The 57671-nt window shown below is 58.7% G+C and carries 39 protein-coding genes and 6 pseudogenes (1 of these 45 running past the window's edge); 23 read left to right on the top strand and 22 right to left on the bottom strand.

Annotated features, from left to right (window positions below; translation table 11 throughout):
• Positions 1-345: 345 nt before the first annotated feature.
• The 7 genes from QA648_RS34305 to QA648_RS34275 all read right to left on the bottom strand — a co-directional run bounded on the left by QA648_RS34305 (position 346) and on the right by QA648_RS34275 (position 6336).
• Positions 346-657, bottom strand: a complete 312-nt coding sequence (locus tag QA648_RS34305) for a DUF736 domain-containing protein (RefSeq protein ID WP_283054508.1) — start codon at positions 655-657, stop codon at positions 346-348.
• Between the two features lie 619 nt (positions 658-1276).
• Positions 1277-2200 carry a zincin-like metallopeptidase domain-containing protein gene (locus tag QA648_RS34300; RefSeq protein WP_283054507.1) on the bottom strand — a complete coding sequence of 308 codons (924 nt, stop codon included), beginning with the start codon at positions 2198-2200 and terminating at the stop codon, positions 1277-1279.
• Positions 2201-2500: 300 nt separating this feature from the next.
• Complete coding sequence (locus QA648_RS34295) at positions 2501-3091, bottom strand: hypothetical protein (RefSeq protein WP_283054506.1); 591 nt, start codon at positions 3089-3091, stop codon at positions 2501-2503.
• Positions 3092-3336: 245 nt separating this feature from the next.
• The gene (locus QA648_RS34290; RefSeq protein ID WP_283054766.1) at positions 3337-3552 is read right to left on the bottom strand and encodes a hypothetical protein; all 216 of its coding nucleotides are present in this window, start codon (positions 3550-3552) and stop codon (positions 3337-3339) included.
• A gap of 57 nt (positions 3553-3609) precedes the next feature.
• Positions 3610-4086 carry a hypothetical protein gene (locus tag QA648_RS34285; RefSeq protein WP_283054505.1) on the bottom strand — a complete coding sequence of 159 codons (477 nt, stop codon included), beginning with the start codon at positions 4084-4086 and terminating at the stop codon, positions 3610-3612.
• Between the two features lie 92 nt (positions 4087-4178).
• On the bottom strand, positions 4179-5954 hold the full coding sequence (locus QA648_RS34280) for a ParB/RepB/Spo0J family partition protein (RefSeq protein WP_283054504.1): 1776 nt from the start codon (positions 5952-5954) through the stop codon (positions 4179-4181).
• Between the two features lie 259 nt (positions 5955-6213).
• Complete coding sequence (locus QA648_RS34275) at positions 6214-6336, bottom strand: hypothetical protein (RefSeq protein ID WP_283054503.1); 123 nt, start codon at positions 6334-6336, stop codon at positions 6214-6216.
• A gap of 139 nt (positions 6337-6475) precedes the next feature.
• Here QA648_RS34275 and QA648_RS34270 point away from each other — a divergent pair.
• Positions 6476-6598: pseudogene (locus QA648_RS34270) on the top strand (transposase); the annotation flags it as partial.
• Between the two features lie 325 nt (positions 6599-6923).
• On the opposite strand, the gene QA648_RS34265 reads toward QA648_RS34270, so the two are convergent.
• The 5 genes and pseudogenes from QA648_RS34265 to QA648_RS34245 all read right to left on the bottom strand — a co-directional run bounded on the left by QA648_RS34265 (position 6924) and on the right by QA648_RS34245 (position 15325).
• A complete protein-coding gene (locus QA648_RS34265; RefSeq protein WP_283054502.1) occupies positions 6924-7445 on the bottom strand; it encodes a hypothetical protein in 522 nt (173 codons plus the stop codon).
• Between the two features lie 511 nt (positions 7446-7956).
• Positions 7957-13046: pseudogene (locus QA648_RS34260) on the bottom strand (helicase-related protein).
• Positions 13047-13251: 205 nt separating this feature from the next.
• Positions 13252-13850 (bottom strand): annotated as a pseudogene (locus QA648_RS34255) (DUF1419 domain-containing protein).
• A gap of 61 nt (positions 13851-13911) precedes the next feature.
• Entirely contained in the window at positions 13912-14964 is a 1053-nt protein-coding gene (locus tag QA648_RS34250) for a DUF3991 and toprim domain-containing protein (RefSeq protein WP_283054501.1), read from the bottom strand.
• Positions 14965-15154: 190 nt separating this feature from the next.
• On the bottom strand, positions 15155-15325 hold the full coding sequence (locus tag QA648_RS34245) for a hypothetical protein (protein ID WP_283054500.1): 171 nt from the start codon (positions 15323-15325) through the stop codon (positions 15155-15157).
• A 194-nt stretch (positions 15326-15519) separates the two neighbouring features.
• Here QA648_RS34245 and QA648_RS34240 point away from each other — a divergent pair, with 194 nt between their 5' ends.
• Positions 15520-15690: a hypothetical protein gene (locus tag QA648_RS34240; protein ID WP_283054499.1), complete on the top strand. Its 171-nt coding sequence runs from the start codon at positions 15520-15522 to the stop codon at positions 15688-15690.
• Positions 15691-15800: 110 nt separating this feature from the next.
• On the opposite strand, the gene pmtA is transcribed toward QA648_RS34240, so the two are convergent.
• A complete protein-coding gene (pmtA, locus tag QA648_RS34235; protein WP_283054498.1) occupies positions 15801-16391 on the bottom strand; it encodes a phospholipid N-methyltransferase PmtA in 591 nt (196 codons plus the stop codon).
• 430 nt (positions 16392-16821) lie between these two features.
• On the opposite strand from pmtA, the gene QA648_RS34230 reads away from it, so the two are divergent.
• Together QA648_RS34230 and QA648_RS34225 are read left to right on the top strand one after the other, a co-directional pair.
• The gene (locus tag QA648_RS34230; RefSeq protein WP_283054497.1) at positions 16822-17898 is read left to right on the top strand and encodes a type I restriction endonuclease; all 1077 of its coding nucleotides are present in this window, start codon (positions 16822-16824) and stop codon (positions 17896-17898) included.
• A 719-nt stretch (positions 17899-18617) separates the two neighbouring features.
• Positions 18618-19616: a PHB depolymerase family esterase gene (locus QA648_RS34225; protein WP_283054496.1), complete on the top strand. Its 999-nt coding sequence runs from the start codon at positions 18618-18620 to the stop codon at positions 19614-19616.
• On the opposite strand, the pseudogene QA648_RS34220 reads toward QA648_RS34225, so the two are convergent.
• Positions 19607-20825, bottom strand: a pseudogene (locus tag QA648_RS34220) (IS3 family transposase). The gene QA648_RS34225 and the pseudogene QA648_RS34220 sit on opposite strands and share 10 nt — an antisense overlap.
• A gap of 403 nt (positions 20826-21228) precedes the next feature.
• On the opposite strand from QA648_RS34220, the pseudogene QA648_RS34215 reads away from it, so the two are divergent.
• Positions 21229-21546 (top strand): annotated as a pseudogene (locus QA648_RS34215) (Hsp20/alpha crystallin family protein).
• A gap of 199 nt (positions 21547-21745) precedes the next feature.
• On the opposite strand, the gene QA648_RS34210 reads toward QA648_RS34215, so the two are convergent.
• A complete protein-coding gene (locus QA648_RS34210) occupies positions 21746-22462 on the bottom strand; it encodes a hypothetical protein (protein WP_283054495.1) in 717 nt (238 codons plus the stop codon).
• A 480-nt stretch (positions 22463-22942) separates the two neighbouring features.
• On the opposite strand from QA648_RS34210, the gene glmS reads away from it, so the two are divergent.
• From glmS to QA648_RS34190, 4 genes are all read left to right on the top strand, one after another.
• Positions 22943-24769 (top strand): glutamine--fructose-6-phosphate transaminase (isomerizing), encoded by a 1827-nt coding sequence (gene glmS / locus QA648_RS34205; RefSeq protein ID WP_283054494.1) that lies wholly within the window; start codon positions 22943-22945, stop codon positions 24767-24769.
• 71 nt (positions 24770-24840) lie between these two features.
• Positions 24841-25371: an FMN reductase gene (gene msuE, locus QA648_RS34200; RefSeq protein WP_283054493.1), complete on the top strand. Its 531-nt coding sequence runs from the start codon at positions 24841-24843 to the stop codon at positions 25369-25371.
• 427 nt (positions 25372-25798) lie between these two features.
• Entirely contained in the window at positions 25799-26875 is a 1077-nt protein-coding gene (locus tag QA648_RS34195) for an efflux RND transporter periplasmic adaptor subunit (protein ID WP_283054492.1), read from the top strand.
• Entirely contained in the window at positions 26872-30042 is a 3171-nt protein-coding gene (locus QA648_RS34190; protein WP_283054491.1) for an efflux RND transporter permease subunit, read from the top strand. The genes QA648_RS34195 and QA648_RS34190 overlap by 4 nt, the downstream gene beginning before the upstream one ends.
• A gap of 236 nt (positions 30043-30278) precedes the next feature.
• Here the strand turns inward: QA648_RS34190 and QA648_RS34185 are convergent, their stop codons facing one another.
• The gene (locus QA648_RS34185; protein WP_283054489.1) at positions 30279-31934 is read right to left on the bottom strand and encodes an efflux transporter outer membrane subunit; all 1656 of its coding nucleotides are present in this window, start codon (positions 31932-31934) and stop codon (positions 30279-30281) included.
• Between the two features lie 1321 nt (positions 31935-33255).
• On the opposite strand from QA648_RS34185, the gene QA648_RS34180 reads away from it, so the two are divergent.
• On the top strand, positions 33256-34641 hold the full coding sequence (locus QA648_RS34180) for a pitrilysin family protein (RefSeq protein WP_283054487.1): 1386 nt from the start codon (positions 33256-33258) through the stop codon (positions 34639-34641).
• 7 nt (positions 34642-34648) lie between these two features.
• Positions 34649-35995, top strand: a complete 1347-nt coding sequence (locus tag QA648_RS34175; protein ID WP_283054486.1) for a pitrilysin family protein — start codon at positions 34649-34651, stop codon at positions 35993-35995.
• 94 nt (positions 35996-36089) lie between these two features.
• Here QA648_RS34175 and QA648_RS34170 read toward each other — a convergent pair whose 3' ends face one another.
• The 5 genes from QA648_RS34170 to QA648_RS34150 all read right to left on the bottom strand — a co-directional run bounded on the left by QA648_RS34170 (position 36090) and on the right by QA648_RS34150 (position 42666).
• Positions 36090-36629 (bottom strand): hypothetical protein, encoded by a 540-nt coding sequence (locus tag QA648_RS34170; protein WP_283054485.1) that lies wholly within the window; start codon positions 36627-36629, stop codon positions 36090-36092.
• 282 nt (positions 36630-36911) lie between these two features.
• A complete protein-coding gene (locus QA648_RS34165) occupies positions 36912-37517 on the bottom strand; it encodes a protein rhiA (RefSeq protein WP_283054484.1) in 606 nt (201 codons plus the stop codon).
• Positions 37518-38483: 966 nt separating this feature from the next.
• Positions 38484-39548 carry a helix-turn-helix domain-containing protein gene (locus QA648_RS34160; protein ID WP_283054482.1) on the bottom strand — a complete coding sequence of 355 codons (1065 nt, stop codon included), beginning with the start codon at positions 39546-39548 and terminating at the stop codon, positions 38484-38486.
• Positions 39549-39918: 370 nt separating this feature from the next.
• Positions 39919-40797 (bottom strand): hypothetical protein, encoded by an 879-nt coding sequence (locus QA648_RS34155; RefSeq protein WP_283054481.1) that lies wholly within the window; start codon positions 40795-40797, stop codon positions 39919-39921.
• A gap of 819 nt (positions 40798-41616) precedes the next feature.
• The gene (locus QA648_RS34150) at positions 41617-42666 is read right to left on the bottom strand and encodes a PHB depolymerase family esterase (protein ID WP_283054480.1); all 1050 of its coding nucleotides are present in this window, start codon (positions 42664-42666) and stop codon (positions 41617-41619) included.
• 535 nt (positions 42667-43201) lie between these two features.
• On the opposite strand from QA648_RS34150, the gene QA648_RS34145 reads away from it, so the two are divergent.
• The 12 genes and pseudogenes from QA648_RS34145 to QA648_RS34090 all read left to right on the top strand — a co-directional run bounded on the left by QA648_RS34145 (position 43202) and on the right by QA648_RS34090 (position 57165).
• The gene (locus QA648_RS34145) at positions 43202-43606 is read left to right on the top strand and encodes a DoxX family protein (protein ID WP_283054478.1); all 405 of its coding nucleotides are present in this window, start codon (positions 43202-43204) and stop codon (positions 43604-43606) included.
• A gap of 501 nt (positions 43607-44107) precedes the next feature.
• Positions 44108-44563 (top strand): phasin, encoded by a 456-nt coding sequence (locus QA648_RS34140; protein WP_283054477.1) that lies wholly within the window; start codon positions 44108-44110, stop codon positions 44561-44563.
• 465 nt (positions 44564-45028) lie between these two features.
• Positions 45029-45391, top strand: a complete 363-nt coding sequence (locus QA648_RS34135) for a hypothetical protein (RefSeq protein WP_283054476.1) — start codon at positions 45029-45031, stop codon at positions 45389-45391.
• A 193-nt stretch (positions 45392-45584) separates the two neighbouring features.
• Positions 45585-45730 (top strand): annotated as a pseudogene (locus QA648_RS34130) (IS110 family transposase); the annotation flags it as partial.
• Positions 45731-45962: 232 nt separating this feature from the next.
• Positions 45963-47420 (top strand): FAD/NAD(P)-binding protein, encoded by a 1458-nt coding sequence (locus QA648_RS34125; protein ID WP_283054763.1) that lies wholly within the window; start codon positions 45963-45965, stop codon positions 47418-47420.
• Between the two features lie 1568 nt (positions 47421-48988).
• Positions 48989-51025 carry a methyl-accepting chemotaxis protein gene (locus tag QA648_RS34120; protein ID WP_283054475.1) on the top strand — a complete coding sequence of 679 codons (2037 nt, stop codon included), beginning with the start codon at positions 48989-48991 and terminating at the stop codon, positions 51023-51025.
• Between the two features lie 618 nt (positions 51026-51643).
• The gene (locus tag QA648_RS34115; protein ID WP_283054473.1) at positions 51644-52639 is read left to right on the top strand and encodes a helix-turn-helix transcriptional regulator; all 996 of its coding nucleotides are present in this window, start codon (positions 51644-51646) and stop codon (positions 52637-52639) included.
• Positions 52640-53002: 363 nt separating this feature from the next.
• A complete protein-coding gene (locus QA648_RS34110) occupies positions 53003-53215 on the top strand; it encodes a hypothetical protein (protein ID WP_283054471.1) in 213 nt (70 codons plus the stop codon).
• A gap of 36 nt (positions 53216-53251) precedes the next feature.
• A complete protein-coding gene (locus QA648_RS34105) occupies positions 53252-54001 on the top strand; it encodes a sulfite exporter TauE/SafE family protein (RefSeq protein ID WP_283054470.1) in 750 nt (249 codons plus the stop codon).
• Between the two features lie 701 nt (positions 54002-54702).
• Complete coding sequence (locus QA648_RS34100; RefSeq protein WP_283054469.1) at positions 54703-55806, top strand: hypothetical protein; 1104 nt, start codon at positions 54703-54705, stop codon at positions 55804-55806.
• Between the two features lie 3 nt (positions 55807-55809).
• Positions 55810-56238, top strand: a complete 429-nt coding sequence (locus QA648_RS34095) for an RES domain-containing protein (protein WP_283054467.1) — start codon at positions 55810-55812, stop codon at positions 56236-56238.
• Positions 56239-56760: 522 nt separating this feature from the next.
• A complete protein-coding gene (locus tag QA648_RS34090; protein WP_283054466.1) occupies positions 56761-57165 on the top strand; it encodes a GFA family protein in 405 nt (134 codons plus the stop codon).
• Positions 57166-57395: 230 nt separating this feature from the next.
• Here the strand turns inward: QA648_RS34090 and QA648_RS34085 are convergent, their stop codons facing one another.
• Positions 57396-57671, bottom strand: partial view of a hypothetical protein gene (locus tag QA648_RS34085; protein ID WP_283054465.1) — the 3' portion only. It continues 603 nt past the right edge of the window; 276 of the gene's 879 nt are visible here — the last part of the coding sequence; its start codon lies beyond the right edge, outside the window; it ends in the stop codon at positions 57396-57398.

Below are 57671 nucleotides of genomic sequence, written 5' to 3'. Positions count from 1 at the left end.
CCAGACGGGCGAGCGCCTTCTCCGCGTCGATCGCCGCTTGAAAAGCCTTGGATCCTATCGCGAGCAAATGCTTTTGCTCCTGAAGCTGCCCGATCAAAACCCGAATTTAAAGCAGTCTGTGGTTTTGCGATGAAAGCACCGCGACGAGACAATCAGGCTCCTTCTTGGAAATCCATTCTAATCGCGTCCTGAGGCCGGGATTTCTTCCCGGCGCAGTAGCGGCATCTGAGCAGACATTTTCCGGATTCATATCGCCGTCGAAAAGGTCGACGGCGGGCTCGATGCCACCTACCGGCTTGTCTTTGTGGCTGGTTGGCCCCGCCTTGGCGGCGGGGCCTCCGGGCCTCAGTCCCGGTTGGGGCGCGACCAGATCAGCTGGTAGCCGTCCTCACCCTCGACCTCCGTGAGCGTCGCGTAGATCGGGGCCGGGAAGCTCGGGTCGTCGAGCTTGACCGAGAGATAGTCGCGGTCCGTCTCAGCGGAGCGCTTCTGCCAGGCGGCGCCCAGCTCGACATTGCCCGCGTAGATGCGGAAGTGCGGGCCTTTGTCGGAGGGGTTTTCGATGCGGGCTATGCGGGCTTTGACGTTGAGGGCCAGGGTGCGGATCGCGCCGTTGAAGCCAGTTTCGGAGGTGGTGAAAGCGCCGATAGTTGCCATTGTCGTATTCCTTTCGCTGTTTCGGGCCACGCCCATCGCGGCCTCGATGGCTGTCGCAAGGATCGGGGACGATCGGACCGCACCTGAAAGGCCGGAATGGAATGGAGGGCGGCCAGGAGAAACTTTCTTGTTCCGCGAGGAATGAGCGCATAGCGCTCAGGGGAAGAAAGTTTTGGAAGGCCGTTGCGGGAAGACGATCGAGGCGAAGCCGGTCTTCGATCAGACAAGCCTCATCGAGCCCGCGAAGGACGTGGCCGGCGCGGTGATTGAAGGAAAATGGCAATGGCAACTGCTCACTGACTGCCTGCCCGGACCTTGCTACGGTGGGTGCGCTCCCCTGTCCGCATGTTAAAATCGAAGTCCCAGAACAGCCGGCGCGGGGCGTTGCGCTGCCATTCTTCGCGAAATCGTCTCGCGCTTGTGATTCGTCGTCTGGAGGATCTACGCGTCAGCAGACAAAGCCATTAACCCCGAAATCAAGCCGTCTGGAGCTCAGCCGATCGACCGGAAAGCTTCGGTCTGAGGCAAACTGGACCGCAAGACTGACCCTGACACGCTCACCAACGGATCGGCAAGAGTTCCGGCCGCTTGCGAGGGCAACGACCGATGCTGATGAGCCTCACGCGGTAAGTCGTTCGTCGGCGCCTTCGGGCTGCAGGGAGTGCAGGAAGGTTACGGCCCGCTGCGCATGCGCCGCCGCCTGAAAGATCACCCGTCTGTCATTGGACAAGACCTCGAGCCAGCAGGCAAGGTACGAGGCATGATCGGGGCGGGGCTCGAGCTCGGGAGCAATCCCGAGGTCGGCACAAAGGAAGCAGCTGCCGAGTTCCGCGATCAGTTCCTCGCGGGCACGCTCGGTCTTGTCCTTGGCATAGCGGCTGAGGTCACGACCGACGCGGTGGGCCGGCGCCGTCCAATGGGTGACCTCATGACTCAAGGTCGCGTAATAGCTTGCCGGGTCCTTGAAGCTCTCGAACGGCGGCATCTGGATTATATCGGCGGACGGCGCAAAGTATGCTTGGTTGCCGCCATGGCGGATTGCAGCACCGGTGTTGCGAAAGTACCGATCGGCATTCTCGATGCGCGCGGCCCGATCGAGGACCGGCGCCTGCCGGTGACGATATTGGTCGGGAAGTCCGTCGATCTGTTCGGCGTTGAAGACGCTGTAGGCTTTCAGGAAAGGGATCTCCCGTTCGAGCTCACCACCATTCCCATCGGTTTCGGATTTAATGAAACGGCTGGCGAAGACGACGGTTGTGCCGGTCTCGCCTTTGCGGACGGCAGCTCCCAGTTCGAGGGCCTGCCTGAACGTCATCCACGTGGATGACGTATATCCTCGGGCGATACCTTCCGACCAAAGAAGCAGCACGTTAACGCCAGAATAGGACTGCCCGTTGTAACGCAGCGGCCGAGTAATGCGGCCAGCCGTGTTCGCCGTGTTCCATGGCTTCATCCAGGGCCGCACGCCTTTCGCCAAGTCTTCAACGATCTTGTCGGTGATGCGGCTGTAGAGATCGACACGCTGTTTTTCTGTACTGCTCATATCTTAGCCTCCGTTTGAAGCCGCGCCCGTTGCGGCCCGTTGCGGAGGGACGAAGGGCAGGAGCAAGTCAGCCGGTGGATGCACAGGAACGGCCGCAACGAAGTGAAGGACGGCGGAGCCGTTGCGTCCGCCGGCGGCTCCTGCAGACCCGACGAACGGGACGGGCCGCCGGGCGCGCCATCGTCTTGTTTCGTTTCCTCGGTTGGCCAGGTCGCCGACATGAAAACAGGCCGGCTCCGCCTTGGAGTCGGCCCTACGGGTGTTGATGGGAAAGGCGGCACCGGAGCCCAGCCCGCAAGGCTAGTCGAAGGCCGATATCTGGGCTTCTGCAGCCTTACGGCTCAGCGTTGTGCCCGGGTGTTCGACCGGTCTATCGAACGGCTTCCAGGTCTCGCCGATCACCTGCGCATAAGCGGCGACGGCACCTTCGGCCGCCATTCTGAGCGAATGAGCCTGAATGCCCATGTCGGCGGCGAATTCCCGCTTGCGTTGGGCTGCGCTGTCATAACCGACCGGACCGTCAAGGTCCTCGTCCCGAGCGTCGTTGGCGGCCTTGGCCGTGGCATCCCGCGCCCCGGTGACCGCGCGGCTGTAGAACTGACCGGCGCCGTGGGCAGAGCCTACGAAGGCGCCGACGATGCGCTGCATGTGGATCTGCATCGCTTTGTCGCCAAGTCCCTCGCCGAGCGCATCGGCGGTCTCGATGACCAGCCGTTCATGCAGGTCGCGGATGCCGTCGCTGTCGATGACTGTAGTTCCGAAACTCTCGGCGATCTTCAGCGCTTGGCGGGCGTCCGGGCATGTCAGCCGGACCATCTCCATGGTGGCGCCCTTGCGCAGTTGTACGGCGCGCGAGGATTGGCGCGAGGAGGGGGGAGCGGGTTTGGCCATGGTCTTTTCCTTTCGAGGTCGTCCGAAATAGCTCCGGCCCCATGCCGGCTTGCCTTTCGGTGCGGTCATCCCGAACCGGAGGAAGACGGGCGTTTCAGGGTCCGGCCCTGCCTGGACGAGCGGAGCCGGCTTGAGTGCCAAGAGGGCAACCTGCCCTCGAACGAGCACGCGAGCCTGCTCCGAGAAGACGGCGGGGTCCGGCCGCCCGCGGCGCGCCAGCGGCCTTGAAGCGCACGTCCGCCGGTTCAGACCGCAGCAAAACCGAAGGGCGATCCGGCACGGGGAGAACCATGGAGTTCCTCGAACGAAACGTCAGGCGCCCCGCTTATCGCTGGGAGGGCTTCAAGCGCCCGCGACCCGCGCCAGGCACTGGCGAGGAAATATCGGCCATCACGGACCGCAACCATGGCGAAGACGATCGTCGAGGCGCGCGACAACCAATCCGTCGGCGCTTCTGCCAAACTCTAACCCTGAAGCGTCAGGGGTGGAGACTTCGGAGGAATATAGAGGGAGCATAATCATTCCGCGGCCCTCCCTTCGATGTGATCGGCTGCGACCTCGTCGGCTGTCACCTCCTCGACAATGGCGTGGGGATAGCGATTGCGGATGAGCCATTCTTCGGCCGCCTGCCGGTTGTCCGCCAGGTGAATAAGCTCGGCGCTCGACCCGGCCCGATCGAAGACGCGAACAGATCCGAGCGCCGGACGCTCTACGACTTGGAATGTCAGATTGCTGTCGAGCGAAAAGGTCCGGTGGATACGGATGGCAATGACACCGTTTGCGCCGAGATCGCCCTCATGCAACGTGAAATACGGTGACAGGCTCGTGGGGCCGACGTTGCGCTCGCCTTCCTTTCGGATCAACCGGCCCTGGCTGTTGCAGGTCTTCCACGCGGCGAGCTTTTTCTTGAATCGCGCGGGTGGCCGTGGGGTGCCATCCGACCAGGCGACGATGGAGCCGATCGGGGCGAGGCGATAGATCAGAGACGCGGACATTGCGCATCCTCCTTCAGATTTTGGGGTTGTGGAAACGAAACCGCCGCTAGGGCAACCGGCGGCGGAAGGTCAAGCGGAGGAGCTCGGTGCGGCTATTCCGCTGCAATCCCGTGGGCGGTTTCCTCCTGGTCGGAGGCGTGATCGGTGGCAGGCTCGCCGACGTGGTCCTCGTCAACCGCCGCCGGCGGATCGAACCGGTCGAGACCGACACCGTCGCCCTGTGCACCTTCGCTGCCATTGCCGATGGCAGCATCAGGGGAGCTTTCTTCCTCCTCGGGATCATCGGCGTACTTCATGAAATCGGCGATGGCCTTCGGATCCGGTGCGAACAGCGCCGCGGGAAGAACAAAGGCTGCGTCGGCCGATGCGAAGTGGTCGGCGAGGGCTGCGCGGGTTTCACGGACGCGTGCCTTCGGGGCCATATTGACCGACTTAGCGGCGGCCTCCAGCGCCTGGCGCGACAGACACAGCAGGAAATCCTCCGTTCCCATGTTCGGGAGGAAACCATCCGCGCCAATCGCGTCACCGGCAATGCGCGAGACGACGCCGCTATTCGACATGCCGCGCCGGCAAGAGAGCACATCGATGAGGACGGAGCGGGCCGCGACCCGCACGCTGTCCATATCGAACGCCAACCTGCCGTCTGCGGAATAGAGGCGCACGACGTGACGCTGGAACCGCTCCGTCCCGAACACGGTATCGTTGGCGCCGGAATCGACCCGGACATTGGTGCCGGCGAAGGCCATGACCAAGAGGGCCATCAGCATGTCGTCTTCGATTGGGGCGCGGGCCAGCGCCTCGTGCAGCGCGTCGGTCCGGAAGTCGCCGATCATGTCCTGACCCTTCTGCGTGACCTCGGGCCTGGTCTTCCCGACGACACCAGTGTCGTCATCGGCTTCTGTCGAAGCGTCACCGGCGGGACCGGGGCGCCTATCGGTTTTCCTTGGCTCCGGCATCCGGTAGTGGACGCTTTGCACCTTGCCCTCGCGATCGAGATACATAGCGATGCAATCGCTTTTGCCGGGCTTGCCGTAAACGCGTTCGGCCTTCTTCGGCAGTTCCGGCTGGCCCCAATTGTTGACCTCGACGATCGCCCCCTTCCTGGGAAGGTTGCCCGTCATCCATTCCTGCTGGGCGCCGAGGAAAGCCTCGACATTGGTGGTGTAGCGATTGTCCTCATCCGCCGGCCCGAACAGATCCTCCGCCCACTCGATACCGTAAGCGAGGCGAAGGTCGTCGGCAAAACTTGCATCGCGGGCATACATCCGGGTCTTAGAGAGGCCGTTGACGATCTGCCACCAGGCCGCCGTGTCACCCTTCTTCGGCTTGTGAGCTTTCCAGACCTCTTTCTGCTCGTCGGTCGAGGCGGCCGCGATCGTTCTTAGCTGCTGCTCGTTCGGCATATCGCCCTTTGCCATCTGATCGAGCATGGAAGGCAGGACATTGGCGAGCAGACGAAGCTTACGGATCTGCCGGACGGGAAGGGCAAGCGCCACGGCGATCGCTTCCTCGGTCCAGCCGAGCGCGACCAGCCGCTCGATGCCCCTCCATTGATCGATCGGATTGAGCGGCTCGCGAGCAATGTTCTCGATCATAGAGCGCATGGCGCCGTTGTCGTTGGCCGCGTCCACGACGATCACATCGATTTCCTCGAGACCGGCGGTGATCGCCATGCGGGTGCGCCGGTGACCGGCTTCGATGATGTAACCGTTGCCGCCGGCTTCCGGGAAAATAACCGGCGGCTGGATCACGCCGACGGCCTTGATCGTCGCCAAAAGCAGGGCGTCGGCCTGCGGCGTCGACTTCGATTGGCGCGTGTTATCAGGGTTGTCCTTCAGCGCACGCGGATCGACCTTCATCAGTTGCATGGGATGCTCCTTTTCGGGGATTGGACACGGCCCTCTGCCTGCCCTTCTCTCGCGTCTTCATTCTTTTCGAAGACACTTCCCGGACCGCGGAGCGGGCGGCCGGGTGCAACTGCGGCCGAGCGTTGCTGCCGCGAAGGACGAGCGGGGCTGACAGCCCTGCGAAGGACGAGTGGCCGGGATGCGGAGGCGGCGGTTGAGCGTCAGCGGCGACCGGCGGACGGCTCTGCGACCGGCTCATCTCCCTCTTCCTTCTTTTCTCTCAGGGTCGCAGCCCCAACCGGCAAGATTTTTCATGATCGGCGCGGTCGAAGTCCGAGACGGAAAGTACCATATGCGCTGCCGCCTCCAACGGATCGTCAACATCGACCGTGAGAGCCTGCATGCCTTCATCCGGGAGAATACCGCTGTGGGGAGCATTCTCCTCACCGATGGAAGCAACGCCTACAGGCGTGCAGCATCGCGAGCATGTGGTGGTCAACCTAAGTTTGGCTGACGGCCCCGCCCGCGCATGAAGCCCTTCCCCCTGGGTTCATCGCCTTTTCTCCAACTTCAAGCGGTTGGCCTATGGGACGTATCACGGTGTCCGCGACAAGCACATCGACATCTACGCCAACGAGTTTGTCTTCCGTTGGGACCGTCGCAGACACTTTCAGACCAACGTCGACACGATCCTCAGCATCGCCAGCGGATCGGATATTCCTACGAATACCATTGCGACGTCTTCGACGCACTCGATGCGGTCAGATGGGAAGAGAAAAAGCACCGCTACGGCCGCCGGAAGGCGATCTGCGCTCCCTCCCAGGCGTCCGGGCGAGGAGCGAAACACGAGGCGGTTGTCTGCCCGCCGAGCCTCGCTCTGGAGGAAATCGAAATGGGCTACCTTCGACACGTTCCAGTCGAATCGAGGATTACAGTTTCCGGACGGTCTGCGGATCAAACCCCAAAAATCATCGCCTGAAATATGATCTGCTAATTGCAAGCGCGAACGGAAGGCTCTGCTTCTTTGGGAAAGTCGACCTCCGACCAAGTCCAATCATCTGCAGGAACTGAGAGCTGTCCACAGCGAACCAAAATTTCACCTTCGAGGTGTAGGTCTTCAGCGTCCACAGTTCTCGCAAAGGCATCCACGTCGATGAAGATATCCAGTTCCGACGCCAGCTTCCTGATGACGATGCCGCTCTCGAATTGGTCAGCATGCTGGAAGGCCCATGCTGCGTCAGTGGTCCAACTTTCGATCAAATCGCTCGATCTCGGTTGGATCGAGAGCGAGCCGTCTTGCAGACGCTGCCCCTTCCTTAAGTCGTAGCCTCGATAAAGAAGAACGTCTGCCGCTGGCCCAGTTAGTGATGCCACATCGTTTTCAAATTGAAGGAGCTGCTTGCTTAAAGATTTCTTCTTGGAGGTGTACCCGCTGGAAAAGACAGGATCGTTTTCAATCCAGTCTACCAATAGGGTGTGAAGGCGATCCAAGTTGTTGGCATCAGTGACCATACGATAAACTCCAATCCCCGTCCCCCGATACTGTTTATCGGTGCCAAATCAAAATGCGACGCAAAGCCTTTGACCAACTTCCGATAAAGCATCGGTGGATTAAATGACGGCCGCTGTCGTTGCACACGACAGGTCGAGGCGAATCTGTCCCGTTCGCTTGAGTTGCTTCTTCGCTGCTACGACCGCTGACAGCAATCTTAGCACCTTTCAGGGCTACAGGTGCCGCAGCAAGAACCTTTGCGCCATTGCTGGTATGGACCTGTGCGAACGGGATAAGCCTTTAAAAAAATGGGCCAGCGGAAACCGCGGCCCATGAAGTGTGAAGGTCAACAAACCTCCAGAGGGAACAGCTGTTGCGGCGGCACTGGGAGGAGCTGCCACCATCTGCATCAGCCATGTGCAGAATGCCTGTTTTTTGAACGAATGGCAAAGCGATTATTGTGCAATGCAGCTATGCGCATGCTGCGCCGCTCCTAAAATCCTACCGAGAAGCTAAGCCATGGCGTTGTCATCAGGCAGCCTCTGACGCTTCCCCGCGCACCGCGGCCGCCAGCGCCTCGTCGATATCCCGGCGCTGCCGACGCTTGTCGGCGAGTTCGTCCGCGAATGCGAACACGCCGCCCTCGCGCGTGCGATAGGAGGCAAGACGCCCTTCGGCCTCGTGCAGTCGAAGCCGGTAATGCTCCTGATCCTCGTCAAAACGGTGGAGCGCGTGTTCCAACCGCGAAACGGCACCCAGCGGCGTCACGGTGACAGGGAGATCGAGCTCCTCGGTCGTGCCGGTGCGCTGAAGAAGGGTGGTGTAATAATAGCAATCGGGCCTACCGAAACGCTCGCCATGATAGTCGAGGTGGAAGCCTCCGATCGAGGCGATTCTCATTTCACCTTCCTGTTGCAACTGCACCAGAGTGAGGATTTCTTTCATCAGCGCGCGGCCGGCGAGCCTGCGCTCGTCGTAAGCCTTGCCCATCACCGTCATGGCGAAGGCATCGCCAGCCGTCGGCGTGAGGCGCTCTTTGTCCTTGCCGATCTCGCTGATACGTCGGATCGCAACCTCGATATCGCGCTCGGCCTCGCGGACCTGTCGGCGTACCGCATATTGATCGTCGTCGTGAGCGGCAAGCAGCCGTTCGAGGCGGGCAATGTCGGCCTCAAGTCCCGCCTTCTGCATCAGCCGTTCATCGCCGCTGGCAATCGCCTTGGCCATGGCGAACTGGTTTACGGCCCCTTCACGGAGATCTTCCAGCCTGCGGATCGAAGTGTCGCCGGAAAGCGCTGCGGCAATGAAGCGGGCCTTGCGCTCGTTGCTCTGCCACATGCTGGCATCGAGAGAGCCCTGGGTGGCATAGGCGAAGATATCAACCTCGTCATGCTGGTTTCCCTGTCGCACGATCCGGCCCTCCCGCTGTTCGATCTGCGAAGGCAGCCAGGGGACGTCGAGATGATGCAGCGCCTTAAGACGGAGTTGGGCGTTGACACCGGTCCCCATCGTGTCCGACGAGCCGATCAGGAAGCGGACCTTGCCGGCGCGGACGTCGGCGAACAGGCGCTGCTTCGCCTCGGTTTTCTTGTAGTCCTGCATGAAGGCGATTTCCGATAGCGGAACACCCATGCGCACAAGCTCGTCCCTGATCCAGCGGTAGCGGAAAAGCCTCTGCTCTTCTCGACATTGATGGTGCCGAGATCGGAAAAGATCATCTGCGCCGCTCCTGGGAGATCGAAGGGTTTGCCGTCGGGTCGCACAAACGTGCTTTGCGACGTTTCCCGCCAGATGCGGAAGGCGTTCTGGACGAGCAGGTTGAGCTTGTTGTCCGGCTCGTTGTCATTGTCCGCGTCGACCAGGCGGAGATCGATGGCGGCATGGCGGCCGTCGGTGATGACGGAGAGCAGGATGTCATCGCCGGGCTGCGCCGGCCCCTCGCGCATCTCGATCGTCTTGATGCGGGCATCAAGGATAGTCTGATAATTTCTGAAGGCCTGCGTCGGCTTGGCTGTCAGGATCTGCCGCCCGCCGGTGGAGATGTTGGGCACCTTGACGTATTCGCGCAGATCCTCGGGCATCACCACGTCGGCGAAGCTGCGGAACATGGAGATCAGTTCAGGCACGTTGACGAAGGAGGCAAAGCGGCTGACGGGCTTGTATTTGCCGGACGGCTGGATCTCCAGTTCCGTCGTCGTGTCGCCGAAGGTCGAGGCCCAGGCATCGAATTCGTGCAGTCCGCGCTCGGCCAGTGCGGCGTGCCCAAGAAGGCGCTGGATCGAAAACATCTCGCCGAGCGTGTTGGTGATCGGCGTCCCGGATGCCAGAACCAGAGCGCGGCCGGGGTTCTTCGTCTCAATGAAGCGTGATTTGACGTAGAGGTCCCAGGCACGCTGCGATCCGTTCGGATCGATGCCTTTCAAGGTCGACATGTTGGTGGCGAAGGAAAGCTTACGGAATTCCTGCGCCTCGTCGACGATAATCTGGTCGACACCAATCTCGGAGATTGTCAGCAGATCGTCCTTGCGGGTGGAGAGCGCCTCCAGTCGTTCCGTCAGACCCTCCTTGAGCCGCTCCAACCGTTTGCGCGAAACACGGTCCTCGCTGTCGACCTTGGTCAGAAGATCCTCGTAGAGCTCCAGTTCGTCCTGGATCATTTGCTGTTCAAACGCCGATGGCACGGCGATGAACCGGAATACCGAATGGGTGATGATGATGGCATCCCAGGTCGCGGTGGCGGCGCGGGAGAGGAAGCGAGCCCGTCTTTCTTTCGAAAAATTCGTCTCGTCGGCGACGAGAATGCGGGCGTTCGGATAAAGCGCCAGGAATTCGCGCGCCGCCTGTGCCAGGCAATGACCGGGCACGACCAGCATCGCCTTGGCGATCAGCCCGAGCCGGCGCTGTTCCATGATCGCAGCCGCCATGGTCATCGTTTTGCCGGCGCCCACGGCATGCGCAAGGTAGGTCGACCCCGATGAGATGATCCGCCAGATGCCGCGCTTCTGGTGCCCATAAAGAACAAAGGCGCCAGAGGCGCCGGGAAGCATGAGATGGGAGCCGTCGAACTTTCGAGGGGCAATGTTGTTGAAGCGATCGTTATAGACCCGCGCCAGCCGCTCGGTGCGATCGGGATCGGTCCAGACCCAGTTCTGGAAGGCCGTCTTGATCTTCTGCAGCTTGTCGCGGGCGGCTTCGGTATCGACGACGTTGAGCACCCGCCGTTCGCCGTCCACGTCCTTGAAAACGTCAAAGATCTGAGGCACCCGGCTGTTCAAGGCATCGTCGAGCAGCTCGCCGGCGTCCCGGCGGTCGGTGCCCCATTCGGATGTGCCGGCGGCCATCCAACCGAGCTGCCGAGCCTCGACGGTCCAGGAGCCGAGTTCCGGCATGTGATGGATTGCGATCTCCGCACCCATCGTCTCGTGCACGAACTGGACGATATCGATCGCCGGAATCCATGGCGCACCAAGTCGTGCGGTAATGTCCGACGGACGGAGGTCAGCCGGCTGCACCACCTGGAGCGCACGGACATTGCGTTCGTAGCCGGCATCGAGCCCAGCGGCTGCTTCCGCAACGCCAAGCTTCGTCCGCACTGCGCCGGAAAGATAGGCGTCCGAGGTCTGCCAGGAACCGTCGGTCGGATCGCGAAAGATTGCGTCACCGAGCGCATCGAGAACTGCGTCCGCGTCGCAATGCAGAAGCTCGGCGATATGATCGAGGTCGATGCCCCCACGCTCGTTGAGGACGACGGCCAAGGCATCGGCGGCGGAGGTGATGACGGGCGGGGAAGGGGGCGCGATGACGCGCTCGGAAAAAATCGGCCCGGGCCTGGCGGTGTCGGTTTCGAGATCATAGTCCTCGATGGAGGCGACCAGCCAGCAGTCGGGATCATCGCGAAATGGCAGAAGGTTCGGCTGGCGATGGATTTCACGAACCTCGCCCGTCGTCTTATCCTCGATGATCGAAACCGTGGTGTGGTTGATCGGGCCAAAATCGCGCACGAAGCTCGACCAGGCGATGCGCAGCCGTACTTGGCAGTCGCGCCACGGCCGGTCCAGTTCCTGGGCTGTGAGGACGTCTCGCACGGCATCGCGGATCGGGATCAGTTTGCGAATGATCCGGACGTGCTTTTCCGGTGGGCCGTCGCCGCTACGGGGTTTGCGGACCTGCACCGCGAGCGGCGAGCCGTCGACCATCTGCATCAGGCCGTGCCTGTTGTCGATGAAGTAACTGCCTTCACGGACCCGGTTGCTGTCGGGTTTCAGGTCCAGGATTTCCGCCAGCTCGTCTTCGAGATCGACATCGATTTCGGTCGGCTCGCCATCGTAGAGGCCCTCTGGAAGACGCTGAACGGCGGCATTGAGTGCCGTTTCCATGTTCTCGTCGGCGCGGGGCAGGCAGGTGTAGGTCTCACCGAAGGGACCGGAGGTCAGCGCGTGCGTGCCAAGCACCGAACCCGGATGTCGCGCGAACAAGCGGTTCACGCGGATCGGCCCTTCCTCCGCCGTGGCTGGGCGGACTTCGTCAAGATCGAGCCAGGCAAGATCGCCTGGCGGTTCGCCGGCCTTGCGCTTGCGAAAGAACAGGATATCGACGACGACGTCGGTGCCGGCCTCCCGCCGGAAACTGCCTTCCGGCAGGCGAATGGCGCCGACCAGATCGGCGGCTTTTGCGATGTGTTCCCGGCATTTGCTATCGGCTTTGTCCATCGTGCCGGCGCTGGTGACAAAGGCGGCGAGCCCGCCGGGTTTCAAGAGATCGATCGACCGCGCGATGAAGTAATCGTGCAGCCTGAGACCGAGCAAGCGATAGTGCCGGTCAGAGCGAACCGTGCGATCGGAGAAGGGTGGATTGCCGATAGCCAGGTCGTAGATTTCAGAAAAATCTGTCCGCGCGAAATCCGCATTGATGATGCGCGCCCGTGGCTGCAGCAGCCGCGCGATGCGGGCGGTGACCGGATCGAGCTCTACGCCGGTGAAATAGCTGCAATCACGATACTCCACCGGCATCAAAGCCGGAAAAAGGCCTGTCCCGATACCGGGTTCCAACACCCTGCCGCCGCGCCAGCGGAGCCGCTGCAGGCCGGACCAGATCGCCCGGACCATGTATTCGGGCGTGAAGTGGGCATATTGGGTGCAGCGTGCAAGCGAGGCGTAGTCGCTTTCAGTGACCGACGCCTCCAGCGAACCGGCGAGTTCCTCCCAGCCTTGGCGGAAACCGGCCTCACCCGGGCGGCGGAACATGCCGTTGGCGAGCTCAGAGCTGCCGAAACCGGTGAAGCGTATCAGCCTGGCCTGCGCATCACGCGTAGCCGGCCTTTCTTGCCTCTCGATCTCACTGGCTGTGAGAATGACCGCGATATTCAAACGCGCCCGTTCCTTCCAGGTCGCGGCCAAACCGCGATCGTCGTCCTCGAGGTAGAAGTTGGCGGGCGCTCCCTGCGTTCGTTGCGCCTTTGGAATGGCAGACGGGAGGGCACGCGCGGGGGCAGGGGCAGACGGCGTCGGTTCCGGATCGTCGTCATTCGCGGCAAAACCGCCAAATGCAGTGACGCCGATGCCGAGCCCGGACGAAAGCGGGCTGCCGGCGAAGATATCAAGGGTGAAGGGATCGTTGCTCATTGAAAGCTCCTTGGGATAGCGCGAGTGTCGTCCTCCTGTCGCGGCAGACAGCAGGCGATCCGCAGTGGATGGAAGGAAACGGCGTCCATGCCGCCGGTGTAAGGTCGGCAAAGCGCTGATCGCGCTCGAGGATGACCATCTGTATGGCGTCGGAGGCGACGACGATGCGACGATGCGATCGGGAAGGGGAGCATGGCAAAACCTTCTATGCCGCGATCGGTGAGGGGAGATGGCGCAGCTGTACCGGCAGCTTGGCGGCGATCTCGTCGTCGGTCAGATCTTCGAGCAGCTTGAGGAAGCGGCCCTCTTTCCCGCCATAAAGCAGCACCGTTCGCTTGCCGCGCACCGCAGCCGGCCAACATGTATCGGCATAGCCGCGATAGTCGTCAGCCGTCGCGTCCAGATGTGATCGAGGCGCTCTTCGCGGGTCATGGTGCGGATCGGGCGGCTCTCCCGGTCGATGATTGCGACACGCATGGCTTCGACGGAGGTCTTGTCTGAAAGGTCGCAATAGCCGTGGAAGTACCGGATCGCTTCCTCGATGCGGAGCGCGAAGAACACTGATGTCACCGATCCTGTCAGGAATTCCCGCATCGCGAACATCGAGCCACGTATCCAGAGCGGCGGCAGGATCTCAAACATGTAATCGTGCTCGGCTTCGGTGATTTCGAACCATTCGCCGGCGTAAAGCGGCGTTGTGTCACCGTTCCAACGATCAGGCCGCTGGACATGACGGTCGAACATGCGAAACATCTGTGGGCGGCTTACGACGCCCTGAAACACTTTGCGGATGGAAGAGGTCATCTGCGGCTCCTTGCGCGGGCGGACGAAGCGCGGCACAGTCCTCGCGACCCCGCCATCTTCTTCAGTCCTTCATGACCCGTTTCCTGCCGCCGGCATCGCGACCTCCCGGGTCCAGGGCCGGCTTTAGCCGGGCGAAGCCTCCCTTGACGCGGGCAGCGCGCATGCGGCACGCCTCTCCCTCTTTCCCTTCCTCCTCCCATTTCTGTTTCTCGCGGCCCCGCTTCGCGCGCAGCTTCAGAACCTCGTTCCAGTCCTCTTCTGGCGGGCGAAGTCGCATCCAGTCACATCCCGCCTCCTCGGCAAGTGCGCGTAGCCGCTCAGCAAACATCTCGCCTTGTGGGTTGGCGTCGGTGGCAGCGACCAGCTGGACTTTGGCCCCTGACGCGAGCGCGCCGAGTGCCGCGACGGTGGTCGGCGACCAGCCGCCGCCGGTGCTGAGATAGAGCGTGCCGTCGCGCAGGCCCTCGATTGCCGCAAGGCTCATGGCGTCGATCGCAGCTTCCGTGACGACCAGGCGCACCGCCGCATGCGACCCCAGACGAAAGAGAACCTTCGTTCCTCCGGAGGCGAACCCTCGGTATTGCGGACCGCGCGCCTCCCAGCCGGTGACGATGCCTGCCTCGTTCGTATGGGCGGCCCACATGCTGCCTTGCGGACCTTCGCGAAGAAGGTTGCGTTTGATCGCCGAGCACAAAAGATCCGCCGGCAGGCAACGCACGTCCTTTAGGTACCGCCACGTCGATGAACCCCGAAAGGGTCGGCGGCGCACCTGCCAGCGATCGGCAAGGGAAAGGTCGGATTGATCATTTGAAATGCGGGGCTGCCACTTAGGCTTGGAAATTTCGAAGCCTATGAGATCCGCGACCTTCTCGACGCATGCCGAAAAGCCAACACGGTCAAGGTGCTCGACCAGTCCGAAGACATCGCCTTTCGCGTCGCTGAGCGGATCGAACCATCCACGGCCTTCATGCGTCACAATGATGATCTCCAGGCTGCGGCGGTACTTCTCAGCCCGCCGGGTGCTTTCCTTGACGTCGATGGCAAACCCGTTCTGCTCCAACACAGCGGCGCAGCTTACCTTGTCGCGCAGCGATTCTATTTCTCGTCTGTCCATTTTCCTTCCGATCGCTAGAGCGATCGCCTCCGATCCGTCAGCTCTGCCAATTTGCCGCTTCAGCGGCCGCGAAGAGCAAAGGCCGCAAGGGCGCGGCTGGCAATTTGGTGAATCATGCAAGGTCGGCCGCGGCGAAGCCTCCCTTGCGGCCTGCCGCTCGCAAGCGGCACGCCTAAGGCCCTACCTTGGCTCAATGCCAAGGCGAGTACTCATGGACGATCTGAAGGTCGTCGTCGTCGTCGATTTCGTTGGAGGGCAGGACGCCATATTCGCCGTTGACGGTGAAGAGCGTGACCGGAACCATCAAGTCGCGGGAGAGCTGGAATGCGAGGGACTGGGCCAGCGAGAGGTCGTGCGACATGTGAGAGGCTCCTTCTGAGCGGGCCAATTCCCGCTCGATGGCTCCTTAAAAGGCCCGGGGACGGGCGCGATCACCGCGACGCGAAGCGGAAGCGGCCGCAGCTTGGCTGGCGGACCCCTCGCGGGTTGATCGTGGAAGATCCGGAACCGGGCCAGGACGCCATCAACAAAGAGCGGGATTGGACTGGTTAGGGAGTGCACGCAACGGCACTCGGCTGCATCGACCAGCTTGCGATCTGCCGCCTGCGATCTCGAATGCCGGCGGGTTTCAACGGCCGCGTCCGCGATGAGATACAGACGGACATTCTCGGCCGGCGCGTGGCCTCGATCTTGGATCCGGTCGGTCACATCTGGGCGCTGGTCTAACGAAGGGCAGAGCGCGTCTCGAAAGCCGCCTAAGCGCTTTGCAAATCGATCGCGTTCGTCATCAGCCCGGCGATCGAAACGTTCGAACAATGTTTATGAGATGGCCGAGGTCATCTCGTCTTTCGGTACGTCCAAAGCTGTGCCGGCGGAATGTTGCGCATCATGAAAGCCAGATGACGGACTTCGTATCCGGCGGGAAGCGCGACGACTGGAGAGAGCAATCCATAGGTGATTTGGACGACGGGCCGCCCTGTCGGAATCCGTTCGAGAAGATCTAGGATCAGCGATAATCGCTTTGAGGGCGGCAAATGAAGGAGGGGCACAGCGGAGATGACGCAGTCGAACTTAGCACCTCGCTCAGCGCCCAGAACGAGATCCAGCGAAAAGGCGTCTCCACGTCGAACGTCGACCTCGGGAAACTCCTGCTGAAGATGCCGGCAGAACTCCGGCGAATACTCGATGGACAAGAGCTCCTTAGGCCGAACGCCGCGCGCCAGGATCTGCTTGGTGATCACGCCGGTTCCCGGACCCAGTTCAAGCACAGGAAGGCCGGAGGAAGGATCGATAACGCTTGCCATCTTCCTTGCCGTCGCAACGGAGGTCGGCGTTATGGCGCCTACCGCTGTGCGGTCGCGCTTCCAGCCCTTCAGGAACTCGATCTCATCCTTGAACTTCAACCCCATCCGCTGCCGCACGCCCATTTTGCCTCCGCTTTGATACCCGATCAGAATCACGGGAGCGACAAACACCGTCTAAATGCGACGAATTCAAGCCCGTTGGCGGCATTTTCCATTCGACTATCGCGTGTTGCTCATAAAAGAAGTCGTGGCGAGCACCCTTCGCTGCCAAGTGACGCCCTGTGGTTGCGTTCCATAGCAAAGAGTCGGCAAGGCTTGCCCACGAAACGCTCCGATCCCATCGGGCAGGTTCTTGATGGTCGCTGACCCCCATGCCCGCCGCTACGACGGTGCTGCAGACATAGGGAGCTGCAACAGCTGAAGGCCGGTCTTCTTACCACGACGCAGTTTCCCGGGTGCACTAAAATATCACTGTAGTTGCTAAAGACTTATCGCAAAATCTGCGATAAGTTGCGTGAAGGCGGATTTTTATGCAACCGTCGTGGGAGGGAAGATGAGTTCGATTGAAGAAAGTCTTCGCGCAATTGCGGAGCGCGTTAAGTCGCATTCCAGTACGATGGCGACGGAGGAAGCGGTGAAGACTGCGGTCGTTCTCCCATTCCTCCGGGCTCTAGGCTACGATGTCTTTGACCCATCAGAAGTCGTGCCAGAGTTCACCGCAGACGCTGTTGGGAAGAAGGGCGAGAAGGTTGACTATGCGATCAAGATCGACAACCAGATCAGAATCCTGATCGAATGCAAACCAATTTCTGTGGCGTTGGAGCGCAAGCACCTCGACCAGCTATATCGGTACTTCAGTGTAACCGATGCCAAGTTCGCGATCCTCACAAATGGCCGGACCTTCAATTTCTACACCGACCTTGAAGCGCCGAACAAGCTCGATGCTCGACCATTCCTGGTTTTCGACATTAGCGACGTCCAGTCGGGCATTTTGTCCGAGCTGCGTAAGTTCGAGAAGGCCACTTTCGACGTCTCGAACATTTTAGCCACCGCAGAGCGTCTCAAGTACACCTCGGGTATAAAGCAGGTCATTTCCAAGCTTATTGAGGAGCCGAGCGAGGAATTCGTAAAGATGGTCTCGCACGATGTCTATGAGGGCAGGATAACGGCTCCCGTACGGGAAATGCTGACAGCCGTCGTCCGGACCGCGTTTCGCGAAGTGATCATGGATACGGTGAAGAGCCGGTTATCGAGCGCTCTTGCGGAGACGCAGGAAGTCATCGAGAAGATTGATGTCCCCGTCGCCGAGGACCCTGAGGTCATAACGACCGAAGAGGAAGTGGAAGGCTATATGATCGTAAAAGCGATCGTTCGCGAAACCATCAGCGCCAAGCGTGTGGTCATGCGCGACGCTAAGTCCTACTGCGCCATCCTCATCGACAACAACAATCGCAAACCGTTGGCGCGCCTCCACTTCAACAGGTCGGTCAAGTACATCGGGCTCTTCGACGGGGAAAACGAAGAGCGCTTAATCGTCGATACGCTCGACCAGATCTACGAATACACCGACCGGCTGAGGGCGACCGCGCGAAAGTATGCCGCCGAAGCGGCTAAGATAGCAGCGGAATAACGAGGCAATCCGGCGTGCCCGAGGCATTGAACAGCTGATCATCTTTAAATGACCGTAATTGCTCAAACCTCGGCCCGCTAGGTGGTCTTAATAAGCTGGCTAACGAGCTCTCGAAAGAGCTAGCCTCGCCGCGACCGCCAGTCGACCGGTTATGGTTGACGAGCGCTATCGGTGTTGCCTACGGGAACTTGCTGTCGAGGATGGCAGAGTAGGGCCGAAATCACCAATGCCGATGAGACCTTTCGAATAGTGAGTTTTATTACCCGGTGCAGAACGGGTCGGGGACCTACGGATTCAAACCGGCATAATTCGAAAGATGCCAGTCTTGTCATATTTTCGGGAGTTCCATCACAGTCAAAGCACACCCATAGTGATCGTTCGCGCCGCCCCGATCAGGCTGTCAACGAACCAATCAATTCGTCACATCTCCAAAAGCGAGCGACACACGAAATTGTCGTCGAGGATGCGGCGCACGGGCTTGAGCCATACCCCAACATTTTGATGATATGCCGTTTTTGTTGGCATGGCATTTGCGTGACATCAGCCGTGGCGGAATGAACCAAGACATTGGATCCGAGGCTGGGCATCTTCTATCTCAGCAGAGCGGATCTGCGACGAGTGGCAATGAAACCGCAAGCGGCACGAAAAGCCTCCTCTGACAAATCTGCTCGCAAATTCAAGGACGCGACCTAAGCTATTGCTGAAAGAGGTATGAGAGTATGAGCGCAAAGATTGTTCTGGATTGGAAGAAAACCAGGTTTTGTCGCCTCGTTAAGGGAATTGTCACCGCAAGTTTCAGCCTTCTGCTGCTGACCGAGGTGGCACAAACCCAAGCGCTACCAAACCTGAAGATCGATCGCAACGCCATCTCGGTGTCGGGCCTATCGTCGGGGGCATTCATGGCCTCGCAGTTGCAGGTCGCGTATTCATCAAGTTTCATGGGGGCGGGCATTGTCGCTGGTGGACCTTATTTTTGCGCTATGGGCAATCTCACCTATACGGATATCTGCATGGGCCAAGTGCCGCGCGTTCCTCCCAATCCTGCGATGTTGTACGCTGCGGCGGAAATGTCTTCGAGTATCGGCGCCATCGACCCACTTTCCAACCTTGAATCGAAGAAGATTTACATTTTCAGCGGTACGGCCGATACGATCGTCACGCAAAGTGCCGTCGATGCCAGCGTCCAGTTTTTCAAATTGGCCCGAGTTCCCGATTCAAACCTCGTCTATGTCAGCAATTACCCTGCCGGTCACTCGTTTGTTTCGAAGGTCTTCGGGAATTTGTGCCCGACCAATGCAACGCCGTACATCAACGAATGTCTGAACGATTCACCCAATACTGCCAACGACAACAACTACGATCAGGCTGGCGGGATTTTGCAGTTCATCTATGGCAAGCTTAACCAACCGGCGGCCAAACCAACTGGGAAGTTGATGGCGTTCGACCAGAAACTCTACGGTGCCGCCAACCCGGTGTCGAGCATGGCGGATGTGGGGCATGTCTTTATCCCCGACAGCTGTGCCAAGCCTGGGGCCAACTGCAAACTGCATGTTTCCATCCATGGCTGCAGCCAATCGCAGCAATCGATCGGGGACGATTGGTATACCAAGCTCTATCTGAATAACTGGGCGGATACCAACGGTATCGTAGTGCTGTATCCGCAAGTCGATAAGTCACTCTGGAGTTGCCCCCAAAAGACCGGACATGCTCAGGTTTGAGATTGCGAGCTGATGAACTCGCGCGGCGATTGATATCCTAAAGCACTGTGCGGGTGAAGATTGTTGTAATGCTCGAACCAGAACGGCAGTTGAGCGATGACGGTTTCAGCGTCGGGGGTTGGATTCACCGAGACGTAGTCGCGCTTGAAGGTTTTGACGAACGCCTCGGCCATGCCGTTCGATTGCGGGCTTCGCACCGGTGTCGTGCAAGGTTCCATGCCGATGTCGCGGAGCAAGGATGCCGTGTCCCTGGCGATGAAGCAGGAGCCGTTGTCGGTGAGCCATTCGATGGGCTCGGATAGCATGTTGATGCGGCCGAAGCGGTTCTCGACAGCGGTGATCACGAGGTCCTGCACGTCTTCGCTCTTGATGCCCTCGGTGGTGGCGACATGGGCGATTGCCTCGCGGTCGCAGCAGTCGAGGGCGAAGGCGACGCGCACCTTCTCCTTGTTGTCGCAGCCGATCTCGAAGCCGTCGGAGCACCATCTGATGTTTGAACGCTCGACGGCGACCCGGCCGTCGTGAAGGCGATCATTGACCGCTCCGGTATGACGCACCAGCAGCAGATTGTGCAGCTTCATCACCCGGTAGACACGCTTGGCATTGGGCCACGAACGCCCCAGTTTCCGGGCATTCCGACGCAGGATGGCATGGACACGCCGATAGCCGTAGGTAGGCGTATCGGCGATGACGGCCTTGATGTCCTCCAGCAGCTCACGATCAGGTAGTGGCGGGCGTCCTCTGGCTTTGGAAGGGAGCCTGCGGCGCGCGCGGCGATATTCGAGCGGGCGACACCCAAAGTTTCGCAGACGGTCTTCATTCCAAAATCCCCCTCGGAAGAGAGAGCGAGCGCAACAGATGTTTTTTTGGGCCACCGGCGATTTCGAGGGCTTCCTTCAGGATTTCGCTCTCCATCGTCTTCTTGCCCAACAGGCGTTGCAACTCCTTCACCTGGGCCTGAAGCGCCCGGTATTCGGAAGCCGGAACGACCTCCTCCTCGGCGGCCGTCGCCGTCAGTGCCCCTTGGGACGCCAGCTTGCGCCACGCAAACAACTGGTTCGGCTGGATACCGTGTCGACGCGCGACGATGCTCACCGTCGCGTCCGCCTCATAGGTTTCGTGGATGATCGCGAGCTTCTCTGCCGTGCTCCAACGCCGCCGACGTTCCGGCCCGGAGAGGACTTCCATCTTAAAATTGCTGCTAGTCATATTACCAACATTACTCCTACCCACTTAGCTAAGTGGTGGAGCATGTCCGGGCCTTTCGGGGGCTAATTCAGTCGATAAGTCACTCCGGAGGCCGTATAATCCCCAGGGTTGTTGGGACTGGTGGGGCTTTACAGGTAGCAACTACGCGGTCAAGGGTGCCGTCCAAATGGACGCCATTATGAAGATGATCGCTGCTCTGGGTGCTTCCTGACGGCGAAGCACCAAGACACATGCAGTTGTCGCGTTGGCGACATCCGTGCTCTTGCCTCAATAGTGGTGACCACATGGACCCGTTCCTGTCGCTTCATCGCAATGTCAACCGTCTATTCGATGAAGTCTTCCGCGGTTTCGGTCGCGATCGTTGTTTGGTGGCTCACCGCCGATTGGCGGCTCGTGGCCGCACGTGGAGATCAAGGAGAATGATGACGAAATCCGCGTGGTAGCGGAAATTCCGGGCATCGATCCAGAGGATATCGAGGTGCTGCTGAAAGAGGGCGTGCTTACACTTCGCGGTGAAAACAAGTCGGAAACCGAGGGACAAGGATCGCCGGTTCAGTGAGCGTTATTACGGACGCTTCGAACGTGGCTGGCTTTAGGTCGCCAGGTTGATGAGAGTAAGGTCACCGCAACGTTCAAGAACGGTCTTCTTGCCGTGACGCTGCCGAAGACCGAGAAGGAGCGAGCCAACGTCAGGCGGATCGCCATCGACAACACCGAATAGTCCGACCGCTGCAAGCGCGCCGGGTACAAACGTACCCGGCGACCTAACGACGCGGACCAGCTACCCTGCCTGACCGAACACTTCATGCCGCACATGAAGTTCCAGCCGGTCGCCCGCGACGAACTTCGGCAACGGCGAGGCCGTCTTATGAAACCCCAATCCCAAGCGCTGCGCTTGTAGTCGTAGCGCCAAGGGGCACTTAGTGCGCAAGCACAGGTGGAGCCGGAAAGTCCAATACATTGCTCGTATAGCTTTCGACCAGCGCACTGAACGGAGTGCCATCCTGAAGCTTCAGCACGGCATGATGTTCGAGAAGAAATGACGGCAGTGTAAGAGATCCCGTTGTGGGTGCCGGTAGTTCCTTTTCCACGTCCCAACCCTCTGGAAGAGGAGACCACAGCAAGTTGGAAGATAGATTTGTGCGGGTGAAATTGAGAGATTGGACGGCTCTGCCAAAGGCGACGTCGCTCGTATTCAACGCTTTATTCATGTCCATTGTCAGCCTTCCCGGAACATACCAATTGTCGGCCTCAGACAGGACGCGATTGCCGCAAACGAGGCGGACATGTCGGTAGGCGATGGGTTCGTTAGGGCCGACCGCCAGCAGTTCTCGGATACGGCTGTCGGCGGGCTTGTCTCCCCCGCGTATGCGCTCGGCAACGATCTTAGAACCTTGCGGTGCGAGATTGTGCCCGGCACACCAGCGATCGAGCGTCAAGGTGGCGCTAGCGTTACTCAGGAGATTTGCATTCAAAGTCTGGAGAATCGCAAGTGCCTCAATCCGGGCCGTTGGCGTGTCTGGCCATTGAACCGTGGTGAATGATTCCTGCGCCAATATGGTATTCGCGGCCAGCATGATCGCCGCTGCAGGTGCAAATGCGATGACCCGTATGAACTTCCAACAGCAAATTGACACGAAAAGTTATCCTTTGTGACGACGTTAATGTGAGCAGGTCTCGATATTTATTGATAGGGGGACATTTCTAGTAGACTGTGTGAGCGGTCTTAGACCGTCCCGCATTCCACGTCGAGTTTTGCGTAGATTTCTGACATCCATGATGGCTGCTGAGAGCATCATGATGGATGTTACTCCTGCCTCAAGAAACCGGCCGGTTTATGTCTGAGGCGGGGCCCCATCATCTCAGCGTAAAAACCCATCCGACGATCCATGACGCAAATGGGTGCGATCCAAAGAATCAATTTTTCCAATCAGTCGACTGCCGTTAGAAAGCGCTGAGTATGACCGAAATCTAGCGCTACAGCACGACGATGTTGCCACGGAGCTCTGACGGAACGATGGCTGTCATGGCGATCCAAGATATTAGCTTCGCTCACTCCAGGCTGACGGACTACGTGAGTGCGTTGTGGCCGACATGCGAAGAAACGCGGAGAATGTATGTGCGGGATTGTGGGTATTGTCGGCCATCATCCGGTTTCGGACCGGCTGATAGACGCGTTGAAACGCCTTGAATATCGTGGCTACGATTCGGCAGGCGTCGCGACGATCGACAGTGGAGCGCTCCATCGCCGGCGCTGCGAGGGCAAGCTCCTCAATCTCGAGGCAAAGCTGAAAGAGCAGCCTCTGTCGGGCACAATCGGTATTGCCCATACGCGCTGGGCAACCCATGGCGCGCCGACGGAACGCAACGCCCACCCGCATTTTACCGACGGCATCGCGGTCGTCCACAATGGGATAATCGAGAATTTCGCCGAATTGAAGGATGAGCTGACCGCGGCCGGCGCCGAGTTCGAAACCGACACCGACACGGAGGTCATCGCGCATCTCGTGGCAAGACTTCGCCGGGACGGCATGGGCCGGCGCGAAGCTATGCATGCGATGCTGAAGCGCGTCCGAGGCGCTTACTCGCTGGCTCTGCTCTTCGAGGAGGACCCTTCGACGATCATGGCTGCCCGTAATGGTCCGCCGCTCGCGATCGGTCACGGAAGCGGCGAGATGTTCCTCGGGTCGGACGCGATTTCGCTCGCGCCCTTCACCAACGAGATCACCTACCTGATCGACGGCGATTGGGCGGTCATCGACAAGACCGGCGTCCATATCTTCGATATCGACGGCAAAGTCGTCACGCGACCGCGGCAGGTCTCGCTGGTGGCGGCCCATATGATCGACAAGGGCAACTATCGCCATTTCATGGAGAAGGAAATTTACGACCAGCCGGAGGCCATCTCCGATACCCTCAGCCATTACATCAACTTCAGCGACAATCGGGTGGTCGCGGTTTGGCGCGACACTGTCTTCGCCAACGTGCAAAGCCTGGCGATCTCCGCCTGTGGCACTGCGTACTTGGCCGGGCTGATCGGCAAGTACTGGTTCGAGCGCTATGCACGTCTGCCGGTCGAAATCGATGTCGCTTCAGAATTCCGGTACCGCGAAATTCCGTTCTCGCCACAGGTGGCAGCTCTCTTTATCTCACAATCGGGCGAGACGGCCGATACACTTGCTTGCTTACGCTATTGCAAGGAGCACGGCCTGAAGACCGGTGCAGTCGTCAACACGCCTGAATCGACGATAGCACGGGAGTCCGGCACTGTGTTCCCGATTTTCGCCGGACCGGAGATCGGCGTTGCGTCCACAAAGGCCTTTACCTGCCAACTCGCCGTTCTGGCTGCGCTCGCGGTTGCTGCCGGCAGGGCGCGTGGCACCCTTACGGAGAAGGAGGAACAGACACTGGTCGGCCGCCTTGCCGAGATGCCGCGCGTCATGGGGCAGGTGCTGAACAGCATCCAACGAAGGATCGAGCTTCTGTCGCGCGAATTGGCAAAGTGCCGCGCCGTGCTCTATCTTGGCCGCGGCACCAGCTTCCCTCTGGCCATGGAAGGCGCCCTGAAACTAAAGGAGATTTCCTATATTCACGCGCAAGGGTATGCTGCCGGCGAACTGAAACACGGTCCGATAGCCCTCATCGACGAGAACATGCCGGTTATCGTGATCGCACCGCACGACCGCTTTTTCGATAAGACCGTTTCCAATATGCAGGAGGTTGCGGCCCGCGGCGGACGGATCATCTTGATCACCGACGAGAAGGGCGCTTGCGCCTTGAAGCTCGACACGATGCAAACAATCGTTCTTCCGAATGTGGACGAGATCATTTCGCCGATGATCTTTTCGCTGCCGGTCCAATTGCTCGCCTATCATACGGCCGTGTTTGTGGGCACTGACGTCGATCAGCCGCGCAACCTGGCGAAATCAGTCACCGTCGAATAGGCCGGCGTTTCCGTAAGGGACGAATGACAGAGTTTAGATGACTTATCACTGCTGAGCATTTGGAGATCGACATGCCGCAAACGAAGATATTTGGCTTCTCGGGGAACATAACACGGCCGTCCACGACGCGCACATTCGTCGACCATATCGTCGGGCAACTGGCACTCAAAACGCGAGCTGTGGCGCAGTCCTTCGATGTCGATGACCTTGGACTTTCCCTGTTGAAAGCCAAACGGCTGGACGACCTCAACGCTCAAGCGCGCGGCGTCGTAGACCAGATGCTGGAGGCAGACGCCCTGGTCGTAGGCTCACCCACCTACAAGGGCAGTTACACGGGCCTATTCAAGCACTATTTCGATTTGCTCGACCCAACATCGCTGAGGGGCAAGCCTATCATCATCGCTGCGACGGGCGGTGGCGAGCGTCATTCGCTTGTCGTCGAACATCAGTTGCGCCCTCTGTTCGGGTTCTTTGAGGCGCTTGCGATGCCGACCGCAATCTATGCCACCCGTAAGGACTTCGCCCACGGGGAGGTCATCTCCGAGGCCGTCCGCATGCGCGTCGGTCGGGCTGTCGAGGAAGCAGCCTGCGCAATAGGATGACCAGACGCAGCAAACGTCGGCGAAACAGGCTTTCTTGTCCCAAGCGAACCTTGCGAGGCAATTCAGGGATACTCAACGCCTCGCAGACAACTTTGGCTCTCTCTTTCGCTGATCCAATCGCGTGCCGATGGCCTCAAAAGGCTAGGCTCGCCGCGGCCGTAGGTAGTCCTTTTATAGTTGGCGAGCGTGTCCGCTTCTGGCTGCATCCAGCAACTGATTGGCGATCTGTGACGGTGTCGCAGACAAGAACATGCTGCCTTGGATGGCGGAAAGTCCGAAATCACTGGTGCCCGAAATATGTTTCGAACAGTTCAGTTTTGTCACCTTTGAGATCGTCAGACATTTCAACTTTGCACCATGGCCGACATTCCAGCTTTTTGACGCCACAGTTAGGCGCGGATACCCTTGAACTGCGAGGAATTGCCATTTGAGAAAGCCGTTTATCCTATTCGCCGCCGTTCTTGCCTGTGCAGCACTCCAGCTTCCCTCCACCAATAGCATGGCCGAACAGGCCGCCGCGCCCGCTCTCACCGTCTCTCTGACGACACCGTCACAGCGGGACTGGCCGGAAACCGTTCCCGCGAGCGGCTGGCTGAAGCCGTGGCAGGAAGCGATCATCGCCTCCGAGACGAGCGGCCTGCGCATCACTGACGTCCTGGTCGATGTCGGGTCCGTGGTTACGAAGGGGCAGACGTTGGCTCGGCTTTCGCAGGAGAGCGTGCTGGCAGACCTTCGCAAGCAGGAGGCGGCTGTCGTGACCGCCAAGGCAAATCTGACGAAGGCCAAGGCGAATGCGGATCGGGCGCGGCAGCTCAGCTCTTCCGGGGCTCTCTCCGACGAGAAAATCACTGAATATTTCGCCGACGAGCAGACGGCGACGGCAAGCCTGGCATCCGAGGAAGCCGCGCTCGACAGCGAAAAGATCAAGCTCGGGCAGACGACCATCACCGCCGTCGACGATGGCCTCATAACCTCGCGTTCCGCCAACCTCGGCGCGGTCGTCTCAACCGGCACCGAGCTGTTTCGCATGGTCCGTCAGCAGCGTGTCGAATGGCAGGCCGAAGTATCGGCGCGCTATCTGCCGCGCATCTCGGAAGGCTTGAGCGTTGCGATCAACGGGCCGGATGGGCATGCCATCGAAGGCAAGGTGAGGCTTGTCGGGCCTTCGGTGAGTACCGACACGAGCCGGACAATCGTCTATGTCGCGCTTCCAGCCGATGCCCGTCCGCGCACCGGCCTTTACGTCACGGGCAACATCGAATTGCAGACCACGCCGGCTCTGACCGTACCCGAAACGGCGATCGTGTTCCGGGACGGCATCAGCTACGTCTTCGCGGCAGGCGAGGACAACCGGGTGCGCAGGGTTCGGGTGGAAACCGGCCGCCGCAACAATGGCGAGGTGGAAATCGTCTCCGGCGTAGATGCCTCGTCGAAGATCGTGACCTCGGGCGGTGCCTTTCTGTCGGACAATGACCTCGTAAAGATTGCGGAGAAGAACCGATGAATTTCTCTGCCTTCTCGATCCGCAATCCGATACCAGCGATATTGCTGTTTGTGATGTTTGGATTTGGCGGGCTTTGGGCATTCAAACAGCTGGCGGTCCAGTACTTTCCGGACATGGATCTCCCGACCATCAGCGTTACCGCTACGCTCGATGGTGCTGCGCCGACGCAGCTCGAGACGGAGGTCGCCCGTACCATCGAGGACAGTCTCACCTCCGTGAGCCATCTCGATCATATTCTCACGACGATCACCGACGGCACCGTCTCGATCAAGATTTCCTTCAAGCTGGAGAAAGACAGCGAAGCCGCCCTCAACGAGGTCCGCAATGCCGTCGACAGCGTCAAGGCCGTCCTGCCGGCACAGATGGGAACGCCTATCGTTACGAAGGCCACCGTCCAAAGCTCCGCGCTTGTCACCTATGCCGTCCGCTCGGCCGCTCTCAACGAGACCGAATTGTCCTGGTTTGTCGACAACGATCTGACCAAGGCGCTGCTGTCGGTGCCGGGCGTCGGGCAGGTCAACCGTATCGGCGGGATCGACCGCGAGGTTCATGTCGATCTCGATCCGGCGACGATGGCGTCGTTCGGAGTGACGGCGGCGACCGTCTCGGCGCAGTTGAAGGCCGTCCAAGCCGACACGTCCGGCGGCCTCGGCGAGGTCGGCGGCTCTCGTCAGACATTGCGCACGCTCGGCGCCGTAGAGTCGGTCGAGGCTCTGAGGGAGCTCACTATACCTCTCGCCAATGGGCAGCAGGTCCGGCTCGCCGATGTCGCATCCGTTACCGACAGCTTCGCGGAGCGCTCTTCGATGGCCTATCTTGACGGCAAGCCGGTGATTGCGGTCGAGATCAAGCGCTCGAACGGGTTTTCGGACAGCGGGGTCGCAGCCGGCGTCGACGCTGCGATCAAGACGTTCGCAGCCGCCCATGCCAATGCGCAGATCGATGAAGCCTACAGCACGATCGGACCGATTATCGATAATTATGACGGTTCGATGCACATGCTGTATGAGGGCGCGATCCTGGCGATCGTGGTCGTCTGGCTCTTCCTTCGGGACTGGCGCGCAACGATCCTGTCGGCCGTGGCGCTGCCCTTGTCGGTCATCCCGACCTTCCTCGTCATGTACCTGGCAGGCTTCAGCCTGAACGTCGTCACCTTGCTCGCACTGTCGCTGGTGGTCGGAATCCTCGTCGACGACGCGATTGTCGAGATCGAAAACATTGCCCGCTACCTGCAAATGGGCAAGCGGCCGATCGATGCCGCGATGGAGGCTGCCAACGAAATCGGCCTTGCGGTCATCGCGACCACCTTCACGCTGGTCGCAGTCTTCTTGCCGACGGCATTCATGAGTGGCATACCCGGCCTCCTGTTCCGCCAGTTCGGCATTACAGCGGCAGTTGCCGTCCTTGCCTCGCTTGTGGTTGCGCGTCTGCTCACCCCCATGATGGCGGCCTATTTCATGAAGGCTCATCCGTCGGAGCAGAAGGATGGCCGCATCATGCGCGTCTATATGGCGATCGCGCAGGCAGCTCTTAATCACAGGAAGACAACGGTGGCAGTGACCGCCGCTGTCGTCGCACTTTCGCTTGCCATCATCCCCCTCTTAAGAACGGGATACTTGCCGGCCGCTGACGACGCACGCGCGCAGATCACACTCACCCTGCAGCCCGGTGCCACTGTCGAGCAGACCGACGCCGCATCCAGGAAGGCCGCAGATATCGTCAGTAAGGTTCCCGACGTGACGCATGTGTATGCGGCTGTCGGCTCGGCATCCTCTGGCGGTGGTCGGAAGGCCTCCTCGAGCGGTGTCGGGTCTGCCGCGATCGTCGCCACGCTGACGCCCATTGATGAGCGCGACCGCAAGCAGTCGGAGATCGAAAACGAGATCCGACAGGCGCTCTCCGTCCTCCCCGGCGTGCGAGTCGCCGTCGGTATTGGCAACGGCACCAAGCTCGAGTTCACCTTTGCCAGCGACGACGCCAATGCGCTCGACAGCGCAAGCACGGCACTGGAGGAGCAACTGCGCACGCTGCAGGGCATTGGCGCGGTCACATCGACGGCGGCCAGGCAGGCGCCGGAAATCCAGATCACGCCCGATTTTGCCCGCGCCGCAGCGCTTGGCGTGACGTCGAATGCGATCGCCAGCGCCGTGCGCGTGGCGACGAACGGAGAATATTCTTCCGATCTGCCGAAGCTCAACCTGCCGCAGCGGCAAATCCCGATCGTCGTCCGCTTCTCGCCTGAGACGCGCACCAATCTCGACGACATCAAGAACATGCGCGTCGCCGGCACCAACGGCAATGTCGATCTCGGATCGATCGCCGATATCCGCATCGGCGGCAGTCCTTCGGAGATCGACCGCATCGACCGTATGCGCAATGTCACCGTTTCCGTCGAACTCAACGGCCGCATCTTGGGCGACGTCAACCGCGAGGCGAAGGCGCTGCCGGCGCTCCAGCATCTGCCGCCGGGCGTTACCCTGGTGGAACACGGTGAACTTCAGCGCAGCTCCGAGCTGTTCCAGAGCTTTGCCCTCGCAATGGCGATCGGCGTGTTCTGCATCTACGCCGTGCTCGTCCTGTTGTTCCACGATTTCCTGCAGCCTTTGACACTTCTGATGGCCCTGCCGCTCTCGCTCGGCGGTGCGCTGGTGCCGCTTGTGGTAACGGGCACCAGTTTCTCAATGCCCGCCGTCATCGGCCTTCTCATGCTCATGGGCGTGGTGACGAAGAACTCCATCCTGCTCATCGAATATGCGATCATGTCGCGTCGCCAAGGCATGTCCCGGTTTGATGCGCTCGTCGATGCCTGCCACAAGCGGGCGCGGCCGATCGTCATGACCACCATTGCCATGGCCTCGGGCATGCTGCCGGCTGCGCTTAGCCTCACGGGCGGAGATTCAAGTTTCCGGCAGCCGATGGCCATCGTTGTGATTGGCGGCGTGATGATATCGACGCTGCTCAGCCTCATCATTATCCCGGTCATCTTCACCTTCGTCGACGACCTGCAAAATTTGCTCAAATCGTTCAGTCGCCTGGCGCTTCGACGCCACGCGACCTGCTGGCGAGAGACGGAGTTCAGTAATTTGGCGGGCGATCTCGGCGGCGACACGGGGAAATCCATCGAGATGATCTCATCTCAGCATAAAGTCATCGAACCCACACCTTGATCGGGACTGCAGGCGTTTTTTGACATACGCCTTTCGTTGTCGATCAAATCTCGCCATCGGCCTTTGCGCGACTCTTCGACTCTGTGGCTGAGCCGATCGGCCGGCTTATCGCTGTCGGTGAGTTGATATTTTGCTTCACGCGGTCAAGCGCAAACAAGGCCGCTATCGTTTGACAAACGTCTATGGGAAGGAGACACCGCCAGCATTTTCAGAGTCCGCAAAGAAGCATTACCCAGTCATGGAAGCCCCCGAACCACGGTGACATTATCAACTACGTGGACCCGATCGCACCGGCTGCGCGCCGCCGCCACCGTTGCCGAACACGCAGTCAATTCTGGTCGTCGAGGGAATGGTGAAAAGCTACGGATGCGCTGGGGCTGAAGAGGGGCCACAGCTTCCCAATTCAGTCGACCATGCGCAAGGCCAATTTGTCGGGGTAAGTTCCGTGTCTTCTCGGCAGCGACCTTGACGACCGTGGCCGGCCTTGCCACTACAGTCGGCTTTTCGGCAGGAACATAACCGGCGCCGATCGCGACGTTCAGAGAGATATAGTCGAGCGCGCTCTGCTGAACGGCCTCGGCGAGGCTTTCCTGCGCGTTCGAAACCGAACGCTGCGCATCGAGAACGTCGAGCAGCGAGGAGGCGCCGTCCTTGTAGCTTGCCGTCGAGAGTTCGAGGGCTTCCTGATAGGACTTCACCTGCGCCCGCAGCGCGGCAACCGTCTGAGCATCGCGGCTGACGGCCGACAGGGCGTTTTCGACCTGTTCGACACCAGACAGCACGGTCTGCTTCCAGACGATATACTGTTCGCGGCTGGTGGATTCGGCGTTCTTGACGTTGGCGCGCAACGCGCCGCCATCGAAGATCGGCAGCGACAGGCTTGGGCCGAACGACCACGTCGTCAGGCTGCCGCTGATGGACTTCGTGTGGATGTAGGACGGCGAAATCGAACCGCCGAGCGTGATGGTCGGAAAGAGCTGGGCTTCCGCTACGCCGATCTGAGCGGTCGCAGCGGCAAGGTTACGCTCGGCGACACGGATGTCGGGCCGGTTGCGGATGAGGTCAGCCGGGACGCCCGTATCGACGCGGCCGCGGAATACCGGCTGGCTGCCGCCACCGTGCAATTGGGCGATAATGGTCTGCGACGGCACGTTGAGCAGGGTCGCGATATGATGCACCGCCTGGCGGTAGCTGATTTCGAGGCCCGGAATTTCAGACAAGGTCGAGTTGACGAGACCTTCGGCCTGGACGACGTCGAGGCGGGAAACGGCGCCGGCATCGAGCTGGAACTTGGTGAGTTCAAGCGTTTCGCGGCGAGATTTCAGGTTGTCCCGTGCGATCGAGACACGGGCCTGATAGTAGCGGACATTGACGTAGCTGTTCGCCAGGTCCTGCAGATAGGTCAGGCGAGCCACGTCGACGTTGGAATAGGCCGCATCCAGCGATGCGTTGGCGCTTTCCTTGGCGCGGCGGTATTGGCCCCAGAGGTCAAGCAGCCACGAAGCCGTGACGTCGCCGCTGGTGGTGTTTCGCGTTTCCCTCTTGTTGCGCTGGCTGCCCTTTTCGCCGCTGGTCGTATGACCGCCTGAAACGAGGAGGCTCGGCATTCCGCCGGCTGCGGCCGAGACGACCTGCGCCTGCGCCTGGTTGATGCGTTCCAGCGCCTGCTGGATATTGAGGTTTTCTGCAAGTCCCTGCTCAACCAAGCCGTTCAGCTTCTTGTCGCCGAAGGTGGTCCACCATTGTGAACTCGAGACGTCGCCGTTGATCTTCGTACCGCCCTCCGAGAACTTGGCCGCGAGCGGCATTTCCGGTGGCTTATGATCGGGGCCGCTGACGCAACCTGCCAGAAGAAGCAGCAGGGCGGGGGCGGCAGTACGAATGGATACCATCACATTACCTACAATTGAATTACATGATCACTGTCTTAGGGAAACGTGACACCACGTGTGTCGGCGCTTCGATGATCTCTTCCGCCTTTAGTCATCCTGATGAACTGTAGGCCGTTGAGGTTCAGACTAAAATTGGAGGGGGTCGGTTGTAACAGGACATCGACGAGCGGAGCTGCTCGACGGACAAGGCAACGATCGACACGCCGGCGTCCATGAGAGCCTCGCGCTACGCGGACGCCAGAAAGCACATGACTCTTCCTCAACTTGCAAATCTCTCGCAAGTACTCACCTCTGGGCGAGGATGCGATCGTCGAGCGATAACTGCCGCACCGAATTTCACCTCATCCGCATATGCATGCGACGCCCATTCTTCGGCCTCATCCTTCTTCTGCGCTTGATAATGGCACGCGACTGATTGGAAAGATTGATTGTTCAGATCCCACTCATCTGCGCCATGGATCACAGCGCGGGTTCCCGTGGCGTTGCAATCATGTTTGGAATTCGCGCATGGGAATTCGACGTCCGAGGACGAGCCAATGTTGATCCTCACGTGGATGCATGTTGATTTTGCCAAAGGCCCCAAGTCGCGCCACCAGTACTTGAGAAATCTTCCAGATGGATTGCGTAGAATGCAAACGGCGAGGCGGAAGCCGTAACTGGGATGGTTGCGGATGAAATGGCGCGGCTCATAGATCTTCCTCCGTCTACGCGAGTTTCCGGATGAGCCAAGCATTATTCGTGCCAAAGCAGAAATCTTCCGGCGCGAACGCAAGACTGAGAGTAGGCGCGCAAAGGATATGGACATAAAAAGTCGAGCGAAACGCCTCGCTCGGGGTCGGGCATGCGACACGCGATCGATTAGGGATGAAAACCCCAATCGAAAACACTCCCGCACTTCACCCGCGGCCGTATATCAGCTGCACGTGCGCTCAAACGTCTTTCCCAACTGAGGGGTCCAATGCTGTCTGTTTCGACAGCGTGTTTTTAAAAATCCGGCCTCACGACCTACATCCCATCGCCAAGCAAGTTGAATGACGAAATGCCAACAACGCAGTCGGTAATGGCACTTAGCCTTGTCCGACATCAGACAATGCTGGAATGCCGTCATCCAGCTAGATTCGACCTGTTTTGTTAAAATCAAAGGAATTTTTCGTCCGGCACGCATATTGCTTCCGATCCTCTGCTGACGGGTACAACCAAAGATAATCACGCGGAAATATCTAGATGCCAGTAGAAGACACTATGTCGCCAGTCCATTCTGACGCACGGCGTTCCAGCTCTGGGAAGACGCTTCTCCACCAAGCAACATCGGGGATGCCCAATGACTCGTACTAGAATGGAATCGTATATTCGTGCATTTGCCCTAAGCTTGGCTGCGTTGCTGTGTCTGACAACCTCGGAAGCGGCGGTCGGGGCTCCGCCAGGCCAATCCGAGATCAGCGACTTCTTGCTGAACAATGGCTTGGAAGTGGTCGTCATACCTGACCACCGGGCGCCGATCGTCACGCAGATCGTCCTTTACAAGGTCGGAAGTGCAGATGAGCCACCCGGAAAATCCGGCATCGCTCATTTCTTGGAGCATCTGATGTTCAAGGGTACGAAAAAGCACCCGGCCGGCACATTCGATACAAAGGTGGCGGAGATCGGCGGTGAGGAGAACGCCTTCACTTGGTCGGACTACACCGCCTATTTTCAAACTGTCACGCCAGCGGCGCTTGGGACGATGATGGAATTCGAGGCTGACCGGATGCGCAATCTCGTACTCAGCGATGCGGTGATTTCGCCCGAGCGCGATGTCATACTCGAGGAGCGGCGCTCCCGCGTCGAAACCGATCCCGAGGAACTTCTCGAGGAGGAGATGCAAGCGACCCTCTATCAGAACCATCCCTACGGGCGCCCGGTGATCGGCTGGATGCACGAGATGGAAGGGCTCAATCGCGCAGACGCAGTAGGGTTCTACGATCGCTACTATGCGCCAAATAACGCGGTATTGGTCGTGGCAGGCGACGTGAGCGCTGCGACTGTGCGCAAGCTGGCGGAGGAAACATACGGGGCTATACCGCGCGGCTCGGACCTTCCTTCGCGCATTAGGCCGCAAGAACCGGAGCAGAACACCAAGCGGACAGTCGTGCTCACCGACTCTCGGGTGACTGTGCCGAGCTTCGAAGAGTCCTGGGTGGTGCCGTCCTACAGAACGGCCAAGCCGGGCGAAGCGGAGGCCCTTGATCTTCTGTCAGAAATTCTCGGCAGAGGAATGCGCAGCCGGGTCTATCAGGAACTCGTGGTGAAACAAGGAACAGCCTCCTCAGCCGGCGCCCACTTCCAGGGAACCTCGGTCGATCCATCCACTTTCACAATTTACGGCTCGTCGCGGGGCGAGGCAAAAATCGAGGCGGTGAAAGACGCGATGGACGCCGAAGTTCGGAAAATCATACGGGCCGGAGTTACGGATTTGGAGCTCGACAAGGCCAAAGATCGCCTGGTGCGCTCGATGATCTTCGCACGCGACAATCCCGCGAAGATGGCCATTGTCTACGGGGCTGCGGTCGCCACCGGCGGTACTGTGGAGGATGTGCAGGACTGGCGGGAGAGAATTCGTGCGGTAACGACGGCGCAGGTGCAGGCAGTTGCCGAGAAATATCTTAACCCGGATCAATCGGTGGCGGCATATCTGCTGCCGCGGGAAAACACCTCTTCAGGAGATTGAAAAGTCGATGGTGATGTTCAACGGACTGCCGCTCGGGGTGGCCAAACCGCTACTGGTCGCTCTTGTCTTGCTGGGCTTTGCGGCTGCGCCCGCGTGCGCGACGATCGCCATCCAGGAAGTCAGGACAGCGAGTGGGATCAAAGCGTGGCTGGTGGAAGATTATTCAGTTCCGATTGTCACCATTCGTTTCGCGTTCCGAGAAAGTGGCAGCACCCAAGATCCTCCTGGCAAGGAAGGCCTCGTCAACCTTATGACCGGATTGTTCGACGAAGGGGCCGGCGACCTTGACAGCAATACATTTCAGGAACGACTGGACGATGCTGGCGCTAAGATGCGCTTCAGCGCCAGCCGCGATACAATCTACGGCTCCATGCGTGCGCTTGCCGACAGGAAGGATAGTGCGTTCGATCTTCTTCGACTGGCCATCGAAGAGCCGCGCTTCGATCAATCGCCCGTCGATCGCATCCGTGCTCAGATCATCTCCGGCATCCTGGCGGAATCCAAGGATCCACAAAAGGCTGCGCAGGTCGCATGGGCGAAGGCGATCTACGGCGATCATCCATATTCCAACCCGGAAGAGGGCACCGAGCAATCTTTGACCGCTATCACGATCTCAGATCTGAAGGCTTTTCATAAGCGGCTTTTCACCCGCGGCAACCTCGTCATCGCGGTGGCGGGAGCCATCGATGCCGACGCCCTCAAGCGCGATCTGGATCAGATATTTGGCGAGTTGCCGGCCGAACCGCACCTAACGCCAGTTATCGAAACCGCACCAAAGCTGGGGCAGGAAATTCGGATCGCCTTTGGCTTGCCTCAGGTCCAGCTACGCCTAGCCTACCCGGGGATCAGCCGCGAGGATCCACAGTTTTTCGCAGCCTATCTTATGAACCAGACCTTGGGGGGTGGGGCCTTCACGTCCAGGCTCTGGAACGAAATGCGCGAGAAGCGAGGGTTCGCCTATGGCATCGGATCTACCCTCGTGACAGATGCCCATTCCGCGACGCTCGCAATCTATACCAGGGTCCGCCCAGATCGGGCCGCAGAGACGCTTTCCCTCATTCAAGCCGAGGTGAGCCAGATGGTAAAGGACGGCGTCAGCGAAAGAGAACTCGAAACTGCAAAGAAAAATACGATCGGCAGTTTTGCGATCAGCAACCTCAACTCATCCAGGGCTATTGCCGGCACTTTGGTCGAGATCCAGTTGGAAGATCTCGGGATAGACTATATCGAGCGGCGGGAACAGCTGATCCAGGCAGTAACCATTGACGACGTCCGCTCCGCCGCGAGGCGGCTTCTCTCCGCCGACCCTGCCGTTATGATCGTCGGACCGCCGCTCGAAGGGCGCAAAAGATGATGGTCTATGGAGAAAGATCGAGATAGATGCTGCCGGGTGCGCATCCGGCAGCAGAGCCACTTCATTGATTGGCGAAGGTCATCTTATGGTCGAACTATCGGGAACAACCAATCGTGTTCCCATTGATGACGGCAATATTTGGACTGTTGAAGAAGACAAGATTAGCGATACCGGCCGCGGCCACCCTTGAGGCTGCGTTGTTGTTGCCATTTGAGATTGCGCCTCTTGCAATGCTCCAGTGACCGGCTGGGTTGTTGTCGAAATCGATCTGCCAGGGAAACATGCGGGGTTGATCGACGGTGAAGGCACCGACCGCTATACCCGCATTCCCGACGAGAGAGTGGTGACCTGGTGCCGGCGGTGGGGCGATGTTGCCTAGATCGATTTTGATAATGCACTGGAAGGTAGGCAGTGCGGCTCTTGCGGCCGCGTCATCTGCATAATGGAAGAAAGACAAGTTTGGAGTAGCGCCACTCACTCCAAAATTCTTTTCGTCCCAGATCACATGACGGAGAGGATTGGCCACCACTCCGCGGTAGACGGAATAGGCGCTGGCGGGACTTTCTACAGCCAAGGCTGCCAGCATTGCAAATATGATTGAGATGACGCCACGGCGTTGCTTGTTGCTGTTCATAACGGTTCCTTTCACGATAATTGGCAAACGCTTCGCTCTTGATGAAGACGCAGAGCGGCGCGTTCTGCCGGATCGGGTAGGCGTTGGACGAAAGCCCCGCTTTCGCCCTTTGAGGTGTTGTGAGAGACCAATGCTGGTCGCCTCCAGAACTGGATTGGGCCGGGGTCGATGCCGCTGGTGAGGGGAGGGGCTCTCAACCTGTTGCAGTTCGAGGGCTGTGCTCCAGACTGCGTTGCGACCTGCCGGGGTGACGGCGGCTTGCCAGCCGCCGTCGGTCCATGATCAGGAAATTCTGATCAGATTTTCAATGTCGAGGACCGCCGTCCGGGACGTGAGCGAGCCACCATAGGTGACCTCGACGGCGTTGGTCACATCTTGGATGTCCATCACGTCGCCGGTCTCATAATTGCCGAAGACAACCCAGTAATTCGGGTGTGGGGTAAAGACAGCCGTCATGTTGGGAGCCGCCTGGACAGCAAAGGTGCCCGAGCCGGACATGCCGATACCGACGGAAGTTTTGTCGGGTTCGACATTGGACAGCTGGTGGATGGTGAGCGAACCGAGCGCGCCCCCGCCGCTTTGCTTGCCGAAGGTTGTCGCCCTATACTGATCCTTCGTCAGTTGGATCAGGTTCTGGCGATCCGGATCGGCAGGCACGGTCTGCGTAGCCGAAAAATTGATGCCAGGCTGCAGTAGGCCGGTTTCCGACCAGACGAAGCTGTATTCGATGTCCCATGTAAACGCTACGCGACTTCCCGGTGCGGTCGCACGGGCGAACCAGGCGAGCGAAAACACGTCGCCAGGAATCGTGGTCGGCGGGGCTTTCTGGAAGACCGCGAAGCTGCCATGAAGCTGCGAGTTGTTGATGCAGGTCAGGGAATATTTCATTTGCACTTCCTTTCGTTTGAGTATTGCCCGGTACTTAGGGTGTGACCGGCACCACCCGGGGCTAGAACGGTGCCGGTCTATCCCTCGCCGCGAGTGAAGGAAAAGCGGCGAGGAGCTACCCGGCTCGCGACGTGAGGCCGGGAAGGTCGATCGGTTCAGGCGGTTTGGACGATCAGATCGTCCGGGCCACGGTGATTTGTGTGCTGGCCGCAGGATTGCTGCTTTCCGAACCCTTTATGAAACAGATGTTCGTTGCGCGGCCCATGTCCGATTGATCGGAGTTTTGGAACCGGAAGGGCCTGCCAAAAATCAAAAGCAGCCGTCGGCGACAGGTCAGGTTCAAGGCTGAGCGAGCCCAGGCTTTCTGGATCGCCTAAGGATCGGCGCAGGTCCGGCGATCAGGCCGATAAAGCCGTCCGTCGAGGTTCCCGAAGCGAAAGTCACGTGCATGTTTTCCTTCGAGGTTGCCTTTTTCCGGACAAAGGAGACGGTGCCGTTATTCAAGGGCACTGTCACGCTATCGCCCAGCGAAACCTTGGTTTTCTGCGCACCGACGAGCGCCTTGCCACGAAAAGCCAGCAGGGTCAGCCCGCCGCTTCCGCCCCTCCTGTTGAGGATCTGAGGCGGAGGTCTGCGTGCCCGGGCAAGACACGAGGGGCGCGATGATCTGCGTCTGTCTCAAGTGCGAGGCTTTTCAGTTTCGGCGGAAAGACGCTGAACTACCGTGTGCCCGGCGCGCTCGACCTGTTGATGACAGTCAGCCTTAAGTTGATTTCGCTTGCCACAGGTGCGTTGCCCGGCGCGTTAGTGATTGCAGTCGGTTTAGACATTGATCCGCTTCCTTTCAGAAGGTGGTCGGTCGGTTGTCCTTTTGAGTTGAGATGATCCTACTTGGTCCACCGGGGGGTGTCTGTGGGCTGGCGTTCCAAAAACTTGGACCAGCGTCCCGACGTTCGCAGCAAGACGTCAGCTGCTGCCCAGGCCGGTCAGCCAACGTGCGAACGAGGCGCCAGCCGGCGGCAGCAACAATGTGCCCAGCCCTGATCCCTCGCCCAGCCGGGCGGCGGTGCGGGCAGCTCTCGGTGAAAGTCCAAAGGTTCGGCGAAACAGACGGCTGAAATGGGCCTCGTCTGCGAAGCCCATTTCATAGGCGATGTCGGCGATGCGGCGGTCAGCATGGCGCGGATCGCAAAGAATGAGTAGGCAGCGTCTGAGACGGCGGCGGCGGATATAGGTCTCGACACCGCCTTCGGTCCCAAATTGGCGATAGAGTTGGCTGCGGGAAACACCCAGGTCCCGGGTCAACCCGGCCGGACTCAAGTCACGGCGATGCAGGTTTTCCTCGATGTGGCGGCGTAACCGGCGCGAGAGGTTGCCCCTTGCGTCCCTTGGCGTAACCGGAGAACCCGGTCCCAGCGATGATGCGAGCAGATCAGGTACGGAGGCCCCGAGAGCGAGCAACTCGCCGGCGGACAGGCTGCGTGCGGCCCCGCACAACGCTTCCAGGAACTTGCGCAGAATTATACCCATCGCGGCGTCCTTGGTAAGGATCCGGCCGGGGATCGGCTGCACCGGCGCCACTGCCGATGGAAGCAATGTGCGCGGAAGGATCAGGTGCATCGTCTCTGCGGCTTTCATGGCAAAAGCCATTGGCGCCGAGAGATCCAGCACGGCCACGTCGCCCGGACATAGCCTCCGGGCAGCAGGGGGGGCCAGCGTGACAGCGCCACGCAGCAGGCAGGAAATGACAATGTGGTCGATGTCATCACGTGCAAGGCGGGCCGGCGTCCGCCGATATCGCCCGCCGTCGACAACGCTCCGGCAGAGCAGAAACGTGCCGAAGTGATGGACTATGAGACTGGCCTCGAACCCGCCGGATGGCGATGTATCCGGCAGGAAACTGTCGAACAGTACAATGAGAAGAGAACGCCATGCCTCAAAGGGAAAGCGATTACCCGCCGTGGCAAAATGAAAGCTCGGGACTGCACTTTCTCCGCTCGTCGCAGAGGTGAGTTCGTCCGATGTATGCACAGGCCCCTCCCCAAACGGAAGAGGCATAGTTGCAGCTAACAATTTGATTTTGCAAACGTATAAACATATTCAGTTTATACATTTTAGAGATTTCTTTATTAATGGCACGGTGATCTGCAGGACTGTTGCACCGCAGACCGTCGCCGTGAGACGGTGACAAACCGTCATGGGAATACGTCTATACTTCTGCCCCTGCAAACTTTGTTTAAATGCGACGCCTTCCGCAGCATCGACAGCATGCGATACGGCATTGGCATGTCCTTTGTTTCAACAATTATCGAAGAGGGCGTGGGTCTTGCGGACAAGCTGGCAAAATAGAGGACTGAACGCATCGCCGCCGATATGCCCGATAGTGCAACTCTTTTGAGGGCTACTCTTCATGCTGCGCAAACTCAAATCGTACTCGGAATAGCTGCTCCTCTCCTGGGGCGAGGTTGACATTATAGTCCCGCTCGTCAAATGGGATGCGTCTGCCCTCCATGTCACCGTGACCCGTACATGGTTCTAACGCGAGGAAGTCTTGCAGTGGGAGAGACCATACAACCCAGTGACGTGCATCTGGTGCCTCAATCCTAATAGAGGCCTTTTCCCCAACAAGCGACAGCCATTTACTGTTTGCATTCAAAAAACAAAGGGCTTCATTTTGGAAAAGGCTTTCCTTTAAATGAAGGTACCGTCCGTGGAGGGAAATTTTCCGTTGGCTACCTTGAATTAGACCTTCGGAAGATATGCATGGGACCAAAGGGGATTCCAATTTCTCGAATTGCAGCCGCCAGGTATCTTTGCGCGCAGACGATAACGGCCATCTAAATCCTGGATGTATTCCAATGGAATAAGGCAAGAACGAACCATGGGAGGTGTTTTTTACCGAAATATCGACGTTCAGTCGACTATCTACAATTTTATACGTAATTCTGAAAATAAAACGAAACGGATACATTGTTCTCGTGAATTCATCGTCAGATGTTTCTAAAGTCACCTCGCTTTGCGAGATGGAAACCACGTCAAATTCCTGCATGCTGATGAAGCCGTGAACAGGCATCGGATAAGATTGCCCTTTTATTTCGACAAGCGAAGACTCACTCCATCCGCATGAAGGAAACATCAGGGGGCAAGCTTGGTTCCAACCTGGGGGGCGCCGCGACCAGAGGAGGTCGTTTGCACCGACCTGCCACCCAATTAGCTCTGCTCCTTTTCGGTTGACAATTGCCTGTGCAATACCGGAACGAATAGCGACAGCATCATGCATGAATGTTGTTACCTTAAAACCTTCAGAATCGTCAGACGGGCAATCCTTTCCTTCTACAATCGTCGGGCGGCTGAATTAAGAAGAAAGAAGCAGTGACCTTTCATGCGTCCTGCGTGGATTGTCTGTCAGTGGTATTTGAAAGGTGCGGCATCTCAGCCGCATCTGCTCAGCATTTCAGATGCGCGCGCCAACAAATCTACCATTTCGGGTCACTGAAATAGCGGTGAGAGGCATTCGAAGCTTGGCAGGGTAGTCGATTGCGGGTTTGGGTGGAAACGGAATGAGGTGCTGCAAGGAGGTTCTCCGCGAACGAGGAGACAGGGGTCGTCCGTAAGTCGTGTGGTGAGATCATCCTTGTTTGACACCCGTATGAAGTGCCTTGTCCAGCACCGGTATCTTTTCGGAGAGAAATTCAATTTGCTGCCAGTAGGCGGTCAAGCTCCGGCAGATCGGGATAGGTCGCGATAAGCTCATTCATGATGTGTGTTCGGTCGCTTGAAGGAAGAATGATGCCTCCGCACTACGTCAGATGTTCACGTATGTATTGACTGTCCGCGTTGGCCTCATGACCGTTTTACCGATCTCCCACAATGCTTGCCATCGCCACCACGCGGGTGGGATCTTGGTGATAAACTCTAGCGATCGTCCGTGCTTCAGGCTCTATAAAGGGCAATGGGATCCGTCTGGACCTGCCCTGAGGGCTCCTCATCGAACCTGGAGGATGGTAGAAATCCAAATCAATGATTCAGAACCTGTCGGCAACGCATGCTTCCCCGCGTCCCGAGCTGGCGATGTCAGCGAATTAATCCTGCCTTTCGGTCACCACTTGAATGTCTTCCGACCAGTAGGGCTGAGATCGCCGGTCACCTGAGCTGGCCTTGTTGTCCGGACGTAGCCAATCCCTTTCAGCCGTCGTCGAAATGCGGGAGTCAGGCCCCACGAGCGCGCAGTGTGGAGGGTAGAGGAGATTCCTGCGTCCAGCATATACGGCGCGATTTGTCCGTAGCCCGATGCGACATCGAGTGGCGTCCCATGGTCCATGCGTTCTATGAGGTAAAGCTCGATTGCGTCCCTGCCAAATCGATCTCGCCAGGCCAGCCTTTTGTGCCCGTCGACCGTTTTCACCGACGAGGGATTGAGCGGGACGTCATGGACGCCGCTCCACTGAGTTATGATCGCACTGGCGTTCGCTTGTGCGACCGTCCCGTCAATTGTGCCGTGCCACACCGAAATCGTCGGCCAGGGACCTATATGAGACGAGGCTTCGGCCAGCCGTTCTTGCAGGCATTCCTCATTGGGGATGCCGTGCCCACGCATGCGATCGAAGGCTGCCGGTACTGATGTAGCAACGGCATAAGGGAGGCCAGCGATGATTGCGCCACCGGCGAAGGTCTCGGGATAGGCACAAAGGGCGGCGTTCGCCATCGCGCCGCCCGCCGATAGTCCGGTGATATAAATTCGATCACGGTTGATGCCATGTTCGGTGGTCATGGTCTCCACCATCTGCCATATGGAGTGCACCTCTCCCTGGCCTCGGCGAATATCGCCTAAGTTGAACCAGTTAAAACATAGCTTGGGATTGTTCGTGTGAATCTGTTCCGGGTAAAGCACGGCGAACCCGAAATCCTCTGCGGCTTTCGACCACCCCGCGGCTTGATCATATCCAGCAGCATTCTGCCCACATCCATGGAGAACCACCACCAACGCCGGCGCCTTCGTCAGGCCTTCGGGAACATGGTACCACGCTTGCAACGCTCCGGGGTTTGAACCGAAGGTTTGCAGCCGGGACAGCGTCGCCGGTGCTGGAGCGGCGGCGCTTCTTTTATGAGATCTAGCAACTCGTTTAAATCCGTCTAAAAGGAATCGCATATCGCCTCCTTATTGTCGCCGGAGGCGATCATGGGACACGTAGCAAGATGCTCTTCGTGCTGCAGTGCACAATACGCTAGTTCGGCTGCTTTGTCCTATTAATATGGCGTATCCACCTATGCTCAGCGGAACCGACGCCGACTTCGATAAAGCTTTGTGAGTAGATTTTCTCCTTAACCTCGGGGCCGCCCGCGCCACGTTGGCTAATCGAAAATCGGCGCAGGTTACCCATCAAGCGGTGCGCGGTCGTCCGAACAAGGTCAGCAGATGATTGCCAGACACGGCGAGCTTGTCGATGTCGCGGATGCCCTATGAATATTGACCCTGCAAAGCTTCAGAATCGTTTGCCACGATTTCGCACCCAGAAGCCTATCCCTCCTGCACAGCGCCATCGTACGCTTCCGGGCCGTTCCTCTGGCACGATATTTGCGAGAAATGACCCGCTGTGGTCCGCGTTAACGGCCCCGGCGCAATCTAATTCGAATGACAATCGACCAGGCATTTATGACGAGACAAACAAAAAGTGGAGACTGCTTTGAAGGATGTTTCGAAACACGCGCAGACGGCACTTGCCGTGCTGAGGATCGTTACCGCGCTCCTATTCATCGAACATGGCACCATGAAGCTATTTAGCTTCCCTTCAGACGGCGTCGCCGGAACAGAAGGTTTAGTTGGTTTATCACCCTTCATGTTGACTGCGGGGCTTCTGGAGGTGATCGGCGGCCTGGCTGTTCTGGTTGGCGTTCTGACGAGACCGGTCGCCATTCTTTTGTCAGGTCAAATGGCGGTCGCCTATTGGATGATACATTTGCCGGGCAATAGTATCTTTCCCGTGCTTAACGGCGGCGATGCCGCGATCCTATTTTGCTTCGTGTTCCTCTACCTGGCTTTGGCCGGTCCGGGAGCGTGGAGCCTTGACGCCAAGATCAAACTGATATGAGCGGGACTTCGTGACTGCGGCGAGACCTCAAGGGGTCCGATAATAACCGCGAATGACTGGGCACAAAGCGATCCAAATTGCGTGGAGACTATGGGTGAACCCGTTGTTCCTGCGCAAAGGTCTTGCCGCTGTTTTCGCAAATGTCGGGTAGCCACCGCCCTTTGTCGCATTTGTCGAGATCGCGACGAGTGGTTCGGCCCACTCTCCTCTACGAGCCGCTAAGCCACCGGGACCGCAAGCAGAAACGCGCTTTGAGCGGCACTCACAGTTGGCATGAAGCTTGCGTATCCTCGTTGGCGACCAGAAGCAACGAACCATGTGATGTCGGGTCATGAAACGAGTGGAACGGCGGACAAATGCCAGATCTTTTTCAAATCCGCATCCTACGAAATAGCCACGCATGGCCGGCGGGCGGCAGTACAAACCCCGACTTCGCCAAGATCGTCGCGGTTCCTGTCGACATCGTCGGTCACACCAACGTCAAGAAGGAGAAAAAACGCAATGACCAAGGTTTCAGAAAGATCCTTTGAAACTATCCAAAACTTAGCATCGTCGCCTCTCAAGATGGCCGATCAGATCGGCGACGTCGTAGAAAAGGGGAACAAGCAGTTGGCCGAGGTGTTTTTGAAATTTGCCTCAAGCACTGAAGAGACCCAGAAAATACTCACCCCGATCTTCGAAACTACGAAAGAGGTCGGGTACGAATTGTCACGAAAGACGGTCGCCGCACTGCAGGCCAATACCGAGGCCAGCTTCTCGCATTTACAAGCATTACTGAGCGCAACTTCGCCATCGCAGCTCTTCGAACTGCAGTCAAGTTTCCTGCACAAGCGCGTAAATGCAAGTATTGAGAACGCGAAGGAATTCGGGGCTCTGGTTACCAAGGCGGCGGCGGAGATCTCAAAGCCGATAAGGGATGCATCTGACAAAGTTTTGACGGACCTCCAGGCGAGGTAGAGCGGCGCCGTACTAAAGCACCGCCGGTGTGAGCTGTTGGTGTATACCGTGCTCAGTCAGGTCCATTGAGATCGGCGGCGCCGATCGACGGATCGTGATCCAAGCTTCTTCTGACGAAGTTTAAGCAAGATTCAAATCAACTTGACGGATTGCGGTTACGGCGGCGATCACACGAAAGCCAGTCTGGTGATCGCGCTCAATATCGGCATGGGCCTTCTCAGAAGCTATGAGGCGGTGGAAACGGTGAGCTAACGGCGGGGTTGTTTCGAGTGAGTCCGTCCTGCCAGTGTAAGGCCTGGTCGAGCCACCAAGGCAACAACGGACCCAGGAACATCGCTCTCGTGGAAATCAGAGCAGGGTCCAAGGTTTTCAGCGCTGGCGATATGAATGTAAGCGCGAGTTGCTGTGAAAGCCGACGGCGGATGGCGAGCAGCATGTCAGATCCGCGAGGTGGAGGCTGTCCATGTGGGAGTTTCAGAAAACAAGCATGCACATTGCCCGCAGCGATCCTGCATTATCGCAGATGGTATCGCCCGTATGAAAGCTGAAGTTTTGTACATTCGAAAATGGAGAGACAATGGTAGCCACAGCTATGAAATCCTGGCCGTGGGTGACATATGGTTGCCCGACCTTGGATTGAGGGTGAGCGGTGTCCATTTGGTTAAGCACGCAGAAGGGATTCTAGGGGTCTACGCGCCAAGTGCCAAGGTCGAGAGTCGCTATACCGTTTGGTGGCCGGCGAACTCGGCGATTGAAAGGGCTGCGCTTGCCGCCCTGCTTCCTGCCTATGAGGAAATGTTGGCGCGCGATGTCGTCGCCTGTATCTAGTGTGCAGATATGGCCATATTGCTCCACAAGGAAATCGTCAGCTCGACGGGATTGAATGCCCTGAGCTGAGTTGCCCGATTTGATGCGCGAGGAGGGCCGTGATTTGCTGGAACAGATTACCGAGAAGGCGATCCGCATCAATTCTAGACCGGGAAGATCAAGGGCGCTGGCAGTTGAAGTGGATACGGCGCGACGCTTGCGGACCATCCCTAGGATTGGCCTTGCTTTGATCGCTCTCACCTCGAAGCCTTTGCCCCGCCGATGGAGAGCTTTCGATACGGCCGCAACTTTGCCGCCGAGCTCGGTTCCGTGCCGCGTCAGTTCTCGGCGGTAGGGCGCGCCTCAAGGATTTCCAACGCATCGCCACCCGCTAGGATAGCCGACATCTTCCTGTCGGCCGTCGGCCTCGCGGCGATATCATTGTCGACTCCAAATGGAAATCAACCACAGACAATCGAGGTAAATTCCGGGCCCTGGCAAACACATAGCATATTTGTAGATTGAATCTATAAATTAGGTATATAACAGTTGCAGGCGCCGTTTCCGAAGGGAGTTGAGTTTATTGAAACCGATGCAGTCCTTGCAAGAACCGCTGCCTTCGTTGACTACCGTGAGCCGGGTCGCCATCGTCGGAGGCGGGTTCACCGGGGCAACGATAAGTCGCCTACTCGCACTCTCGGGCCTATTCGAGCCTGAGGAGATTGTCGTCTTCGAGCCAAGGTCGCGCCTTGGTGCCGGCGTTGCTTACGACACGAATGATCCATCACTTCGCTTAAACGTTGCCGCCCACCGGATGCGGGCAATACCGGGAGACCCGCACAGGTTCGCCCGCTGGTTTTGTGAAACCGGTCGGTCTGGGCGAGATCCGGAGGCTGGAACGGAGGGAGCAATCTATGCGCGGAGAGGTGATTTTGCGCACTTCATGGACAATGAGATGCGACCGCTTCTCGAAAATGGCAGAATCTTGCATGTGTGCGAGCGTGTCGAGCGCATTCGTCGACAAAATGGCCGCTGGCGAATCGAAGGCAATGCCGGGACGATCCTTCACACCGACATCGTCGTTGTTGCTACCGGTCATCCGCCACCAAGGACACCAGCACAAATTACTTCTGCGCTGCAATTTCATCCACGTTTTGTCTCGAATCCTTCTACCCCTGGCGCTTTTCAAAAGATCCAGCAAATGGACAATATATGGATCATCGGTGCCGGATTGACCGCGCTTGACGTGCTAGCAACCTTGCGCGCTCGCGGTCATAGCGGAGAGATCACTTTGTTGTCGCGTTCAGGGCTTCTGCCGCGGCCCCAGGCAACCGGAAGTCTCACGCTGGACGGTGATCTGCTAAAACGCTTTCCTAAGACGGCGCTTTGCCTTCTGCAACAGGTACGATCGGCTATCACTGACGTAACGGAAAAAAGATTGCCCTGGCAGATCGTCTTCGATGCTCTGCGGCATCAGGGGCAGGCTATATGGCAAGCGCTGCCACCCGAGGAGCAACGGTGTTTTTTGCGGCATCTTCGTAGATGGTTCGAAATCCACCGCTTCCGGATGCCCCCTCAAATCAAGGAACTCGTCGCCCGGGAGACAGCAGCTGGTCGCCTCCACGTTCGTGCTGGAAGAATTGTTTCCGCCGCATGCGACAGCCAGGACATTTTAGTCGACGTCGCAACCGCGCCGCATGGCAATATAAAGAAGGATCGCGTGCAGTGGCTGATCCTCGCAACCGGCCCCGATCATGAGAATGTAATCGGCAGCCAGGCCTGTTTGTTGGACCTCGAGCGTGTCGCTTTGATTACAAAGGATCCGCATGGTCTCGGCATCAAATGCGATCGCGAGAATCGCGCCGTGGCATGGGACGGGACACCCGTCGAGGACCTGTTCATTGCCGGCCCGTTGGCCCGGGGGACGTTCGGTGAACTTACCTCGGTGCCTGAAATTGTTGATCAGGCGGAAAGGATTGTCGAGCGAATGAGACGGATTCACTTCACAGGGACGCGAAGGACGCCAATCCGATCGACGCCAAGCAATTGAAGTCTTCACCTTTCCCACCGCATCAAACCGTTCCGCGGCGCCGTGCCGCCGGAACGCGCCTCAACGCCTGGCTCACATTTGTGGCGGGACGGCTGGAGCGTCCGCCGTGATAACCATTCGGCGCGATGATAAACGGCGCGCTTGATCGCATGGTGGCGAGTGGCAAAGTCATAAAGCAAGAATATGAAAAGTACCTGCTTGCAGACTTAGCTCAAACCTCCTCACCAATGAAGTGTCCGACCTCCATGGCACGCTAAATGCACCGCGCATCTTTTTTCCAAGGTGAGGGAAGGGAAGGGGATGCCATACCGAAGGATTAAATCAGCCCAAGCAGTTATGGCCGCTTACCATAAGCTGAAGGACAGCAACGGTCATGTGAACAGTTGGGACATGCTACCGGAATTTCTGGCTGCAAACACTGATTTATCAAAGGCTGATTTTGCTCATGCCCTAGAGACGCTCGTGAATGACAAGGTGCTGCAGAGGGAAGGTACGAGCGTTACCCGTTATGGATGGAAGGCACCATGGGGGCCGCCCAAACGCTAGTTGCTGCCGCTTACAGCAGCTGGGCGGTTTGACAGCAAGCTGCCTTGGCGGCCGGCGCTAGCGGTACTTGATGGGCAATTTTATCAGAAGCCGTTGAGATCAATCTGCACTCCAGCAAGAAAATTTACGCCAGCTGCCTGACACGGTAAGCGGGAGGTCTGCAGCAGGCCTGCCGGCGATCGAGATCGATTACTGTCGTCCGTTCCTTGATTGCGACGGCCATCGGCGGAGTTACGAAGTCCTGTCGTTTGCCTCCTTCAGGCTGCGAGAGCTAGGCGCGACGATTCGCTATGTGCGGCTGGTCGGGGGAGAAGGTCAGTATCGCGCTATCGCCCCTGGCCAGAAGGGAGTGGGCTTCTACCGATTTTGCAGACTGAGCTGATTGGCCGCTCGGTCTGGCCATAACAGCGGCATTGCTCAGGGGTACGAGGCAGAGCTACGGAAAGGTCACGAGTGATAGCGACCGTTGCGAAACAGGTAGTCGCTCTTGGCAACCTACCCGCCCTGGTAGTTCGCATGCGCGGAGTGCGACTGATATACATCCCAAAATCGGGGGAGCGCTCGACTAGCGACCGCTACCCGACCGTTTGCCCTGGTTGTGGTAGGTAGTCGCGGGAGAAGCCGGACGAGCGAATGGGGCGTTCGGCTTTTTCTTTGTGTGCCATGCGCCCTTCATGCGCCATGGGCTTGCTCCGGACTATTGGCCAATAGCGAAAGACCACCGGACACAAAAAGACGAACGATGATTTAGTCCAATAAAGTCCACCAAATATCCACTCTCCGAAAATTGTCCGTATTGCGCATCTTTAAGTATCCTGAGCGCGCGCAGGTTAGACGTTGTTAAGTTTAACCATTGGAAGACAGTAGTGACCCGAGTGTCCGCCAACGATACGCCTACACAAACATCTGGCGTCTGCCCCGTTGAGGCCCTCCGTCCATCGCCGGCGAATGATTCGATCGGCATTTGCCTTAAAGCTCGGCCTGAAAAGCAGGACATTTTCACCAAGGAGGAAATTGAACCAATGTCTGCAAGCATTTTCTCACGCATCAGTACCAAGCTCGCGCTCATATCCGGGGCAGGCATCCTTCTTATGGTCCTCACGAGCTTGGTCAGCTGGATCTTCGCTCAGGATGCCAACGAGGTGAACTCACGCGCATTCGCTCAAATGACCATTTCCCGCGATCTTGTCGATGCGAAGGCGTCCGTGCGAGGCATGCAGATCGGCGTGCGCGACCTGCGCCTGGCCCGCAAAGTCGATGACGCGACCAAGGCAAAGGCCTACGTGGAGGAGCGCTACCGCTCCGTGCAAAACTATCTAGACGAAGCGATGGCGCAGATGTGGATCCCGGCAAACAGGGATCGCGTGCAGGCGGTTAAGAATCTCGCCGAGACCTATTCGGGTATGGCCGGCGATTTAGCGACGGTCATCGAAGCCAGATCGAACGGCGGCGCATCGGCCGATGAGATCGATGCCAAGGAGGAGGAACTTCGCACGTCCCTGCTTGTCACTGCGGAAGCGATGGCAAAGACACTGGACGAAGGCGTCCAGGCCGCGAAGGACCTTGCGACCGAGGCCGTGAATGAGAGCCACCGAGTGCAGGCGTTTACGAGCACCGTCAACATCGGCATGGCATTCACCATGGTGCTGCTGCTGATCGGATCCGCCCTGTTCGGCACTCGCTCGGTCGCCCGTCCGATCGGCCAGCTGACGGGCAGCATGAGCGCTCTTGCCGACGGCAATCTTAAGACGGAGGTTCCCTTCGCCACCCGCCAGGACGAGATTGGCGCAATGGCGCGCGCGGTTGAAGTGTTCAAACAAAATGGCATCAGGGTGCGGGATATGAATGCGCAAGAGGCCGCCTTACAGGCGAAAAGCGCCGATCTCCAATCGAGCATCGGCGAGGTCGTCAGCGCAGCGGTTGCCGGCGACTTCACGAAGCGCATCAGCAAGGACTATGGCAATGCCGAACTCAACCACTTCGCCGCCCAGGTCAACGAGTTGGTGACCTCAGTCGACCGTGGCGTCGCCGAGACGCGCCGCGTGATCTCGGCCTTGGCGGAGGGCGACCTAACGGAAACCATGCGTGGCGACTTCCAGGGCGCTTTCGGCGAGCTGCAGCAGAACGTCAACGCCACGATGGCGAACCTGCGCTCCGTCCTCTCCGAGGTCCGTTCTGCAATCGATACGATCAACGGCGGCGCCGGTGAAATGCGCATGTCCTCGGGCGACCTATCGAAGCGTACCGAGCAGCAGGCTGCCTCACTTGAAGAAACCTCCGCGGCCTTGGAAGAAATCACTGCGGCGGTGAAAAGCTCGACCGAACGAGCGCTCGAAGCCAGCCATATGGTCGACGAGGCGCGGACAAGCACTGAGCAGTCGAGTGTCGTCGTCAAGGATGCCGTCCTGGCGATGGGCAAGATCGAGCAAGCCTCGGGCGAGATCGGGCAAATCATTAACGTCATCGACGAGATCGCCTTCCAGACGAACCTCTTGGCGCTCAACGCCGGTGTGGAGGCGGCACGTGCCGGTGACGCCGGCAAGGGCTTTGCCGTCGTTGCCCAGGAAGTACGCGAGCTGGCGCAGCGTTCAGCCGGTGCGGCCAAGGATATCAAGGCTCTGATCTCGCGCTCGAACGAAGAGGTGAACTCCGGGGTGAAGCTAGTGACAGCAACCGGAGAAGCGCTGTCGCTTATTCAGGGCCATGTGCTCAAGATCAACGAGCACGTGCATTCGATCGCCACTGCAGCGAAGGAGCAGTCGACCGGGCTTTCCGAGGTTTCGTCCGCGGTCAACCAGATGGACCAGGTGACGCAGCAGAACGCCGCGATGGTGGAGGAATCGACAGCGTCGTCCAGCCGGCTGGCGGACGAGGCGGTGAACCTCGCCGGACTGATCGCTCGCTTCCGGCTCGACGTGTCCGTATTCGCCCCGCGCGCTGTCAACGCCGAAAACAAGCCGATCGCCTCTCCGGCCCGGGCGCTCGGCCGCAAACTTGCCGGTGCGTTGGGCAGCAAGGGAGCAACCGCAGTTGCCAGGGACACCTGGGAGGAATTCTGATCAGCGCCTGCGGCATCCCCGGTCGGGCGTGTACCAGAAGCCGTTATAGAGCAATCCAGCGTATAGAGGGCATGATCCCATCCATCAAATGCGCAGCGCACGACCTAGCGCAACGGATTCGATCCCGCGATGAGCGGTGACCAGGATCCTACCGCTGTTCGTAGGAGCGAAAGGATGTGTCGCTATACGACTGGGAGAGACATCGCCATTGTTCTCATGCTTTGCGGCCCCTCGCCAGAAAGGTGAGCGACATAAGGGCAGGCTCTATACGCCGGCGGTGATTGAGGAAGCGAACTTGGTATTTGGCTGGGGCGATTGCTCGGCAAGGAACTTGGATCGAGCGCCATATTGTGGAAGCTGCATCCATTGCCATGCCTCGCTGTTAATCCCCGAGCAAAGACGGACCGCATCAACACACTGATACGCGTCTTGATAGCGCCATGAGCGGCGCACTTGCTCAAAGGTCAAATCCTTTCGTCCGATGAAGAAGACATGAGCGAAATAGCCAGAAAAGGCTATTTGAGGGCAATCAATTTTTCGTTAGTAGCTGACAGGGGGCCAATTGTTTGCCGTCACTGCGAGCGCGCGCGACAAAAAACAGCGATTGGATAGGGCAAGTTGACCGAAATTTTGACGCTTAAACTCGAGGCGACGTCACTCACGACGGGTGAAGTGTCCGAATGGCTTAACGGTGAAAAGCAGGACAATTTCTATCGGCCTCTCAGTACCGACAGCCGTGGTCTTTTCTCATTCGGTGTTCATGGCGCCGGCGAAATGGTGGGCTGGACTGGATCGACTTCAACGGACCGCGCCTTTTCCGTCACGATCGAGAATGATGACTTCATGTTTTTCGTCGAGCATGGAACCTGCTACGAGCTGGCAACAGGCGGCATAAATCATGCTATCACGCCATGCACGGGGTTGCTGACGACAGCCGACCGCTATTCCGGGCTTAACATCCACGCAGGCTCCGTTGCGGAAGGATTCTGCGTCCCAAGGAGCGCGGTACACGCGGCCCTGACCAGCACCTTCGAACGTCTGCCGCCTGTCGATTTCGAATTCGTTCCCCTGCAGGATCTGACGGCCGGGCCGGCGGCGCATCTTTTCAAGCTCATGCGGTTCTTCCGGGATGAGATCTGCGCCAATCAAAACCTCGTAGTCTCTCCCATTGCCCTGACCAGCTTCCAAGAGATGTTCTGTCTGCTGATGGTGCAGAATCTGCCTCACACGTTTTCGCAGACGAAATGGCCGGTGCAGACCATTGCCCCTCGCCAGCTTCGAAGAGCGCTGGAGTTTGCCAGGGCACATATTGCGATGCCTATCACGATCACCGATATGGCAGCGGCAGCGGGCGTCAGCGTGCGGGCACTGCAGATCAATTTTCGACGATTTTTGGACGTCACTCCAATGGCTTATCTGAGGCAGCTTCGCCTTGACGGCGCCCGCCAAGATCTGTTGACGGCCACGCCATCTGCGACGGTTGGTGAAATCGCGCGCCGCTGGGGGTTTATACATCAGGGCCGCTTCTCTCAGGAATATCGCACGGCTTTTGGTGTCCTGCCGAAATACGATCTCGGGCGCAGCTATGAGAAGAATCCGCGTGTGGCGTCATAGAGCACACGTCGATATCCGTTCCATATCGGCGCGTGTTCGCGGCTCCTCTTGATGGACAAATCGAGGGCGGCGGATCTGCGAGCTAGAGAAACTGAACTCTCTGGGCAATTGCATCGGCTATTTCGCTCGGGCTGAATTCCCACGCATCCAGGTACCCATCCGTTCCAAGATCGCTCTCCGCGTCGCCATGGTCGAGGCGAATAAGGTAAGGGGATCCAATCTGCGCGGGGGTCATGAACGGCTCTCTGGGCGTCGCCACGAGGCGCCATACCAAAGGTGGCTTTGGTGCGGTTCGACGACGGCGCCGAAGACGCGATCACTACCGCCGACCTCGAGTAGCTCATTCACGGCTGGGCGATCAGCGTGCACAAGGCTCAGGGATGGGCGTTCAAACGAGTGATCATTCCTGTTGTCTCTTCGAAGCTGCTGGGTCCCACCATGCACTCGGTGATCACTCGCGACATAGAAACCGTGGTGCTCGTCGGCGATCCGGGATACATCAACGAGAGCATCTCGATGCAGCCAACATCGCTGACAAGGTCGCAGGCATTGGTCCTGCACTTGCAACGCACCTAGTCCATCCTTTCCTCACCTATCACGAGGCTACGGAACTTGACTGCTTTTGACGAAGCCACATCGCTCGCCGTGCTGTTCCTCATTGTCGCGGCGCACTATGCAGCGGTCGGCCAGGCCGGAGCGTCGGGATATCTGGCGGCTATGGGACTCTTCGGGCTCGCGCCGACGGTGATGAAGCCCACGGCACTCGCCTTGAACCTGCTCGTCGCCGCGATTGGGACCGTCCAGTTCTGTCGTTCGGGGCTGTTCTCCTGGCGGACCTTCTATCCGTTCGCCATACTCGGATTTCCGTTCTCGCTGCTCGGCGGATCGGTGCAGTTGCCGATGCATGTCTATTATCCCCTCGTCGGGATCATTCTGATCCTGTCGGGCGTACAGATGATTTGGTCGGCGATAACGAAAAAGGTTGCAGTCGAAGCCGCCGAGGCCCCTCCCTTCCTGCCCGCACTGCTGACGGGGGCGGTGATCGGCTTCGTCTCGGGAACGACAGGAACAGGCGGAGGCATCTTCCTCGCGCCGATCATGCTCGCAATGAACTGGGTTAGTGCGCGGCGTACCGCCGCCGTTACCGCCGTATGCAATCTGCTGAACTCGGCAGCAGCTCTCGCTGGCACCTATGCCTCGATCAAGTCTATTCCCTCGGCGCTCCCGCTGTGGCTACTCGCGGTCGGCATAGGTGGCGTCGCTGGCAGTCTTGTAGGTAGCCGGTACCTCTCCGAGCGCACCCTCAGGTTCATCCTCGCGGCCGTCTTATTGGTGTCCGGCACCAAGCTCCTGTTGAGCTGAGGGAAAGCAATGCCGTGCGGTAAAGGGTACCCTAACAGGACTTGGTGCGTTGCGTTCCGGGCAAGCAACAAAAGAAACAAACCGGTAGTTTTAGAGTGAGCAACACAGTGTTCAGCAGCAGATCGGCTGCCACGTTGCAAACCGGGCCATCCGAGTCACTCACTCACCCAGCTTCAAAACCGAAACCGCACTCGCCGCTTCCCGCGCTGCAGGTGTTAACCATAGCCCCAGTCGTGTCGATTGCCGCGATAACTAAGTCGCAAGACGCTCATCCAATTATGCACTACGGCGACGTTTGGGGTGTCCTCGGCATCCATGGTCGGCGAACAACGCTGGGGTGAAACCAATTGGGTGGGCGGTCTCGATTTTCTGCGCCGCACGCGTCAAGGCCGGTTTTCGCGCCCAGATCACGCGACCGGGCCAATTACTTGCCGGAGAGGCGCTGAACCACATCTGCAACCGGGGAAAAACTCGCGCCGGGGTATAGTTGGAGATGCCGCGATGGTGTGATCAACTTTCCAGAAATGTCGAGAGGCCGGCACATTCGCCGACGCTGCTCTGCTCGGGATGAAAACCGAGGCGGGCGGTGGCGTTGATGGCTCGATGCCTCTGGGTTGATAATCAGCTCTGATCGCCGTATATATCAACCCTGACCATCAACCACGCAATGCTCTCGCGACGGCGAGAGCCGTGAGTAGCCCATGAGTGAACACACGATATCTGCGACCGACATCGATCCAGTCGTCCGCGCTGCTGCAGAACTGCATGCTCGAGAAGCAGGGCAGACACTCTCTGAGTATCTTGCCGGTCTTGTATTCAACCAATCAACCGCCGGTGACATGGATCGAAGTCTTGAGAAGTCGACTAGTTATCAATGGCTATTGAACCACTATTGGGCAGAAAGCGAGGAATTTCGCCATTGGAACATGCGCGTTCGCGAGACGCTTCTACCTGACGTTTCAGCGAGTCCTACCTTGAAGCTTGTGTTCGTCTTCAATTCGCGGCTCCACTCGGCAGCATTTCTGATGGGTGCTGCGTTTCACGAAGCATCAGTGTCGGATTTCGAGCTCCCCCGGCATCAGCGCTCGTCGGTTCACCGTGTTCAAAAGAGGCGAAACTGGTATTCCCACATCGTTGATGACTGTCTCGCGCGATCGAGGGAAGTTCGACTGGCATTGTTGCACAGGTGGACTCCTACCCCGCGCGCCGAACAGTTGGCAATCAATGCTTTCGTTCTGTTGACCGAGCTGACGCCGGCCCGTACCGAGCTGCTGCGGCTATGCCAATATGATAGGCCCCGAGCCTTCTCGGAGCTTGCAAAGCACATCGATCTTGCCGCCGACCAGTTTCAGCTCTCGGCCGATCTCTTGGCGGAGGTCGAGGGAGGAACCAGTGCGATCGAATTGAGCGACGAGCAGAGATTCGTCAACATCAGTACTGCTCTTCTCGATCGTTCCGGCGGCGGGGTCTCCCTGACGGAAGGCGCGAAGATGCTCGGCACGAGCCGCCAGGCCCTCCATAAGCGGGTCAAGTTGGGCTCGGCATTTGGTCTCATGCACGGAACGGAAATCGTTCTTCCCAAGTTCCAGTTTGTTGCCAATGGCAACGAGACGCGCTTGGTAGAGGGTTTGGCCAAGGTGACCAAACTCTTTGATGCCTCCGGCGCAGGCCGATGGTCGATGTTGCAGTTCTTAATCGACCCTGATCCCAACCTGGCAGACACACCACAGCGAATCCTTGCCGAAGGGCGCGTCGGCGACGTCGTAACGGCGGCCAAAGCCTATCTTGGCGTGGATGAGGGCTGAGGAGTGCCAACCTTTTCTGCGCCGACAGCCCGTTTTCCCTCCGCACTGAGGATTACTGCGTTGGACGCGGGCGACGTAGTCGTTCGCGTTCATCAGAAGATCCATAGTGCGGTCTTCTTCGGCCCGCCGCCTGGCGCTAGTCCTCAAGGTCGGTTCGATGCGCCGGCGGGTCAGTACCGGCTCCTATACGCCGCCCAGCGTCTCGAAGGAGCATTCGTGGAGACCGTTCTTCGTAGGCCCGCGAACCGCATCGTCCGGCGAGCGTTCGTGGAAGAGCGCATGTGGACACCGCTTCGCTTGCTTGAGGGAGCCGGGCATGGAAACCAGTTCCGGGAAGCAGAAGAACTCGAGATCGGCTTCGAAAACTCATCCCGTCGATCCCACGTCGGGCAGCAGATCCGAATTCTGCGAATCCAATCCACCTGTCGCTGAGTGAATTGGCCATGAAATTCCTATTTGGGAGATCGTCTGATATAGAGCAATCGCCCTGTCGCCGTCGTATCCATGCTACCCGCGCCGGCGACCGCGCCCCGTCGTTACCTGCCACGGGTAACGACGGGGCAACTCATCGGGGCCTCGCTGCCAAACGAGAACGTCGACATCAACCGGAATCCTTGATGGATGTAAAACTCACCGCCGCAAAGAACTTGCTAACCGAGCAATTGCTTCAGCAGAGTGAGATGCCGTGCATACGCCGGATTAGCGGCCTCGATTTCGAAATCAGTTTTGTCTGCCCCTGCCGACATCCCATGGAAAAGTCGCCAACTGGAATACGAAGAAGGTAGAACTGACACTTTTCAATCGCTCCGTCGGATTGTGCCCGATCGTCATCAACGGGGAGTGCGCGCCGCTTGGCTCCGTTTTTGGAATGAGGAGGAGTTCTAGTTCATCAATGCGTGCAATGAGCTCGACAATTGGTGCAAGATGTCAGCCTCGCAAAGAGGAGTTGAACGCATGGAAATACAAGGACGGTGCCACTGTGGACGTGTGACTTACGAGGCAGAAATCGATCCCAACGACGTCGGCATCTGCCACTGCAACGATTGTCAGCAACTCACCGGTTCGGCATATCGTGTGACCGCCAGTACACCACGCGCGCATTTTCGTATCACGGCCGGTGAACCGCGATGTTACGTTAAGACTGCGGATAACGGTCAGAAGCGCCTGCAATTTTTCTGCGGCGACTGTGGGTCGCCGATCTATACGACGGGCGAGGCCCAGGCTGCCGAGCATGTCGGTATACGCGTCGGAACCATCGACCAACGTCGCGAGCTTTCTCCCCGGTTTCAAATCTGGCAAGCGTCCCGGCTGCCCTGGGTGGAAACCATCAACGATTTGCCAGGCCGTCCAACTGATTAATGGCGGATTGCGTCGATTGAAGGGATGACGCCAACACGCATCGGCAATCGCCGGACATTCGAACACCGCTGGCACTTCACTGGCCTTCTCGTGTGGGGACCCATTGAGGAAAAATGGGAATTCATAGGCCCCGAACCCAGACATCGGAAGTGACAAGCGGGGATATTGCGGGCGCGGGCTACACAGCAGTACTGCGCAACAGCTACAGGGATACCGGCGGCCCAAAAACCCTAGATATCCGCAAAGACGTGTGAGATGACGGAAAATTTCACGGCCTGCCACCGCCTATAGTCGAGCACCAGGTTCGCCGAAACCCAGCAGTCACCGCTCTTCGTGGCCGTCTCCCATCCCAATAGCGCCTTGGACTGGGCGGTCGCGAGTATCCTGCCGGTATGAGTGCGGGAAATGAGATAGTCGGCGGCGGCAAGTCGTGCCGAAACAGCACCTATCCACGAGCGCTCAGCCACGTCCGCTGTTGGTGGCACACGCGACATAAGATCGTGCAA

The organism is Rhizobium sp. CB3171 (assembly GCF_029714265.1).
Taxonomy (GTDB): domain Bacteria; phylum Pseudomonadota; class Alphaproteobacteria; order Rhizobiales; family Rhizobiaceae; genus Rhizobium.
This window is presented reverse-complemented; position numbering and strand designations above follow the sequence as displayed.

What these genes read in the sequence shown, in the direction of transcription:
- QA648_RS34305 (WP_283054508.1), bottom strand. Translation starts at nt 657, where the DNA reads ATGGCAACTATCGGCGCTTTCACCACCTCCGAAACTGGCTTCAACGGC.
- QA648_RS34300 (WP_283054507.1), bottom strand. Translation starts at nt 2,200, where the DNA reads ATGAGCAGTACAGAAAAACAGCGTGTCGATCTCTACAGCCGCATCACC.
- QA648_RS34295 (WP_283054506.1), bottom strand. Translation starts at nt 3,091, where the DNA reads ATGGCCAAACCCGCTCCCCCCTCCTCGCGCCAATCCTCGCGCGCCGTA.
- QA648_RS34285 (WP_283054505.1), bottom strand. Translation starts at nt 4,086, where the DNA reads ATGTCCGCGTCTCTGATCTATCGCCTCGCCCCGATCGGCTCCATCGTC.
- QA648_RS34280 (WP_283054504.1), bottom strand. Translation starts at nt 5,954, where the DNA reads ATGCAACTGATGAAGGTCGATCCGCGTGCGCTGAAGGACAACCCTGAT.
- QA648_RS34275 (WP_283054503.1), bottom strand. Translation starts at nt 6,336, where the DNA reads ATGCAGGCTCTCACGGTCGATGTTGACGATCCGTTGGAGGCGGCAGCG.
- QA648_RS34265 (WP_283054502.1), bottom strand. Translation starts at nt 7,445, where the DNA reads ATGGTCACTGATGCCAACAACTTGGATCGCCTTCACACCCTATTGGTA.
- QA648_RS34250 (WP_283054501.1), bottom strand. Translation starts at nt 14,964, where the DNA reads ATGGACAGACGAGAAATAGAATCGCTGCGCGACAAGGTAAGCTGCGCC.
- QA648_RS34245 (WP_283054500.1), bottom strand. Translation starts at nt 15,325, where the DNA reads ATGTCGCACGACCTCTCGCTGGCCCAGTCCCTCGCATTCCAGCTCTCC.
- pmtA (WP_283054498.1), bottom strand. Translation starts at nt 16,391, where the DNA reads ATGGGCGTGCGGCAGCGGATGGGGTTGAAGTTCAAGGATGAGATCGAG.
- QA648_RS34230 (WP_283054497.1), top strand. Translation starts at nt 16,822, where the DNA reads ATGAGTTCGATTGAAGAAAGTCTTCGCGCAATTGCGGAGCGCGTTAAG.
- QA648_RS34225 (WP_283054496.1), top strand. Translation starts at nt 18,618, where the DNA reads ATGAGCGCAAAGATTGTTCTGGATTGGAAGAAAACCAGGTTTTGTCGC.
- glmS (WP_283054494.1), top strand. Translation starts at nt 22,943, where the DNA reads ATGTGCGGGATTGTGGGTATTGTCGGCCATCATCCGGTTTCGGACCGG.
- msuE (WP_283054493.1), top strand. Translation starts at nt 24,841, where the DNA reads ATGCCGCAAACGAAGATATTTGGCTTCTCGGGGAACATAACACGGCCG.
- QA648_RS34190 (WP_283054491.1), top strand. Translation starts at nt 26,872, where the DNA reads ATGAATTTCTCTGCCTTCTCGATCCGCAATCCGATACCAGCGATATTG.
- QA648_RS34185 (WP_283054489.1), bottom strand. Translation starts at nt 31,934, where the DNA reads ATGGTATCCATTCGTACTGCCGCCCCCGCCCTGCTGCTTCTTCTGGCA.
- QA648_RS34180 (WP_283054487.1), top strand. Translation starts at nt 33,256, where the DNA reads ATGACTCGTACTAGAATGGAATCGTATATTCGTGCATTTGCCCTAAGC.
- QA648_RS34175 (WP_283054486.1), top strand. Translation starts at nt 34,649, where the DNA reads ATGGTGATGTTCAACGGACTGCCGCTCGGGGTGGCCAAACCGCTACTG.
- QA648_RS34170 (WP_283054485.1), bottom strand. Translation starts at nt 36,629, where the DNA reads ATGAACAGCAACAAGCAACGCCGTGGCGTCATCTCAATCATATTTGCA.
- QA648_RS34165 (WP_283054484.1), bottom strand. Translation starts at nt 37,517, where the DNA reads ATGAAATATTCCCTGACCTGCATCAACAACTCGCAGCTTCATGGCAGC.
- QA648_RS34155 (WP_283054481.1), bottom strand. Translation starts at nt 40,797, where the DNA reads ATGCATGATGCTGTCGCTATTCGTTCCGGTATTGCACAGGCAATTGTC.
- QA648_RS34150 (WP_283054480.1), bottom strand. Translation starts at nt 42,666, where the DNA reads ATGCGATTCCTTTTAGACGGATTTAAACGAGTTGCTAGATCTCATAAA.
- QA648_RS34140 (WP_283054477.1), top strand. Translation starts at nt 44,108, where the DNA reads ATGACCAAGGTTTCAGAAAGATCCTTTGAAACTATCCAAAACTTAGCA.
- QA648_RS34125 (WP_283054763.1), top strand. Translation starts at nt 45,963, where the DNA reads ATGCAGTCCTTGCAAGAACCGCTGCCTTCGTTGACTACCGTGAGCCGG.
- QA648_RS34120 (WP_283054475.1), top strand. Translation starts at nt 48,989, where the DNA reads ATGTCTGCAAGCATTTTCTCACGCATCAGTACCAAGCTCGCGCTCATA.
- QA648_RS34100 (WP_283054469.1), top strand. Translation starts at nt 54,703, where the DNA reads ATGAGTGAACACACGATATCTGCGACCGACATCGATCCAGTCGTCCGC.
- QA648_RS34090 (WP_283054466.1), top strand. Translation starts at nt 56,761, where the DNA reads ATGGAAATACAAGGACGGTGCCACTGTGGACGTGTGACTTACGAGGCA.